Origin of the sequence: Actinomadura syzygii (assembly GCF_008085905.1) — a bacterium.
GTDB classification, from domain to species: Bacteria; Actinomycetota; Actinomycetes; order Streptosporangiales; family Streptosporangiaceae; genus Spirillospora; species Spirillospora syzygii.
Map to the genome: position 1 here is coordinate 514,663 of NZ_VSFF01000006.1, position 57,671 is coordinate 572,333.

Annotated in this window: 43 protein-coding genes, 2 tRNA genes and 2 pseudogenes (1 of these 47 running past the window's edge); 18 read left to right on the forward strand and 29 right to left on the reverse strand. The window is 67.5% G+C overall.

Annotated elements, in window-relative coordinates; all coding sequences use genetic code 11:
• Window positions 1–43: 43 nt before the first annotated feature.
• Window positions 44–1,309, reverse strand: coding sequence for a C40 family peptidase (locus tag FXF65_RS17645; protein ID WP_148351040.1), 1,266 nt, complete (start codon window positions 1,307–1,309; stop codon window positions 44–46).
• 1,301 nt (window positions 1,310–2,610) lie between these two features.
• Here FXF65_RS17645 and FXF65_RS45890 point away from each other — a divergent pair.
• Window positions 2,611–2,739 (forward strand): hypothetical protein, encoded by a 129-nt coding sequence (locus tag FXF65_RS45890; protein WP_281288915.1) that lies wholly within the window; start codon window positions 2,611–2,613, stop codon window positions 2,737–2,739.
• A 210-nt stretch (window positions 2,740–2,949) separates the two neighbouring features.
• On the opposite strand, the pseudogene FXF65_RS46245 reads toward FXF65_RS45890, so the two are convergent.
• A pseudogene (locus tag FXF65_RS46245) lies at window positions 2,950–3,183 on the reverse strand (RNA polymerase sigma factor); the annotation flags it as partial.
• 380 nt (window positions 3,184–3,563) lie between these two features.
• On the opposite strand from FXF65_RS46245, the gene FXF65_RS45320 reads away from it, so the two are divergent.
• Window positions 3,564–4,379, forward strand: a complete 816-nt coding sequence (locus tag FXF65_RS45320; RefSeq protein WP_148351042.1) for a helix-turn-helix domain-containing protein — start codon at window positions 3,564–3,566, stop codon at window positions 4,377–4,379.
• Entirely contained in the window at window positions 4,376–6,778 is a 2,403-nt protein-coding gene (locus FXF65_RS17660) for a VIT domain-containing protein (protein WP_148351043.1), read from the forward strand. The genes FXF65_RS45320 and FXF65_RS17660 overlap by 4 nt, the downstream gene beginning before the upstream one ends.
• A 119-nt stretch (window positions 6,779–6,897) precedes the next feature.
• On the opposite strand, the gene FXF65_RS17665 is transcribed toward FXF65_RS17660, so the two are convergent.
• Complete coding sequence (locus FXF65_RS17665; RefSeq protein WP_222868627.1) at window positions 6,898–8,343, reverse strand: MFS transporter; 1,446 nt, start codon at window positions 8,341–8,343, stop codon at window positions 6,898–6,900.
• 108 nt (window positions 8,344–8,451) lie between these two features.
• On the opposite strand from FXF65_RS17665, the gene FXF65_RS17670 reads away from it, so the two are divergent.
• Together FXF65_RS17670 and FXF65_RS17675 are read left to right on the forward strand one after the other, a co-directional pair.
• Window positions 8,452–8,850, forward strand: a complete 399-nt coding sequence (locus FXF65_RS17670; RefSeq protein ID WP_148351045.1) for a MarR family winged helix-turn-helix transcriptional regulator — start codon at window positions 8,452–8,454, stop codon at window positions 8,848–8,850.
• 613 nt (window positions 8,851–9,463) lie between these two features.
• Complete coding sequence (locus FXF65_RS17675) at window positions 9,464–10,000, forward strand: GNAT family N-acetyltransferase (protein WP_281288917.1); 537 nt, start codon at window positions 9,464–9,466, stop codon at window positions 9,998–10,000.
• A gap of 392 nt (window positions 10,001–10,392) precedes the next feature.
• Here FXF65_RS17675 and FXF65_RS17685 read toward each other — a convergent pair.
• The 3 genes from FXF65_RS17685 to FXF65_RS17695 all read right to left on the reverse strand — a co-directional run bounded on the left by FXF65_RS17685 (window position 10,393) and on the right by FXF65_RS17695 (window position 12,810).
• Window positions 10,393–10,468, reverse strand: a tRNA-Thr gene (locus tag FXF65_RS17685).
• A 64-nt stretch (window positions 10,469–10,532) separates the two neighbouring features.
• Window positions 10,533–11,996 carry an alpha/beta hydrolase gene (locus FXF65_RS17690; protein ID WP_246198855.1) on the reverse strand — a complete coding sequence of 488 codons (1,464 nt, stop codon included), beginning with the start codon at window positions 11,994–11,996 and terminating at the stop codon, window positions 10,533–10,535.
• A 112-nt stretch (window positions 11,997–12,108) separates the two neighbouring features.
• Entirely contained in the window at window positions 12,109–12,810 is a 702-nt protein-coding gene (locus FXF65_RS17695; RefSeq protein WP_187412354.1) for a TetR/AcrR family transcriptional regulator, read from the reverse strand.
• A gap of 100 nt (window positions 12,811–12,910) precedes the next feature.
• Here FXF65_RS17695 and FXF65_RS17700 point away from each other — a divergent pair, with 100 nt between their 5' ends.
• The 5 genes from FXF65_RS17700 (at window position 12,911) to FXF65_RS17720 (ending at window position 18,763) form a co-directional block, all read left to right on the forward strand.
• Window positions 12,911–14,398 (forward strand): MDR family MFS transporter, encoded by a 1,488-nt coding sequence (locus FXF65_RS17700; RefSeq protein WP_187412355.1) that lies wholly within the window; start codon window positions 12,911–12,913, stop codon window positions 14,396–14,398.
• Window positions 14,399–14,603: 205 nt separating this feature from the next.
• Window positions 14,604–15,356 (forward strand): DUF427 domain-containing protein, encoded by a 753-nt coding sequence (locus FXF65_RS17705; RefSeq protein ID WP_148351049.1) that lies wholly within the window; start codon window positions 14,604–14,606, stop codon window positions 15,354–15,356.
• A gap of 247 nt (window positions 15,357–15,603) precedes the next feature.
• On the forward strand, window positions 15,604–15,906 hold the full coding sequence (locus FXF65_RS17710) for a hypothetical protein (RefSeq protein WP_148351050.1): 303 nt from the start codon (window positions 15,604–15,606) through the stop codon (window positions 15,904–15,906).
• Window positions 15,907–16,549: 643 nt separating this feature from the next.
• A complete protein-coding gene (locus FXF65_RS17715; protein ID WP_246198859.1) occupies window positions 16,550–17,623 on the forward strand; it encodes a ferredoxin reductase in 1,074 nt (357 codons plus the stop codon).
• A gap of 12 nt (window positions 17,624–17,635) precedes the next feature.
• On the forward strand, window positions 17,636–18,763 hold the full coding sequence (locus FXF65_RS17720) for a fatty acid desaturase family protein (RefSeq protein ID WP_148351051.1): 1,128 nt from the start codon (window positions 17,636–17,638) through the stop codon (window positions 18,761–18,763).
• On the opposite strand, the gene FXF65_RS17725 is transcribed toward FXF65_RS17720, so the two are convergent.
• The 10 genes from FXF65_RS17725 to topA form a co-directional block, all read right to left on the reverse strand.
• Window positions 18,733–19,572: a GNAT family N-acetyltransferase gene (locus FXF65_RS17725; protein ID WP_148351052.1), complete on the reverse strand. Its 840-nt coding sequence runs from the start codon at window positions 19,570–19,572 to the stop codon at window positions 18,733–18,735. The genes FXF65_RS17720 and FXF65_RS17725 overlap by 31 nt on opposite strands.
• Window positions 19,573–19,616: 44 nt before the next feature.
• On the reverse strand, window positions 19,617–20,285 hold the full coding sequence (locus tag FXF65_RS17730; RefSeq protein ID WP_148351053.1) for a S1 family peptidase: 669 nt from the start codon (window positions 20,283–20,285) through the stop codon (window positions 19,617–19,619).
• 145 nt (window positions 20,286–20,430) lie between these two features.
• Complete coding sequence (locus FXF65_RS17735; protein ID WP_378234435.1) at window positions 20,431–21,249, reverse strand: PSP1 domain-containing protein; 819 nt, start codon at window positions 21,247–21,249, stop codon at window positions 20,431–20,433.
• Between the two features lie 131 nt (window positions 21,250–21,380).
• Window positions 21,381–22,385, reverse strand: a complete 1,005-nt coding sequence (locus tag FXF65_RS17740; protein ID WP_148351054.1) for a TolB-like translocation protein — start codon at window positions 22,383–22,385, stop codon at window positions 21,381–21,383.
• A 139-nt stretch (window positions 22,386–22,524) separates the two neighbouring features.
• Window positions 22,525–23,370: a fructosamine kinase family protein gene (locus tag FXF65_RS17745; RefSeq protein ID WP_148351055.1), complete on the reverse strand. Its 846-nt coding sequence runs from the start codon at window positions 23,368–23,370 to the stop codon at window positions 22,525–22,527.
• A complete protein-coding gene (locus FXF65_RS17750) occupies window positions 23,371–23,850 on the reverse strand; it encodes a low molecular weight protein-tyrosine-phosphatase (RefSeq protein WP_148351056.1) in 480 nt (159 codons plus the stop codon).
• A 74-nt stretch (window positions 23,851–23,924) separates the two neighbouring features.
• Window positions 23,925–25,529 (reverse strand): S8 family peptidase, encoded by a 1,605-nt coding sequence (locus FXF65_RS17755; protein ID WP_246198860.1) that lies wholly within the window; start codon window positions 25,527–25,529, stop codon window positions 23,925–23,927.
• A 305-nt stretch (window positions 25,530–25,834) separates the two neighbouring features.
• The gene (locus FXF65_RS17760) at window positions 25,835–26,974 is read right to left on the reverse strand and encodes a DNA polymerase III subunit delta' (protein ID WP_148351058.1); all 1,140 of its coding nucleotides are present in this window, start codon (window positions 26,972–26,974) and stop codon (window positions 25,835–25,837) included.
• A gap of 35 nt (window positions 26,975–27,009) precedes the next feature.
• The gene (gene tmk / locus FXF65_RS17765; RefSeq protein WP_148351059.1) at window positions 27,010–29,079 is read right to left on the reverse strand and encodes a dTMP kinase; all 2,070 of its coding nucleotides are present in this window, start codon (window positions 29,077–29,079) and stop codon (window positions 27,010–27,012) included.
• A 28-nt stretch (window positions 29,080–29,107) separates the two neighbouring features.
• The gene (topA, locus tag FXF65_RS17770; protein WP_246198867.1) at window positions 29,108–31,804 is read right to left on the reverse strand and encodes a type I DNA topoisomerase; all 2,697 of its coding nucleotides are present in this window, start codon (window positions 31,802–31,804) and stop codon (window positions 29,108–29,110) included.
• A gap of 244 nt (window positions 31,805–32,048) precedes the next feature.
• Here topA and FXF65_RS17775 point away from each other — a divergent pair, with 244 nt between their 5' ends.
• A complete protein-coding gene (locus FXF65_RS17775; protein ID WP_148351060.1) occupies window positions 32,049–32,234 on the forward strand; it encodes a DUF5703 family protein in 186 nt (61 codons plus the stop codon).
• 617 nt (window positions 32,235–32,851) lie between these two features.
• On the opposite strand, the gene FXF65_RS17780 is transcribed toward FXF65_RS17775, so the two are convergent.
• The 3 genes from FXF65_RS17780 to FXF65_RS17790 all read right to left on the reverse strand — a co-directional run bounded on the left by FXF65_RS17780 (window position 32,852) and on the right by FXF65_RS17790 (window position 36,915).
• Entirely contained in the window at window positions 32,852–34,627 is a 1,776-nt protein-coding gene (locus FXF65_RS17780; RefSeq protein WP_148351061.1) for a chaplin, read from the reverse strand.
• A 141-nt stretch (window positions 34,628–34,768) separates the two neighbouring features.
• The gene (locus FXF65_RS17785) at window positions 34,769–35,470 is read right to left on the reverse strand and encodes a hypothetical protein (RefSeq protein ID WP_148351062.1); all 702 of its coding nucleotides are present in this window, start codon (window positions 35,468–35,470) and stop codon (window positions 34,769–34,771) included.
• 134 nt (window positions 35,471–35,604) lie between these two features.
• Window positions 35,605–36,915: a M20/M25/M40 family metallo-hydrolase gene (locus FXF65_RS17790; protein WP_425458752.1), complete on the reverse strand. Its 1,311-nt coding sequence runs from the start codon at window positions 36,913–36,915 to the stop codon at window positions 35,605–35,607.
• Window positions 36,916–37,032: 117 nt separating this feature from the next.
• Here FXF65_RS17790 and FXF65_RS17795 point away from each other — a divergent pair.
• A tRNA-Leu gene (locus FXF65_RS17795) sits at window positions 37,033–37,118 on the forward strand.
• 319 nt (window positions 37,119–37,437) lie between these two features.
• Here FXF65_RS17795 and FXF65_RS46250 read toward each other — a convergent pair.
• Together FXF65_RS46250 and FXF65_RS17805 are read right to left on the reverse strand one after the other, a co-directional pair.
• Window positions 37,438–37,836 (reverse strand): annotated as a pseudogene (locus FXF65_RS46250) (hypothetical protein); the annotation flags it as partial.
• Window positions 37,837–38,094: 258 nt separating this feature from the next.
• Window positions 38,095–38,304 (reverse strand): DNA methyltransferase, encoded by a 210-nt coding sequence (locus tag FXF65_RS17805; protein WP_187412356.1) that lies wholly within the window; start codon window positions 38,302–38,304, stop codon window positions 38,095–38,097.
• 812 nt (window positions 38,305–39,116) lie between these two features.
• Between FXF65_RS17805 and FXF65_RS43785 the strand changes: the two genes are divergently transcribed.
• The 5 genes from FXF65_RS43785 to FXF65_RS17820 all read left to right on the forward strand — a co-directional run bounded on the left by FXF65_RS43785 (window position 39,117) and on the right by FXF65_RS17820 (window position 41,458).
• On the forward strand, window positions 39,117–39,275 hold the full coding sequence (locus tag FXF65_RS43785) for a hypothetical protein (RefSeq protein WP_187412357.1): 159 nt from the start codon (window positions 39,117–39,119) through the stop codon (window positions 39,273–39,275).
• 5 nt (window positions 39,276–39,280) lie between these two features.
• Window positions 39,281–39,475, forward strand: coding sequence for a hypothetical protein (locus FXF65_RS43790; protein ID WP_187412358.1), 195 nt, complete (start codon window positions 39,281–39,283; stop codon window positions 39,473–39,475).
• Window positions 39,472–40,014, forward strand: coding sequence for an HAD family hydrolase (locus FXF65_RS17810; RefSeq protein ID WP_187412359.1), 543 nt, complete (start codon window positions 39,472–39,474; stop codon window positions 40,012–40,014). The genes FXF65_RS43790 and FXF65_RS17810 overlap by 4 nt, the downstream gene beginning before the upstream one ends.
• Complete coding sequence (locus tag FXF65_RS17815) at window positions 39,998–40,936, forward strand: exonuclease/endonuclease/phosphatase family protein (RefSeq protein WP_148351066.1); 939 nt, start codon at window positions 39,998–40,000, stop codon at window positions 40,934–40,936. Before FXF65_RS17810 ends, FXF65_RS17815 begins: the two co-directional genes overlap by 17 nt.
• 129 nt (window positions 40,937–41,065) lie before the next feature.
• The gene (locus FXF65_RS17820; protein WP_148351067.1) at window positions 41,066–41,458 is read left to right on the forward strand and encodes a hypothetical protein; all 393 of its coding nucleotides are present in this window, start codon (window positions 41,066–41,068) and stop codon (window positions 41,456–41,458) included.
• Window positions 41,459–42,206: 748 nt separating this feature from the next.
• On the opposite strand, the gene FXF65_RS17825 is transcribed toward FXF65_RS17820, so the two are convergent.
• From FXF65_RS17825 to FXF65_RS17835, 3 genes are all read right to left on the reverse strand, one after another.
• Window positions 42,207–43,595 carry a competence protein CoiA family protein gene (locus tag FXF65_RS17825; RefSeq protein ID WP_148351068.1) on the reverse strand — a complete coding sequence of 463 codons (1,389 nt, stop codon included), beginning with the start codon at window positions 43,593–43,595 and terminating at the stop codon, window positions 42,207–42,209.
• A gap of 466 nt (window positions 43,596–44,061) precedes the next feature.
• Window positions 44,062–44,772, reverse strand: coding sequence for a hypothetical protein (locus FXF65_RS17830; RefSeq protein ID WP_148351069.1), 711 nt, complete (start codon window positions 44,770–44,772; stop codon window positions 44,062–44,064).
• Between the two features lie 80 nt (window positions 44,773–44,852).
• The gene (locus FXF65_RS17835) at window positions 44,853–46,322 is read right to left on the reverse strand and encodes a hypothetical protein (protein WP_187412360.1); all 1,470 of its coding nucleotides are present in this window, start codon (window positions 46,320–46,322) and stop codon (window positions 44,853–44,855) included.
• Window positions 46,323–48,063: 1,741 nt separating this feature from the next.
• On the opposite strand from FXF65_RS17835, the gene FXF65_RS17840 reads away from it, so the two are divergent.
• Window positions 48,064–48,453 (forward strand): hypothetical protein, encoded by a 390-nt coding sequence (locus tag FXF65_RS17840; RefSeq protein ID WP_148351070.1) that lies wholly within the window; start codon window positions 48,064–48,066, stop codon window positions 48,451–48,453.
• A 1,097-nt stretch (window positions 48,454–49,550) separates the two neighbouring features.
• On the opposite strand, the gene FXF65_RS17850 is transcribed toward FXF65_RS17840, so the two are convergent.
• From FXF65_RS17850 to FXF65_RS17870, 5 genes are all read right to left on the reverse strand, one after another.
• Window positions 49,551–51,128 carry a protein kinase domain-containing protein gene (locus FXF65_RS17850; RefSeq protein WP_281288916.1) on the reverse strand — a complete coding sequence of 526 codons (1,578 nt, stop codon included), beginning with the start codon at window positions 51,126–51,128 and terminating at the stop codon, window positions 49,551–49,553.
• 110 nt (window positions 51,129–51,238) lie between these two features.
• On the reverse strand, window positions 51,239–54,382 hold the full coding sequence (locus FXF65_RS17855; protein ID WP_148351072.1) for a type I restriction endonuclease subunit R: 3,144 nt from the start codon (window positions 54,380–54,382) through the stop codon (window positions 51,239–51,241).
• A complete protein-coding gene (locus tag FXF65_RS17860; RefSeq protein ID WP_222868618.1) occupies window positions 54,379–55,503 on the reverse strand; it encodes a restriction endonuclease subunit S in 1,125 nt (374 codons plus the stop codon). Before FXF65_RS17860 ends, FXF65_RS17855 begins: the two co-directional genes overlap by 4 nt.
• Before the next feature lie 140 nt (window positions 55,504–55,643).
• Window positions 55,644–57,590 (reverse strand): type I restriction-modification system subunit M, encoded by a 1,947-nt coding sequence (locus FXF65_RS17865; RefSeq protein WP_148351074.1) that lies wholly within the window; start codon window positions 57,588–57,590, stop codon window positions 55,644–55,646.
• A gap of 23 nt (window positions 57,591–57,613) precedes the next feature.
• A protein-coding gene (locus FXF65_RS17870; protein ID WP_148351075.1) for an N-6 DNA methylase crosses the window boundary here: on the reverse strand, window positions 57,614–57,671 show its final stretch. 1,709 nt of this gene lie beyond the right edge of the window; 58 of the gene's 1,767 nt are visible here — the last part of the coding sequence; the start codon falls outside the window, past its right edge; its stop codon occupies window positions 57,614–57,616.

Sequence of the window (57,671 nt, forward strand, 5' to 3'; positions counted from 1 at the left end):
AGCCAGAGCGGGGAGCTAGGGGGACGCCAGGTCGGCCTTGCCTTCAACCAGAAGGACGGGTCGCACCGATCAAGTCGCTTCGGTGGATGCTGGAGACACGCACCCGCGCGCCTGTGTAAGGCGCTTCGACCATACGGCCGTCACCGACGTAAATGCCCACATGGTGGATGGTGTTGAGGTCGGACGGGTCCCTGGCGAAAAAGACGAGATCTCCTGGACGCAACGCATCGATAGGGATGTGCGGCCCCGATGTCCATTGCGTACCGGTCCAGTGGTCCAGGTACACCCCGGCCTTGCCCCATGCATACATCGCCAGACCGGAACAGTCGAAGCCCTGTGTTTCGGCCCCCTGTGCCACACCGTAACTTGGCCCAGCCACGGTGCCTCCACCCCACGAGTACGGAGTTCCGAGCCACTTCAACGCGGCCCGCGCAGCAATGGCCCCGCGCACGGCAGATACGGCCAGCACGGGACGTACTGAATTGGTAAGAGTGGCCCGAGCCTTACGTGCCTCTGCCTTCTCCAGCGCCCGTTCCCGCGCGCGCTTGACCCGTGCCGCATGCTCCTGGGCCCTGCCAAGACGACGCTCCAGCCGGCGCTTCTCCGCTTCGATTCGGTGTACGGAAGCCTGTTGCCTGGCCACTGCGTCCTGCGCGACACGTTTGGCCTCGTCGGCGCGACTCGTCGCCACCGTCTGCTCTTGAGAAGCCGTCTGCGCCTGGTGCCGGAACAGATCAGCGACGGTCTTTGCCGCCTCGACGCGTTCGACCATAGCCGTACGCCTCTTGGTGAGCATCTCGACCATTCCCGCGCGGTCCATGAAGCCTTGGGGACCGCCATGGCCCACGAGCGCCGACGACATCTGATCGTATCCAGTGTTGTCGCGGTAGATCTGTGCGGCGAAAGATGCCAGTTCGGCTTGGGTCTCCTCTAGCCTCCTGTCCGCCTCGGCCGATCGCGCCAGCGTCTCCCCGTAGACCTGTCGGGAACGCTGCAGTTTGAGTTGTTCCCCGTGGTATCGCTCTATGGCGACCTCAGCGGCGACGGCGAGCCGGTCGAGTTCGCCGTCCGCCCGCGCAAGCTCGACCTTGGTCCGGCCGACTTCTGCGGCTTTTTCTCTGACCTCGCGTTCGCTTCGTTTAACGTCGCGCGCACTTGGGCCGGGCGTGGCGGTGGGACGCGCGGTTGCGGCCGGGCACAGGAGGCTCATGCCCATCGTCAGGCCGGTGGTGAAGGCGACCAACCGCAGCACCGCACCGCGGGAGGGGGATCGGGACGCATGACGGGTCTCGGCTGTGCCTGATGCCATGATCACGTCCTCCCCTCGCCATGCACTGCTTAGCGCAAATGATCACCTACGAAGAGTAGTTATCTCTGGCAAGGGCAGATACTTCCGCCCCTCCGTCAGGGGCTGGACGTGGGGCCCGTAGTGGGAGGAATGGTCGTGGGTGATGACCCGGTAGACGGCGACGGACCTGATTTGTCACTCGACGGTTGCGGTTCAGGCGACTGACCACCAGAAGACGACGGTGGCCTGGACGGTGCAGGCGTTTTGCTTGGGCGCTTGGTAACCGGCGGCGTGGTCGGGTTACCTGGTCCAGTTTGCGTTGGCTTCGGTGCGGGCGTGGGTTTCGAGCCTGGAGAATCGGGTCGCCAGGTGACGTTCACCCCGCTGCCGCCTGGCCGGAACGTAACGGTGCCAGTCCCGTGGGACTTCGACCTTCGCTCGACGTACACGCGCACCGTCGTGCTCTGTCCCGCCCCAAGCCTTCCTGAGGATGGATATACGCGAATGGGTCCACGGCTGGTCGCATGCCATGCCAGCGGTCCGCGATGAGCCTGGAGTTCTATCGAGCCTGACGTGCTGCCCGCCAAGTCCAGGAAGAGTCGCGACACCACAAGCTGACCCTTGGCGGGAGAGCCGGAGGGTGCGTTCACCAGGATCGGTTCATTCGAGGGTGGCTGCAATACGGTCGGGGGTGCGGCCGTTTCCTGCGCTCCCAACGGGAGCGTCGCGGTCACGGAAGCAGCATCGATTCCGACCGGGGGTTCTCCAGGCTCCCCCTGTCCTGAACTGAAGTGCTGGGAGGGATCAGAGTCTCCACTAAGACGTGGCTCGACGACGGTGTCCGAGCTCTGTCGTCCTGGGTCGAAGAACCCGTGCATGGAGGCGAGACCACCACCGAACAGGAGCGCCACCACCGCCAATACCAGAGCGACGCGCGTTGCCTGGGTTCGAAGCCCTGCCGCCTTGGGAACGTCCTCTACGGCCTTGGCCTGTGCCTGCACTGCCGGGCGGGAATTCGCCCTACGCAAACGGGGAAACCAGACCCGTCGCTCGGGATGAGGTGCTGGCAGTGGCTCAGGCGTCTCGGTGGATTGGACGGGGAACCCATCCGAGGTGAACTCGGTGACCCTCGTGGAGACGAGGAGCCTGTAGTCGACGAGTTCAGGGTCCAGAAGGCAGCCCGTCACCCGTGGCCGCAATTCTGGCGGGAGTTCGGGATCGGGCAGCAACCCATACACCTTGGTGGCTGAAACAGAGCGGGGGCGCAACGTCCCACAGACGGCACAACCTTCGGCGTGCTCCAACAACCGACCGTTCACTTCATGGATAAATTCGCCATGCCGCTCTCGGAGCATCCGGGCCCGTTCGGCGCAACCGTAGGGGCCGTGATGCGCGAGTATCTCGGCGGTCAACGCGCTTTCCAGTTCGTTGTGCGCGAGGTCGAGCGCTGATTGCGCGTCTGCGAGCGGCACACCGAAAACCGCTGCCAGATCTGGGACGGACAACTGATGCCTTACGCGCAACTCCAGAATCTCCCTGGAGAGCGGACCCAGGGCCAGCACCGCCTGCCACGCCATGATGCGCTGGTCGACGTCGTCCTGGTCGTGGCTCGCGACCGACATGTCCGGCGCCTGGTCCCTGGACGGCGGCCTGCGTACACATTCCAGTCTTGCGATCGCGTAGAGCCACGGCCCAAAGCGATCAGGGTCCCGCAACTCGCCGATATGCGCCTCGGCGAGGATGAACGCATCACGCAACGCATCCTGGGCCGCGTCCCTGGAACGCAACTGGAACCAGCAGTATGCGTAGAGCCGGTCGGCATGCGCGTCGTACACGGCGGCAGCGGCGTTGGGCTCACTCCCAAGCAGCGCCTCTACCAGGTCATGGTCGTTCATGTCACCGAAGGTAAAGGTTACGAGCGTTGTCTAGTGGCCAATCCGACACATCAATCTCAGGTGTCGGGTGCCATTCTCATACTTCGCCGATACTTATCCAGGTAATCACAGATGAGGAGTTCATTGGGGTTTGCCGCATATCTACTAGATGGATCGTTCGAGGAAGACCAATTCGATTCCCTCATCGGAGGGAGGATTCGTTCAACGGCCGCCGCTATGGCCGCGACCTCTGCGGTGGTCTGATTGACCGGCCGACAGGGCGAGGGCGCGGGATCGCCCTCTGCATGACGCGTCGCTCCCATCGATGCTCCGCGGCGAAGGCTCGACTCGATCTTGAATCAAAGTTGACACTGTCATCGTGACAGTGTCATCATTGCTGCATGGATGTCGTCTGGACGATCACCGAGCTGGCCGAGAGCGCCGCCGCGGCCCTCGCCGCGGACGGGTCAGCGCAGGTCAGCGGCCGGGTGCGCGACGTGCCCAACGAGCGGCTGATCCGCTGGTACACCACGATCGGCCTGGTCGACCCGCCGTTCGGCCGTCGCGGACGCACCGCCCTGTACGGCCCACGCCACCTCCTGCAGCTCGTCGCGGTGAAGCGCCGCCAGGCCGCCGGCCGCTCGATCGCCGAGATCCAGCTCGAACTCGCCGCCGCCACCGACGCGACCCTCGAACGCATCGCCGGTCTCGCCCCCGCCGAAGGCCGACCCGACGCACTCCCGCCCAACTCGGAGCTACCGGACGGACAACGAGAGCGCGCGACTCACACCGACACCCCGGCGCCCCCTCTTTCCGACGGCAGCGAACCGCCACCCGACGATCCCGCGAACATTCCGCCGACCGATTCACACGCCCCAGAGACGCCCGTCCCGACGCATCCCACAGCCAGCGCAGCGAGCAGAGCGGCTCGGAGCGGCTTCTGGAAGAACCGTCCCGACCTGGCGTATGAACGGGCCATCGCGGCCGACGACTTCGACAGGCCACGCCCCCCGGTCGTCCAGGGTGTCCGGCTCGCGTCCGGTCTCACCCTTCTCCTGGACGTCCCCTCACTGAGCGGCGGAGACCTCGCTGCCATCGAGCACGCCGCTCGCCCGCTGCTCGACGAACTACACCGACGGGGCCTCCTCACCGACGAGGAGAGCCTCGCCCCAAGCCCCGCGTCCATGCCCGTCGATCCCTCCCGGAGGTCCACGTGACCGTGCGCATACTGCCGCTGCCCGACACCGCGTCGCCGGAGCCCGATCGCGGTCTGGGCGCGCTCACCACCGACAGGGGCAACCTGCCGCTCGACTCCGTCGACGTACACGCCTCCATCACCGGGCTGGCCGCCGGAATCGAAGTCGTCCAAGGATTCCGCAACCCGTTCGACGTGCCGTTGGAGGCCACCTACGTCTTCCCGCTGCCCGACCGCGCCGCCGTGACCGGGCTGCGCATGGAGGCCGCCGACCGTGTCATCGAGGGGACGCTGAAGGAGCGCGGCCAGGCCCGTCAGGACTACGACGCCGCTGTCGCCGCGGGTCAGCGTGCCGCGATCGCGGAAGAGGACCGTCCGGACGTCTTCACCATGCGGGTGGGCAACATCCTGCCGGGCGAACGCGTGACGATCAGGCTGACGCTCGACCAGCCGCTGCCGCACGAGTCGGCCTCCAGCGCGACGTTCCGTTTCCCGTTGGTCGTCGCGCCGCGCTACATCCCCGGCGCACCACTGGACGGCGAGCGCGCCGGTTCCGGCATCGCCGACGACACCGACGCCGTCCCGGACGCCTCCCGGATCAGCCCGCCGGTCCTGCTGCCCGGCTTCCCCAACCCGGTGCGGCTGGCCGTCACTGTCGACATCGACCCGGCGGGGTTGCCCCTGACGCAGATCCGCTCCGCGCTGCACGTCGTGGCCGAGGAGCGCGACGACGAGAGGACAACCGTGCGGCTGCGGCCGGGGGAACGCCTCGACCGCGACTTCATCCTCCGCCTCGACTTCGCTCCGCAGGAGAGCGCGGCACTCTCCCTGGTTCCGGACGAGTCCGGCGAAGAAGGGACGTTCAGCCTGACCGTTCTGCCCTCCGGGGACGTGCGGCCGAATCCCCGTGACGTGGTGCTCATACTCGACCGGTCCGGCAGCATGCACGGCTGGAAGATGATCGCCGCCCGCCGCGCCGCCGCCCGCATCGTCGACACGCTCCGCGCCGAAGACCGGTTCGCCGTCCTGTCCTTCGACAACAGCATCGAAAGGCCGCGCGACCTCGGAACCGGGCTGGCCGAGGGCAGCGACCGCAACCGGTTCCGCGCGGTCGAGCACCTGGCGGCGGTGAGCGCGCGGGGCGGCACCGAGATGCTCGCCCCGCTCGACGAGGCATGCCGCCTGCTCGCGGACCCCGCGCGCGACCGCGTGCTCGTCCTCATCACCGATGGGCAGGTCGGCAACGAAGACCAACTCCTGGCCCGGCTGGAACCGCATCTGCACGGCGTGCGCGTCCACACCGTTGGGATCGACCGGGCGGTCAACGCGGGCTTCCTGAACCGCCTCGCCGCCATCGGCCACGGACACTGCGAACTGGTCGAATCCGAAGACCGCCTCGACGAGGCGATGGAGCACATCCACCATCGCATCGCCGCACCACTGGCGACCGGCCTATCTCTGCACCCCGACGGGTTGGAGACCATTCCCGACTCCGTGGCGCCCGCCCGCCTCGGCGCGCTCTTCCCTGGCGTGCCGCTGGTGATCACGGGACGTTTCCGGGGCACCGCGTCCGGCTCGCTGTCGGTCCGTGGCACCGCGTCCGACGGGACGGCCTGGGAACAGCACGCTGCCGGAGCCGTCGGTGACGGCTCGGCCGCCACGTCCATCTGGGCTCGCGCGCATCTGCGCGACCTAGAGGACCGCTACACCATCGGCGGTCCCGATGACCTGGAGCAGCGCATCATCGATACGTCTCTCAGGTTCGGCGTGCTGTGCCGCTTCACCGCATTCGTAGCGGTGGATAGCCGTGTGGTCGCCGAGGGCGAAACCCCGCACCAGGTCGTCCAACCGGTCGAGACACCGAGCGGTTGGACGGCGCCGACACCCGCCGCGCCGAGGATGACGTACGCCGCGTTCTCCGCCGCCCCGGAAGCGGCCATGCCGCCGAGCGCAGCCCCACCGCCCGCCATGCCTCCGGCGCCCGCCGGCCCGCCCCCGACCGGATATGGCTTCGCGCCGGACACTGCCCGGCCCCGGCGAGGATCCGCCCGTCCGCTCGCCAAACAACCCACCGGGTCGGCTCCATTGCACCGCACTCGCACCGTGCCTGCCGAAAAGGGCTTTCAGCAGGAGCTGGCTACCGTCCTCGACCGCCTCCGCCAGGTCCCGGACGCACACGACCAACGCATCCACCAGTTGATGAGCGAACTCCTCCCCACTCTGGAGTCGATCGTCCAACGGATGGAGGCGGAACAGCTCGACACCAGAACCCTCGCCGACCTCCGGGACGAGTTGCGCCATCTGACGTCAGCATCCGACCAGCCAACCGTCGACGCCCAATGGGCCCGGGCACTCCAGGTCCTGAGCGACTTCACCCAAGAACAGAAACCCCGCCGCCCCTTCTGGAAACGAGGTTCCTAACCGCGGTCGAAGTTGCGGCGGCTCCGCAACCCATCCAGTTGGAGGTCGTCGGTGGGGACAGGGCGAAAAGAAGTGCGGGGACGCACTGCGAACAGTGCGTCCCCGCTGGGTCGGATCGGTCAGGCGTGCTTCGGACGGTAGTGGCGCAGCAGCGGCACCAGGTTCAGGACGAGGCCGACAACGGCGACGGCGCTGACCAGGTTGACGCCCGGGTGGAACTCGCCGAAGCCGTCACCACCACTGGCCGTCCCGCCCGCGACCAGGGCGGTGACCAGCGCCAGCACCAGGGCGGCGCCGACCTGGCCCGACGTCTGGACGAGCCCGGACGCGAGGCCCTGCTCGGAGTCGTCGATCCCGTCGGTCGCCTGTCCCATGATCGAGCTGAAACCGAACGCGAACCCGCCGCCCAGCAGCAGCATCGTCGGCAGGATCGTGAACACATAGTGCGGAGCGTCGCCTGCCGTGGCCAGGAACCAGACGTAGCCGAGGGTCAACGACGTCATGGAACTGATGATCAGCGGGGCGGTGCCGTACCGGTCGATCAGACGGCCGACGAACGGGGAGCCGAAGGCCACGAGAAGTCCCGCCGGGAGCAGGCCCATGGCCATCTTCAGCGGCGACCAGTGGAGCACGTCCTGCAGGTAGAGCGTCATCATGAACTGGAAGCTCAGGTACGACCCGAACAGCGCGACGATGCTCAGGTTCGCGCGGACGATCGAGCCCGCCCGCAGGATGCCGAGCCGGATCAGCGGGTGCCGCACCTTGTTCTCGGTGACGAGGAACGCGGCCAGCAGCACGACCGCGAGCAGGGCCGAGCCGACCGTGACCGGGTCGAGCCAGCCCCGGTCGGGAGCCGACACGACGGTGTAGACGGCGAGCAGCATCCCGCCGGTGAGCGTGACCGCGCCGACGAGGTCATGACCACCGTCCGCGGCGGGCTTGTCCCGCGGGATCAATGCGATGCCCGCGACCAGGGCAATGACGGCAAGAGGCACGGGCGTCAGAAACGTCCAACGCCAGCCGAAGCTGGTCAGCAGCCCGCCGAGGATCAGTCCGGACGAGTAGCCGCTCGCGCCGAAGACCGAGAAGACGGACAACGCGCGGTTGCGCGCCGGTCCCTCATGGAAGGTGGTGGTCAGGATGGAGAGCGCGGTCGGCGCGGTGAACGCGGCGGCGAGCCCCTTGACGAAACGGGTGGCGATCAGCAACGTGCCGTCGTTCACGAGTCCGCCGATGAGTGACGCGACGGCGAACACGGCCAACGCGGTGAGGAAGACCCTGCGGCGCCCGAGCAGGTCGGCGGTACGCCCACCGAGCAGCAGGAGGCCCCCGTAACCGAGGACGTAGCCGTTGACAATCCACTGCAGCGACGTCGTGGAGAGACCGAGCTCGGTACCGATCGACGGAAGCGCGACGCCCACCATCGAGACGTCGAGTCCGTCGAGGAACAGCACTGCGCAAAGGACGGCGAGGACCCCCCACAGCCGGGGAGTCCAGGTCTGTTCGGCCGACGCGCCGTCGGCGGCCGGCGCACGGACGGCGGAGGCAGGTGAGGTGTCAGTCATAGTCACGTCGCAGGACAGTACATGCACATGCATCAAATGTCTACGCACTAAATTCTCTGGAATCTAATTCAGGTGCATCTAATGTGCGTGCATGGTAGGATGCGCCGCATGAAGGCGGAGGCTGCACTGGTCGGCCGGTGGCGCGAGCTGGCGACCTGCTACAACACGGTCGCGTGCGCCCTCGACCGCGCCCTCCAGGACGCCCATGGGCTCAGCATGAGCGAGTACGAGACGCTCGACCGCCTCGTCGACGGCGACTGTGAGAAGCGCCGCATGCAGGAGATCGCCGCGGCCATGTACCTCAGCCAGAGCGCCCTCTCCCGCACGGTCGCCCGCCTTGAAAAGCACGGCTACGTGCAGCGCGGCCTCTGCGAGAACGACCGCCGCGGAGTCATCGTCGAGATCACCGAGGCTGGCCGCCGCTGCCACGCCGAGGCCCGCGACACCCACCTGAAGATCCTCGCCGAGCACCTCACACCCAGCCCGTCAACGCTGGCGCACACATAATCCGGCGGAAGCCTCAGCACTGACGCTGGTCCTTTGACCTCGCCCACCCCGTAAGCGCCGTGCCCAAGCGTCCAGACATGCTGGCTCTTGAACTCCGTGGGTGGCGCGCGAGTCCGGAATGAGCATCCCGGTGGCTCGTGCAAGGGGTCGTTAGGACCGTGCCCGTGAGCGCCAGCGCGCCAGGTTTCGTCGCCTCCGGCGGTGCGGGGGCCACGATCACCACGCGACGGCTAGCAAGCACCTTGGATGTGCGCGTTATGCGTCACACCTCGCCCCGGCACCTGATGGAAGCGTGTTCCGGCGTACCGCACCATGGACGCGTTCCGAGTCAGAAGCCCCGGGTTGTCGTGTGGCTGCGACGCGACGTTTCGGGCACACAGCAGCGCGTGATCTGATTTCGTGAGTTGCGTCATCGGGTCTTTGCGTGGTTCATGGACGAATGCCGTTGCGGCGAAGGCAGACGCTCCGGACCAGCCGCCAGGCGCGACCCTGCGGCGCGTCCGTCGCGCAAGGAACATGGTGCAACCTGCCCCGAAGCCGTGTCGCCAACGGTCGGTCCAAGACAAGATCCCCGGCCAAGGGAGCCAGAGCGGAGGCGTTTGTGGGTTCTCGCGTGTTGCTCCGCCGTTTGCGGGCGGCAGACGAGGAGGAGTTCGTCCATCTCGCCCAGCAGAGCGCGAAACTACACGGGAGATGGGTCAGGACGCCCACCGATGCGGAGGGCTTCCGCGACTATCTGGGACGGTTCGCGGATCCCATGGTCGGCGAAGCACTGTTGATCAAGCGGCGCGACACCGGAGCGATCGCCGGTCACGCCACACTCACCGGCATCGTCCGGGGGCCGTACGAACGAGCGGTTCTCGGTTTCGCGGCATTCGCCCCGAGTGCGGGACAGGGCTTCATGACAGAGGGAGTCGGACTGACTGTTGTATACGCCTTCGACCAGTTGGGCCTGCACCGCGTCGAGGCGGACATTCAGCCAGGCAACGAGCCGTCCCGGCGACTCGTCCAACGCCTCGGATTCCGGCGCGAGGGCTTCTCCCCCGACTTCATCAACATCGGCGGAATCTGGCGCGACCACGAACGCTGGGCGATAACCGCGGACATGACCGCGGACCTCCCCCACTGCACCTCAAGAATCCTCCCCTGACCCACCACCCGATACCGGCATCCGCACGGCTGGTCTTCGCGTCCACCGCGGGCACCGAACGGAACGCAACAACGTCCTGCGCTCCTTTCGGGCCGTCCTGGCCAAGACGACCTGGGCCCGGACCAGTGGACACCGCGGGAGCTACGGCACAGCTTCGTGTCAGTGCTGTCCGACGCCGGAGTCCATCGAGGGACATCTCACGGCTGGCCGCTCACAAGAGCACGGAGTCACCGAGACGGTGTACCGGCACCAGATCCGCCTGCGCACTCCTGGCTGGCGCCGAGGCGATGGACGACCTGTTCCCCTCCACAATCGAGGACCGATAGTCAGCCCAGGTGGTCAGTCAGTCATGCGAAAGGCCCATCGCGGATGATCGCGGTGGGCCTTTGAGGTGGAGCCGCCTATCGGAATCGAACCGATGACCTATTCATTACGAGTGAATCGCTCTGCCGACTGAGCTAAGGCGGCGCGCCGTGCGGACACGGCTGAGGGAAGTCTACCGGGTCCGCGGGGGTGAGTGCGCACCAGTTGTTCAGCGGCAGGTGGTGCCGTCCTTGGGCGGGTCCGCGTCCAGGAGGTACTTGTTGGTGGCTTCGGTGATGCACCGGTTGCCCTGCAGGTAGGCGGTGTGGCCGTCGCCGTCGAAGGTGAGGAGGACGCCGCTGGAGAGCTGGCCGGCGAGGTTCTGAGCCCACTTGTACGGGGTTGCTGGGTCGCGGATGGTTCCGATGACGACGATGGGAGCGGCGCCCTTAGCGGCGATGGGCTTCGGCTCCTGTTTGGTCTGGACGGGCCAGTAGACGCACGGTAGGCCGCCCCAGACGACGAAGGAGCCGAAGCGGGGCGCGACCTCCTGGGCTTCGGTGGCGGACTTGCCGTAGGTGGTGATGTCCGGTGGGTTGGGCTTGTCGACGCAGTTGATGGCCATGTTGGCGTCGGTCTGGTTGCTGTAGCTGCCATCGGACTTGCGTTCGACCATCTCGTCCGCGAGGGTCAGGAGCATGGTGCCGTCGGATTCTTGGGTGGCCTTGGTGAGGGCCTGGCGTAGGACGGGCCAGTACTCCTTGACATAGAGGGCCCTCGCTATGCCCATGACGGCGAGGGATTCGGTGACCTTACGTGGGTCTCGGGTGTTCTTGAGGGGTGTCTTGTCTGTCTTGGCGAGGAGGGACGAGACCGTGGCCAGGACGGCGTCGACAGTGTCGCCGAACCGGCAGAAGCCCGCCTTGACGCAGTCCTGGGCGAAGGCACGGAGGGCGGTCTCGAAGCCCTTGGCTTGTTCGACCAGCATCTCGGTTGAGGACAGTGTGGGGTCGACCGCTCCGTCCAGGACGAGGGCGCGGACGTTCTTAGGGAACTGTTCGGCGTAGTACGCCCCGAGGTAAGTGCCGTAGGAGGCGCCGTAGTAGGTGAGCTTTGTGTCGCCCAAGGCGGCGCGTATGACGTCCATGTCGCGGGCGGCGTTGACCGTGCCCACGTGAGGGAGTTCGGCAGCGGCCCGTGCCATGCAGTTGTCGGCGAACTCCTTGCCTTCGTCTGCGAGCACTTTCGTCTCGTTGCGGTTGTCCGGGGACACGTCGGTGGCGAAGAACCTGTCGAGCTGGGGTCCGGTGTTGCAGCGGACGGGGGCGCTTGCGGCGACACCACGCGGGTCGAAGCCGACGATGTCGAAACGGCGGCGGAGGTCGTTTCCGAATGCTCGCGCCGCCTGACGGACGAAGCCGACGCCGGTACCACCGGGGCCGCCAGGATTGGTGAGCAGCGAGCCGATCCGGTTGGACTTGTCCTCAGCCGGGAGCCTGATGACGGAGAGACCGACCTTCTCGCCGGTCGGTTTGGCGTAGTCCAGGGGGACTTGGACGGTGGCGCACTCGAAACCGCTACCGCAGCTCTTCCAGGACGGCTTCTGTGCGTAGAACGAACCGAGCCCCGCGGGGGCACTCGCTGGGGTCGCGGTCTCGTCCGCTTCGCCGTCGTTGCATCCGGTGGCGGTCACCAGAGCGAGCATGGTCGTCACACCAATGAACTTGGCTGCTCGCACCTGGACCCCGTCTCGTCGTAGCGGAACGTGTGCTGCCGCCTACGCTAAGTCGGCATGGCGGCAGAGACTACTTCCTTCCGTACTTGTGTTCAATGCCGTCGAGCAGCCAGTTGAGGCCCTGCTCGAAGTCGTCCTGGATGACGATGCCCGCGTCGAAGAGCGGCTTGAGGTGAGGGAACTCGCCGGTTTCCATGAGGATGCGGACGTACTCCTGCTCTACCAGGCTGGTCTGCGCGCGTTGCAGACCGTCCATCCCGGCTTCGCGGACGTGCTGTTCCCGGAGGGTGTACCCCAACATGTAGTAGTCGACCGTTGTGATGATGGCGAGCATGCTCTCCGGATCGTCGGCGAGCCGGGAGGCGGCCGCGAGGGACTGCTCCGCGTGGCGCAGACCGTTCGGTCCTACGCGGGGCGAAAGACGGCTCAACTCGAACATCCATGGATGCTTGAGACCGACCTCGCGTTCCCTGCGCGTTATGCGAAGCATCGCTTCGCGCCAGTCGTCCGGCAGTTCGCCTTCGAGGAGGACCTCTTCGGCGACCTGGTCGTACATGAGGTCGAGAATGTCCTGCTTGGCCGCGATGTGGGTGTAAAGGCTCATCGCGCGGACGCCCAACTCGTTCGCGATGCGGCGGATCGACACGGCCTCCAGACCCTCGGCATCGGCGATGTTGACCGCGGTTTCGATGATCGCCTCGCGCGTCAGCTTCGGGCGACGACCGCCGCGCGGACGTGTCCACACGTCGCCTGACCTCGAAACATCTGCCATATCAGAGATCGTAACCGATACGCCGTATGGATACGGTGTACGGACCGCTCGATACGGTGTACGGTTGAACCGATACGGCGTACGGACGAGAGGCGACCGGATGACCACCACCGAGGACGAGGCGCCGGCGACCAAGGAGAACATCGACCCTCACCTGCGCAATCTCGCGATCGTCGTACTGCTCGGCGCGATCATGACCGTCCTCGACAGCACGATCGTGAACGTCGCGGTGACGACGCTGGGCAAGGATTTCGACACTTCGCTGTCGACCATCCAGTGGGTGGTGACCGGCTACACGCTCGCGCTGTCGATGGCGATTCCGATGACCGGCTGGTCGGTTCAGCGGTTCGGCACTCGGACGATGTGGGTGTTCTCGCTCCTGCTGTTCATCACCGGGTCCCTGCTGTGCGGGCTCGCGTGGTCACTGCCCTCGCTGGTCGCGTTTCGCGTGTTGCAGGGCCTCGGCGGCGGGATGCTGATGCCCGTCGGGCAGATGATGCTCGTCCGGGAGGCCGGCCCGAGCCGCATGGGACGGGTGATGAGCATCGTCTCGGTGCCCGCGATGCTCGGGCCGGTGCTGGGGCCGCTGCTCGGCGGCGTGATCGTCGACAACCTGAGCTGGCGGTGGATGTTCTTCGTCAACATCCCGTTCTGTGCCGTCGCGCTGCTCGCCGCACTGCGGATGCTGCCGCGCGACACCGAACGCAGCAAGGACGCCCGGCTGGACGTCCTCGGGATGCTCCTGCTGTCCCCCGGCCTGGCGGCCCTGGTGTACGGGCTGTCCGAGGCGGGGAACGGGGCGAGCCTGTCCGGGCCGCGCTTCCTCTGCGGCGTCGTCGGCGGGGGCCTTCTGGTGGTCGCGTTCTTCGTGCACGCGCTGCGCAGCGGCGACCGCGCGCTCATCGATCTGCGCCGCGTGAGCACCCGCGCCTTCGCCGGCGCCACGGGCGGGTTCTTCCTCTACAGCGGGGCGATCTTCGGCGTGATGATCCTCATCCCGCTGTTCGCTGGAATCGTCCGCGGGGAGTCGGCCCTGGACGCGGGCTGGCTGCTGGCCCCGCTCGGCCTCGGCGCGATGATCACGATGGCGGTGTCGGGACGGCTGGCCGACAAGTTCGGCGGACGCTCGTTCGCGATCGGCGGCGTTCTGCTCGTCCTCATCGGCATCATGGGGCTCACCACGCTCGACCCCGACACCGGCAGCAAGCTGATCATGGCGTGCATGCTCCTCGTCGGACTCGGCCACGGCTTGATCACTCCCTGCCTGATGGCCCTGTGCTATCAGGGGCTGCCGCGGGAGGCCGTGCCCGCCGCGACGACGGGGGCGAACATCCTGGTTCGGGTGGGCAGCTCGCTGGGCACCGCGGTGGCGGCGATCATCCTGCAGATCGCGATCCGCGGCGAGATCCCGGGCGCGTCCGGGAACCTGGCCGAGGCCGCCGCCCAGCACACCGCCGAGACGCCGACGCTGCTGACCAACGCCTTCACCGAGACGTTCTGGTGGGTGGCGGGCGTCATGCTCCTCTCCCTCCTCCCGATCTTCGCCATTCCCCGCAGGCCGAAGGAGGTTCCGGTTACGTCCACCTGATCTGACAGCGGGCACGCCACCTACGAATGGAGCGGACATGCCGCAGAACCCAGCACACCAGCGCCTTGCCGAAGCGCGTGCACCCTGATGGCGACGAATTGGTCGGTGAGGCTTTGACGGACTGGGGTTCGCTGATTGCCGACGGTCCAGGCTGCACGAGGGCGCGGAGTCGAAATAGGGCGAGCGCCGGAACGGTTGCGGTGGCATGAGCACATCGCGGAAGACCAGTGTTCGGATCGAGGAGAGCGGTAAGCGTGTCCGCGCTTATCTAGGCGGTCACCTGGTGGCCGACACCGTTAGGCCGGTTCTCGTCTGGGAGATCCCCTACTACCCGGCGTACTACGTTCCAGTCGATGATGTGCGGGCCGAGCTCGTCGAGGACGGGCCGGGCAAGCATTCGCCGAGCCGCGGTGACGCTACCGCCTACACGGTGAAAGTGGACGGCACGGAGAGGCCGGGCGCCGCGCTTCGGTACAACGACTCGCCCATCGAGGAGCTCCGCGGGCTCGTCCGCCTGGAGTGGGACGCGATGGACGCCTGGTTCGAGGAGGACGAGGAGGTCTTCGTCCACCCACGTGATCCCTATACGCGAGTGAACGTATTGGCTGCGTCACGGAACGTCCGGGTCGAGGTGGACGGGGTGACGGCCGCGGAGTCGTCCAGCCCGCGGCTGCTGTTCGAGACGGGGCTGCCTGTGCGCTACTACCTGCCGAAGACGCACGTCCGGATGGACCTGCTCGAACACACCGACACGGTGACGCGCTGCCCGTACAAGGGCACGGCTGAGTACTGGTCCGTGCGCGCGGGCGGCAAGGTCCACGAGGATCTGGCGTGGTCGTATCCGACTCCTCTGGAGGAGAGTCGAAAGGTTGCCGGGCTGGTCTGCTTCTACAGCGAGAAGGTCGACATTTTCGTCGACGGAGTCCTGCAACCGCGTCCGACCAGTCCATTCGCCTAAGCCGCGCTCCCCGCGCACGCCCTAACTGCGTCGCGGTTCCATTTGCGCTCTGACCTTGGACGAGTCGAACGTGGAAGTGACAGGCCGCTTCGTCCAACCGAGCCGACATGCACTAACCGTCGAAATCCTCTCTGGGGGTGTCTCCATCGACGACAGTGACAGCCTTAAGCCCTGGCGTAGCGGGCTCTATCCGCTTGGCCCCGAGGCATGGACTCTACTCAGGCCCCAGCTTCACCTCGGACAACTCTTGACCGGCACCGTCGTCTGGGTTCCCCGGCGCGCGTACGCGGGCATCGGCGTCGAACTCGGCCTCCCCGTCGGCGGCTTCGTCGACGTCCTGCACCTTCCCGATGACTTCACGCGCTGGCCCGTTGAAGGCACCACCTGCGACTTCACGATCTGGTCGATCGACGAACGGCCCCAGATACGGCTGATGCCCGCCGACCCCGGCCATCGCCGCGAGGACTTCGACGACTGGCTCCAGCGACAAGACTCTCCGGCGGCCGCGGCATTCCGAACCAGAAGTGGAGCCAAAACTCGCCCGGGGTGACAGCGGCCGACCGCCTGGGCAGTCTGATCGTCGGTCAGCGGGCGTCCGCGACCCGCTAGGGGTGGCTGTCTGTAGCCGTCTAATGGTGCTCCGCTAGCGGAGGGCCATCCAGCCTCGCGTTCTGCTGACCGCTGGTCGGTAGAACGCTCGCGACCGGCGGGACCAGCGCGGCCGGGGCTCTCCAGATGCGCACCCCCGCCGACGATCGTCCAGCTATGGATGGTGTTGCCAGCCGCTGATCGAGAGGCACGCGTGAGCGGCGGATTGAGCGCTGACGGTAGCCCTTCGGAACGCCGCCTCGTCCAGCCAGGTGCTCCGATCAAGGTGATCGGTGAGCGTCCGCGACTGGCGGGCGGGTGTGACCGGTGGCTCTTCATGACGTGCGTCGGTGGCGGTGGTCGTTCGGCCGAATGTTCTGCTCACTGCTGGCGGGTAGGCACCTTCGGCTGGCGGGGCGAGCATGAGCGGTAGTCCTTCGGAACGCGCGCGCCGTTGGCGGTGATCGTCTGGCCGGGAAGCTCTGAACACTGTGTTCTTTGCGGTGTTGTGATGCCGGTCGCTTTTTGGTGGTCGGGGGTTGAGCGGGTTCCTACGGTTCCGTAAGTTACGCAAACGTAGGTTGGGCTCCATCCCGGGAGGCATCGTGGGTGCGGCATCGCGGCGTGCGGGGCGGTTCGGCGGCGGGTCGCGGCGGGTCGCGGGGGTCGCGCGGCGGCTCACCACGCCGCTCCTGCCGGAGGACTATCTCGGGCTGGTCAACCCGCTGTGGTCGGCGGACGAGTTGCGCGGACGGGTCGAAGCCGTCCGGCATGAGGCGCCCGGTGCGGCCACGCTGATGATCAGGCCGGGACGGGCCTGGCGGGGGCATCGTCCGGGGCAGTGGGTCAAGGTCGGCGTGGACGTCGGCGGCGTGCGGCACTGGCGGACGTTCTCGCTGTCGTCCCCGCCGCGCCGGGACGGGCGCATCACGATCACGGTCAAGGCGGCGCCGGACGGGGTGGTCTCCGCGCATCTCGTCCGGAATGTCCGGCCGGGGACGATCCTGCGACTCGCGGCGGCGGACGGGGACTTCGTGCTGCCCGCGTCCGTCCCGCGAAAGCTGCTGTTCGTGACGGCGGGCAGCGGGATCACGCCGGTCATGGCCATTCTGCGGCACCTTCGCGGGACGAAGGACGCGGTGCTTGTTCATTCGGACCACACCTCGGGCGATGTCATCTTCGGGGCCGAGCTTCGTGGGATGGACGGGCTGCGCCTGCACGAGCGGCACACGGAGGCGGACGGGCGGATCAAGCCGTCCGACCTGGGGCTGATCTGCCCGGACTGGGCCGAGCGGGAGGCGTGGGCGTGCGGTCCCGGCGACATGCTGGACGATCTCACCGCCCACTGGCGGGCCGCGGGAGTCGAGGAGAAGCTGCGCGTCGAGCGGTTCCGGACCGTCCTGGACGGCGGGGACGGCGGCGAGGGCGGGCTCGTCCGTTTCGCCCGGAGCGGCGTCGAGGTCGAGGCCGACGGAAAGACCCCGCTGCTGGTCGCCGGGGAGGAGGCCGGGGCGCTGCTGCCGAGCGGCTGCCGGATGGGCATCTGCCACTCCTGCGTCGGGCGGCTGTGCTCGGGCAAGGTCCGCGACCTGCGCACCGGCGAGGTGCACGGCGAGGAGGGCGAGATCGTGCAGACGTGCGTCTCGGCCGCCGCCGGTCCTGTGGAAATCGAACTCTGAAGGAGGACGGACATGACGACCACCACGGCCCATCTCACGGCCGCCGACTACGACGCCATCGCCCGCGAACTGGACGCCCTCCGCGACGAGATCGCCGCCGACCTCGGCGAGCGCGACTCCGCCTACATCCACCGGGTGATCCGCTGGCAGCGCGGGCTGGAGGCGGGCGGCCGGGCGCTGCTGATGGCGTCGTCGGTGCCGCCCGCCTGGGTCGCCGGGACGACCGCGCTGACCCTCGCGAAGGTCCTGGAGAACATGGAGATAGGACACAACGTCATGCACGGCCAGTGGGACTGGATGCGTGACCCGAAAATCCATTCCACGACCTGGGAGTGGGACAACGTGTCCCCCTCCGCGCAGTGGAAGCACACGCACAATTTCGTCCACCACACGTTCACCAACATCCTCGGCAAGGACCGGGACATCGGCTACGGGCTGCTGCGCATCGCGCCTGAGCAGGAATGGCGGCGCATCCACCTCGCCCAGCCGGTCCTGAACGTGCTGCTGGCGATGTTCTTCGAGTACGGCGTCGCGATGCACGACATGGAGGTCGAGGAGGTCCAGGACGGCACGCACGACCCCAAGGTGACGAAGGAGAAGGTCCGCGCGATCGGACGCAAGATACGCCGCCAATGGGGCAAGGACTATCTGGCGTTCCCGCTGCTGAGCGGTCCGCAGTTCTTCTCGACGCTGGCGGCGAACTTCACCGCGAACGTCGCCCGGAACGTCTGGGCCCACACGGTCATCTTCTGCGGGCATTTCCCCGGCGACATCGAGTTGTTCGAGGAAGAGCGGCTGGAGGGCGAGACGAAGGGCGAATGGTACGTCCGGCAACTCCTCGGCTCGGGGAACATCTCGGGCGGGAGCCTGTTCCATCTGATGACCGGCAATCTCAGCCACCAGATCGAGCACCATCTGTTCCCGGACATCCCGAGCAACCGCTACGCCGAGATCGCGCCGCGCGTCCGGGCGCTGTGCGCGAAGTACGACCTGCCGTACCACACGGGGTCGCTGTCGAAGCAGGTCGCGAGCACGTGGAAGAAGATCTTCCAGTACTCGGTGCCTCCCCGGGCCGCGCGGGCGCGCGGGCGTAAAGGAAAGGCGCTGCCTCAGCCGAGGGCCTGGGCGACCGGCAGGTAAAGGCGGGACGGATCTCCGGAGATGGGCTCCCCGTATTCCATCACCGTGGTCGTGAATGCGGGACGCAGGCCGTGTGCTTCGGCCCAGTCGACCAGTTCCGGATGGCGGTGGTCGATGTCGAGCCGGGTCAGGCCGTCCGGCGGGACGACCTCCTCGATGAGGGCGATCGCGGTTTCGGCGTCCAAAGCGATGACCGGGCCGATGACGGCCTGGTCGCCGTTCCGCCATACGCCTCCGAAACCCTTGATCCCGGAGCCGTCCCGGACGACGCGGAATGATTCGCAGAACGCCGGAAGGCCGTTGAGCATCAGCGAACGGTCGGCGCCGAAGACTTCCGCGTCCAGGGCATGGATGGCGGGCATGTCGGCGTCCTCCACAGGGACGGACACTCCGCGTCCGGCCAGGCTCCCGGCCTCTCCCGTATAAGTGGTGCAAAGGCCGACCGTGCGGAATCCGAGGCGTTCGTAGAGAGGACGTCCGTAGTCGGTGGCGGTCAGGCAGAGGCTCGCCGTCCCGGCATTGTCCATGGCGTGGCGCATCATCCGACCGCCCAAGCCCTGCCGTTCATGGCGTTCGGCGACCAGCACCATGCTTATGGCGGCGACGTCCTTGCCGTACGGCGTGGACACGACCGTCCCCGCGAGCTCACCGCCAGAGCCATCCACGCCGTAGACGTCGCCCACGGAGAACAGGAACCGCCATTTGCGGTCCTCGGGCCCCCAGTTCCGGCCGATGGCGAGCCGCTGGCAGGCGGCCAGATCGTCGATTCCCAGCAGCCGCACGGGCCGGTTCGACACCGGTGAGATCATGCCCGGGACGCTAGGTCACCCGCGTCCCGGCGCACAACTGAAATTCAGTAGACCTCGGCGCCGAAGGCATTCAGCACATCGGTGACCGGCTTGTAGAAGGACGATCCGCCCGAAGCGCAGCCGCCCTGGCCGCCGATTCCGACGCCGAGGGCCATGTCGCCGCTGAAGTAGGGCGCACCCGGATTGTCGCCGGGTTCGGCGCAGATGGACGTCATCGCCAATCCCGTGATCGTCCCCTCGGGCGTGTTCACGGCGATGTTGAGCGCCTTCACGGTGCCGCAGCGCCTGCCGGTGGTGGAACCGCTGGTGCAGACCGTCTGCCCGACGGTGGCGCGGCCCGACCTGGTGATGTCCTGCGACCCGGGGAAAAGGTGGACGCTGCCCGGCCTTTCCACGTGCGGGTCGGTGTAGCGGGCGAGTCCGACGAGGCCGTTCACGGCGACGACCGTGCCGAGCTCGATGGTCAGGCCCGGGTCGCCGTAGAGGTTCAGCCCCTGCTTCGCGCAGCCGCCCGCGGTCAGGAAGGAGTAGGCGCCGCCCCTGCGCACGTTGAAGGCCAGCGTGCAGCGGACGCCGCCGGGCGCGAAGATCGCGTCACCGCCCTCGGGCCCGGACGGAGCGGGAGCGGTCCCGGACGCGGCGGACGCGGCCGGGGCGAGGGTGACGATAACGGCGGTGACGCCGGTGGTAAGCGCGGCGATACGGAATCTCACGGGGCCTCCTGCGGGGGATTAGGCGCCCAGGACACGGGTTATCCGGAATGCTGCGGAATTCCGGCCGTCCCGGCAAGGGGACGAAAGTGCCAAGATCAGCCGCGGCCGTATATCAAGTTCACGACCACGATCGCGAAAAGCCCGGTCAGCCCTCGTCCGAGTTGTACTGCGCGTCGTGCTGCTTGCGCGGCGAGCAGACCGACGCGGACGGGCAGGAGCAGCGTCCGCCGCCGTTCAGCCGGACGGTCACCGTGTCCGCCGGGACGTTCCGTCCGATCACCTGGCCCGAGCCGTTCGGCGTGTCCACGCGGGAGCCGAGCGACGGCATCTTCTCGTGCGCCTTCACGTATAGCGGGTGCTCATATTTCAGGCAGCACATCAGCCGCCCGCAGGCCCCGGCGATCCGCAGTGGATTGACGGGCAGATCCTGGTCTTTCGCCATTCGGACGGAGACGGGCTCGAAATCCTTGAGGAAGGTGGCGCAGCAGAGGTCGCGTCCGCACGGGCCGATACCGCCCTGGAGGCGGGCCTCGTCGCGCGGGCCGACCTGGCGCAGTTCGACCCGCGCCTTGATCCCCCGGGCGAGGTCGCGGACGAGGGCGCGGAAGTCCACCCGGTGCGGCGCCGTGAAGTAGATCTTGAAGACGTTGTCGGCGTCCAGGAAGTCGACGCCGATGACCTTCATCGGCAGGTCGTGCTTGCGGATCAGGCGCTTGGCGATGGAGCGCCCCTCGGCGCGGCGGCGGCGGTTGGCCTCGTCGCGGGCGAGGTGCTCGTCGGCGGCGGGTCCGGCGCATTCCGGCAGGTCGCCGATGTCGTCGGACACCCACTGCGGCGCCCACACGCATTCGGCGACCTCCGGCCCGGAGTCGGTGGGGACGAGGACCTTGTCGCCGACGCTCGGGCTGTGCGGACCGGGGTCGAGGTAGTAGAGCCGGCCGTAACGGGTGAAGCTCACTGCCATCACCATGCCCACGGTTTCGCTCCGTTCGCCCGGTTCCGTGCGTCCCACTTTAGGACGTCCGCACCCGTCCCTAAACGGGGCATCCGGACTGAAAAAAGACGATCACCAGGCGAGCATGCGCCAGCCGGCCGTCACCAGGCGGCGTCGGCCAGGTCCCTGCCGGGGACGGGTCGCGCGTCCTGGACGTAGAGGTCGCCCGCCGAGGCCAGCACGCCCTTCCCGGTGTGGGCGGGATGCAGGCCGGTCAGGGCGCCGTCCACCTTCTGCCGCCACAGCACCTTGCCGGGCCGGCCGGTCAGGCTGTACGTCTGCACGGAGAGCTGCGAGTTCTGGACGAAGCCCGCGACGAAGCCCCGTCCGTCCCGGCTGAGAACCGCCGTGGACGCGCCCTTCGGGAGGGTCAGGACGACCTTGCTGACCTTGAGGTCGCCCCCGGCGCCGCGCAGGTCGAGCGCCCGCACCTGATGTCCGGCCTCACCCGGACCGCCGACGGGGCTCCACACGAACGAGAGCGTCGTCCCGGCCCAGGACAGGGCGCTGAGCCGTCCCGGCGCGCGGGTCGTCCACGCCTTGCGGGCGCCGGACTCGGCGGACACGACGGTCACGCTGCCGCGCGCCCCTCGGTAGGTGACGTAGGCGACGCGGTCGCCGTCCGGGCTGACGGCGAGGTCCGACCAGGAGGTGGACGCGCCCGCGACGGCGGCCTTGGAAAGGTCCTGGAGGTCTTTCGGACGTCCGTCCGCGTCGAGGTGGAGGCGGTGGAACGCGACCCTGCCCGCGGCGTAGGACGCCACGACGTACGAGCCGTCCTTCGCGGCGGCGACGCGGTGGAAGCGGCGGCCCTGCGGCGCGGCGACGGGGAGCCCGACGTCGGCGCCGGTGCGGACGTCCCGGACGATCAGCGCCGTCCCGGTCGCGGCGACCCCGACCACGAACCGCGGCTCGGTCTTGCGCGCCTCGGCGGCGGGCTTCGCCTCGTGCTCCTCCTCGGCGGAGCGCTGGTGGCGGTGCACCACGTCGAGGCCGCCCGCGACGAAGAGCGCCAGCGCCGCCGCGGCACTGAGCGGGACGGCGCCCCGCAGCGAGCCGACACCGAGACGCGTCCCGGGGGATGGGTCATCGTGCTTGCCTTCCATGGGGTCGCCCCGCACCTGCCTCTCTCGAAAGTTCGCCCGTCGTTTCTATCTCATCTACCTCGCGACAAACAGCCATCAATGCGGAGTTATCGCGTCGCAACGAAGCCGCGCCGCCCGCGTGCCGCCCGCGCGCCGCCCGTCAGCCGAGCGCCGCGCGGGCGGCCTCGGCCAGAGTGGCACCATACGTCGTACCGAACAGCACCACATGCACAAGCAGCGGATGCAGCTGGTGCAACGGGATACGTGCGCGCCACCCGTCGGCGAGCGGGGCGGCCTCGTCGTAGGCGGCGAGGACTCGGTCGAGCTGCGGCGTGCCGAACAGCGCCATCATCGCAAGGTCGGTCTCGCGGTGGCCGCCGTGCGCCGCCGGGTCGATGAGGAGCGCGCGGTCGCCGGTCCACTGGACGTTCCCCGACCACAGGTCGCCGTGGATGCGGCTCGGCGGCTCGGGCGGACCGGCGAGCGTCCCGATGTCCTCGATGACCCGCTCGACGAGCCGGATCTCGCCGGACGACAGGTGCCGGGCGCCGTCCCGCAGGTACGGTTCGAGCCGCCGCTCCGCGTACCAGGCGGGCCAGTCACGGCCTTCGGAGAGGGTGTTGTCGAGGGGCAGGTCGGCGATGAAGCCGTCCCACGGCGCGCCGTACTCGGCGGGACGGCGGCCGGTGTGCAGGGCGGCCAGCTCGCGTCCGAACCGCTCCGCGGCGGACGGCGTCGGCGACGCGGGCTCCAACCACGGCAGCACGAGCATGTGCTCGCCGGCGGCGACCACGTCCGGGACGGGCGCGTCCGGCCCCGCCTCCCCCAGCCAGCGCAGCCCGGCGGCCTCCGCCGCGAACACTCCCGCCTGGTCGGACGCGGCCTTCACGAACACCTCGCGCCCGTCGGCGAGGGACGCGCGGTGCAGCGTCCACGCGTGGCTGGAGCCGAGGCCGCGCACGTCCTCGACGCCGAGGCCGAGGAGCCGCGCGAGCCGGGCGCGCACTCAGCCCTCCTTGAGCGCCGCGCGGATCTCCTCAAGGAGGCCCGGCATCGCCGCCTCCACCTGCTCCAGGACGAGGTCGAAGCCCGCGTCGTCGCCGTAGTACGGGTCGGGGACGTCGAGGTCGGCGCCCGCGTCCGGGTCGAACTCGCGCAGCAGCCGGATCCTGCCGCGCGCCTCCTCGCCCGGGGCCATGGCGCGCAGGGCGTTGAGGTGCCCCTCGTCCAGGGCGACGATCAGGTCGTACCGGTCGAACCAGCCGGGCTCGAACTGCCGGGCGAGGTGCGCCGACCGGTAGCCCGCCCGGCGCAGCGTCTCGACCGTCCGCTCGTCGGCGCCGTCGCCGACGTGCCAGGAGCCGGTGCCCGAGCTGTCGACCTCGGCGTCCAGACCCTCCTCCGCCACGTGGTGGCGCAGGACCCACTCGGCCATCGGGGAGCGGCAGATGTTGCCCGTGCAGACGAACGTGACTCGGTACGGCATGCCTCCATCATGCCCGAGGCCCCGAAACGAACGGCCCCCGGCGGGGAAGCCGGGGGCCGTTGCGAAAAGGACGGTCAGCGTCGGACGGCGTTCAGCGCGTCCACGATGCCGCTGCCGAAGAACCCGTTCTGGCCCTTCGAGCCTTCACAGGTCTGGGTCGACGTGTGCTTGACCCACTTGCCGTCCTGCTGGGTGTACCAGACGTACTCGAACGACCGCGGGTCCGGGCAGTCCTTGACGGTCGCGGTGCCGCGCAGGATGCCCTCGACGACGCGCGGGTCGAGGGTGAGGCCGCCGTCGCGGTCCCGGTGCCCGTACCGGCTGACGATGAGGGCCGCGACGCCGACCGCGTGCGGCGACGCCATCGACGTCCCCTGGATCGACTGGTAGTAGGCGCACTTGTCGCCCTTGCAGCTGCGGATGATGTTCGGCGTCTTCGGCGTCCCGTCGGCGTTCAGCTCGCCGCGGGCCTTCGCCAGCCGCTCGGGGTAGGCGGCCCAGATCCCGGCGCGGTCGTCCGGACGCTGGTCGGTCGTGTCGACCTTGTCGCCGCCGGGCGCGGCCACCGCCACGTACCCGTTGCCGTAGCTGCTGTAGTACGACTTGCGGGTGCTCGGGCCGGTCGCCGAGATCGGGATGACGTGCTCGCCCTCGGTCGGCATCGACACGCAGCTCGCCGGGACGGTCCGCTCGTACGGCGTCTCCCCCGGCTCGGACGCGAAGTCGGGGCTCGTGGTGTCCACGTTGGTCTTCGTGTAGTCGACCTGCTCGTTGCCCGCGGCGGAGATCAGCGTGACGTTCCGCTCGTGCGCGAAGTCCAGCGCCCGCTGCACGGCCGTGATGATGGTGCGCTGTTCGAGCTGGTCCTCGGGCTTGTCCGCGGGGTTGTTCGCGCAGTTGTAGAGCCAGGGGTCCACGTAGTACGACATGTTGACGACGTCGATGCCGTTCTTCGCCGCATACGTCAGGCCGTCAACGGTCGGCTGGAGGAAGAAGTAGCCGGAGTCCTGCCCGACGCGGATGTTGACGATCGAGACGTTCGGCGCGACGCCCGCCATGCCGAGCCCGTTGCGCGGCGAGGCGATCGTGGACGCGACGTGCGTGCCGTGGTCGTTGTCGTCCCAGTCGTTGGGGTCGACGCACGACTTGAACTCGCACGGCCCGTCGACCTCCGCGCCGTTCGCGTCGGTCGGGATGTCGGTCGTGAAATTGCGGCTGAGTTTGCGGTTGAAGTTCGGCGCGATGTCGGGGTGGTCGCCGTCCACGCCGGTGTCGAGGACGCCGACGAGCACGCGCTTGTCGCCGGGCTCCTTCTTGTACGAGCCGTCAGCCGTCGCGTGGATCTGCTTCATGTCCCACTGCAGATCGGCGAGCGGCTCCTTGTTCTTGGACGGCTTTCCGGCGAGGGCCGCCCTGGACTTGGTGCCGACCGTCCGCTCGACGTTCGCGGCCTTCTTCTTCGGCGTCTTCGGGGCCTCGCCGATGACGCGGTTGCGCGCGGCGCCGTCCAACGCCCGCTCGCGCATCGCGGCGTGGAGGAACCCGGGGTTGTCGGAACGGACGGTGGCGACGCCCACGTCGGTGTTCTCGCGGACGATCGAACCCCCGGCCGACCGCACCGCGCGGTGCGCCGAGTCCGGGGAGACGCCCTCCTTGTAGAGGACGACGTACTCCGACACCTCACCCTTCGCCTGCGTTGGGTTCGGAGCCGCTGACGCTGGGAACGCGAGCGCCGTCACCGTCGTGACGGCGCACGCCGCGGAAATCAAGGCTCGCCGCAAAGCAGACCTCCTGGCCGTTGGGGAGCAGACCCGAGAAATGGGGACCAAGCCAGGCGAAGGTACGCGAGTTCCCGTTGAGAGATGCGAACGGTTATGTAACGAAAAGGGAGATCTCATGTAAGCCGGGGTTCCGGACGTCCGTCCGACACCCGAAGGGCCGCCCGGCAGCGCTCCAACCCCGGGCGCGCGGTGCGGGCCGCGGTTCAGCCGGTGCGGAGGGCGAGCGTGAGCGCCTCGACCGCCAGCAGCGGGTTGACGTTCGCCTCCAGCCGCTCCCGGCACGCCATGATCGCGTCGAGGCGGCGCAGCGTGTCCTCCGGACGCCCGTTCCGCGCCGCCGTCCGCAGCTCGGGACCGAGGTCGACGTTCACCAGCTCGCTGCCCGCGCCGAGCTGCAACGTCAGGACGTCCCGGTAATAGGACGCGAGGTCGAGCAGCGTCCGGTCGAGCGAGTCGCGCTTCAGCCGCGTCGCCCGCGATTTCTGCCGGTCGGCGAGCTCCTTCAGGGCGCCCGCCGTCCCGCGCGGCATGCGGCCCTTCTCGCTCTCGCCGAGCGCCTTGCGCAGCGCCGTCGTCTCCCCGTCGTCCAGCTCCGCGGTCTGCGCCGCCGCCTCCGCCTCGGCCGCCTTCACGATCGCCTCCGCCGCCGCGACCGCCGGGCCCACCGACGTCAGCCGGCGCGGCACCGCCATGACGGCCTCGTACCGGCCGCGCGCCTCCGGGTCCGTCGCGAGGCGGCGCGCCTGCCCGACGTCGCCCTGCGCCATCCGCGCCGCCGACTCCGCCGCGCCCGGGGCGACGCCCACCCGCTGGACCAGCATGTCCGCGACCGCCCGGACCGGCGGCGTCCGCAGCGTCACCACCCGGCAGCGCGACTTGATCGTCACGAGCAGGTCGTCCGGGGACGGGGTGCAGAGCAGCCAGAGCGTCCGCGGCGGGGGCTCCTCGATCGCCTTCAGCAGGACGTTCGCGGCCGGTTCCGTCGCGCGGTGGGCGTCCTCGAACAGGGCGATCTGCCAGCGTCCGCCGCTCGGCGCCGTCGACGCGCGCAGCACCAGCTTCCGCGCCTGCGCCGCGCCGTACGACAGCCCGGCCGGACGGATCAGCTCGACGTCCGCGTGCGTCCCCTGGAGGACCTGGTGGCAGGACGGGCAGTGCCCGCAGCCGCGCGGCGTCTCCTCGCACTGGAGGGCCGCCGCGAACGCGCGGGCGGCGGTGGAGCGTCCCACCCCGGGCGGGCCGGTGAACAGCCAGGCATGCGCGAGACCGCCCCCGCCTCCCGCGGCCGCCGACAACTGCGCGATGACCGGCTCCTGGCCCACGAGGTCGTCCCACACGCTCATGGTTCAAAGGCTAGCCGGGCACGAGGCGCGGCCGTTCAGTAGTCGGTGATGACCGGGAAGCTGCCGGTGGCGTCCTCGGCGCCCGCGGGCACCGGGTCGGGGAGGATCTCCCGGATGCGGTACTGGATCTCGCGGCTCAGCTCGTTCTGCGGGCGGCTCGCGTCCAGGATCAGGTAGCGGTCCGGGTCGGCCTCGGCGAGCGCGTGAAACCCGGCGCGGACGCGCTCGTGGAAGTCCTGCGACTCGGACTCGATCCGGTCGGCGGGCGCGGACAGCCGTCCGAGGCCCGCCTGCGGCGGGATCTCCAGCAGGACGGTCAGGTCCGGGACGAGCCCGCCCGTCGCCCAGGCGTTCACGCGGGCGATGTCCTCGACGCGCTGCTGGCGCCCGAAGCCCTGGTAGGCGAGGGACGAGTCGACGTACCGGTCGCTCACCACGATCGCGCCGCGGTCCATCGCGGGCCGGATCACGTTCGCGACGTGGTCGGCGCGGTCGGCCGCGTAGAGCAGGCTCTCGGCGCGGTCGGACAGCCCGGTCGTGTCGCGGTCGAGCAGCATCGCGCGCAGCCGCATCCCGATCTTGGTGGCGCCGGGCTCGTGCGTCGTGACGACGTCGTAGCCGTGGTCGCGCAGCCAGATCGCGGCGAGCCGCGCCTGCGTGGTCTTGCCCGCGCCCTCGCCGCCCTCGAACGCGATGAACACGCCGCGCTCCCGCCGGACCGGCCGCTCCGCCGCCGGGGCCTGCTCCGGCGGCGTGTAGATCTCGCCGCGCAGCGCGGCGCGCAGGTCGGGGACGAGCGGGATGCCGCGCCGGTCGTCCAGCCGCCGGAACCCGACGAGCCCGGCCAGCAGGGCGAGCACGGCCGCGATCAGCATCGCGGCGCCCGTCCCGTCGAAGTCGTACACCGAGTCGCCGACGTCGAGCCGGTGCGACCCGACCGCGCCCGCGACCAGCGAGACGGCCGCGAACGCGACCGTCGCGGTCACGACGGCGACGGACCGCAGGTAGCCGGCCGGACGGGTGTCCTCGGGCGCGTCGGGGTCGGTGAGCGCGATGCTCCCGGTCGCCCACGCGGCCCCCGCGAACACGCCGAGGAACCCGGTCGTGAACACGGCGACGACGAGGTTCTGCACGAGCGCGATCACGACCAGCGCGAGCGCGGCGGCGATCACCGCGAGGCCGAGCAGACGCCGGCGGCTGAACGGGACGAGCACGCGCGGCCCGAGGAACAGCCCGAACCCGAGCCCGATCGCCAGCCCGGCGAGGATGCTGCCGTACCCGGCGTCGCCGCCGCCCAGCTCGCCGGTGTGCACGCGGGCGACCCCGACGACCGCGCCCGCCGTGAGGGACGCGGCGGTCACCGCGAGCCCGACGCCGCGCGCGGCGGCCGTCCCCGGGCCCTGGAAGATCGCCTTCACCGGCGCGGCCACGCGGACCTGCTCGGACGCCGGGATCTCGCGGACCAGCGCGACGGCGGCGGCCGACGCGACGAACACGGCGGCGGTGACGTAGAGGGCGAGGTCGGCGCGCGAGCCGCGGCCGAGCGTCCCGTTCGCGATCAGCGCGAGGACGGCGAACAGCAGCGCCGCGACCGGGGCCGGGGCGACGAGGACGCGGTTCGCCGTGCGGTGCGCGCCGGGGCGCAGCTCGTCGTTCGGGACCAGGGCGGGCAGGGACGCGCGGGCGGCGGGCGTCCACAGCAGGCCCGCGCAGGAGACCAGGAAGGCGGCGGCGAACGTCCACGGCAGCGTCCCCACCAGCGGGACGGTCAGCACGACCACGAACCGCACCACGTCCGCGACGATCAGCATCAGCCGCCGGTCGACGCGGGCGGCGAGCGCGCCGCCGACCGGGGCGAGCAGCACCGCGGGCAGCACCAGCAGCACGAGCACGCCGCCGACCGCCCGGACCTGCACGGCGGCCGCGTCGTCGCGGGTCAGCAGCGCGGCCATCGCGGTCAGCGCCGGAACGGCGAGCCACAGCCCGAGCCCGGACAGCGCCAGCGCCGACCGCAGCCGCCGGAACGGCCCGATCGAGGAAAGCGGCGAGACACCCGGCGGCGGCGACGCTGCGGGGTGCGGCCGGGATGCGCCCGTTCTGGTCATGTCGGTCAGGGTATCGGCGTGGATGTCCCTAGGAGCCGGACTTTGCGGAGGTTCGACGGCGGGTTGTCGTCTTCTTCTTGGTGCCGCCCGCGGCCACCTTCTCGCGCCGTTCCGCGAGCAGTTCCGCGGCGCGCTGGATGGTGATCGACTCGACCTCGTCGCCCTTGCGCAGGGAGGCGTTGGTCTCCCCGTCCGTCACGTAGGGGCCGAACCGTCCCTCCTTCACCACCACCGGCTTCTCGCTCGCCGGGTCGTTGCCGAGCTCGCGCAGCGGCGCCGCGGCGGCGGCCCGGCGGCCGCGCTGCTTCGGCTGCGCCAGCAGCTCCTTCGCCTGCTCCAGCGTGACCGTGAACAGGTCGTCCTCGGACGCGAGCGAACGGCTGTCGGTGCCCCGCTTGATGTACGGGCCGAAGCGCCCGTTCTGGGCGGTGACCGGCTCGCCGTCCAGCTCGCCGAGCGTGCGCGGCAGCGACAGCAGCTTGAGCGCGTCGTCCAGCGTGATCGTGTCGAGCGACATCGACTTGAACAGCGAACCGGTGCGCGGCTTCGGCGCGTCGGCCTTCTTCGTGCGCCGCTTCTTCTCGCCCTCCGCCGGAGGCGCCTGCTCGGGCAGGATCTCGGTGACGTACGGGCCGAACCGCCCCGACTTCGCGACGATCGTGTGCCCGGTCTCCGGGTCGGCGCCGAGCTCCCGGTCGCCGGACGGCTGCGCCAGCAGCTCCTCGGCCTTCTCGGCCGTCAGCTCGTCGGGCGCGATGTCGTCCGGGATGTTGACGCGCTCGCCGTCGCGGTCGAGGTAGGACCCGTACCGGCCGACCCGGACCACGATGTCGGAGCCCTTGATCGGGAACGAGCTGACGCCCTTGGCGTCGATGTCGCCGATGTCGCCGACCAGCTCCTTGAGGCCCTCTTCGCCGTTGTCGCCGAAGTAGAACCGGGTCAGCCAGCGGACGCGCTCGGCCTCGCCGCGGGCGATCTCGTCGAGACCGTCCTCCATGTGGGCGGTGAAGTCGTAGTCGACCAGGTTGCCGAAGTGCTGCTCCAGCAGGTTCACCACGGCGAACGCCAGGAACGACGGGACGAGCGCCGTGCCCTTCTTGAACACGTACTCGCGGGCGATGATCGTCCCGATGATCGAGGCGTAGGTGGACGGCCGCCCGATCTCCCGCTCCTCCAGCTCCTTGACCAGGCTGGCCTCGGTGTAGCGGGCGGGCGGACGGGTCGAGTGGCCCTCGGCGTCCACGGCGTTCGCGGTCAGCGGGTCGCCCTCGGCCAGGTTCGGGAGGCGGCGCTCCTGGTCGTCCCGGTCGGTGGACGGGTCGTCCGCGCTCTCGACGTACGCCTTCAGGAAGCCGTAGAAGGTGATCGTCTTTCCGGTCGCGCCGAACTCCGCGCGCTCGTTCTGGGTGGAGTTCCCGACGACGCGGATCGACACCGACTGGCCCAGCGCGTCCTTCATCTGGGACGCGATCGTCCGCTTCCAGATCAGCTCGTACAGCCGGAACTGGTCGCCGGACAGGCCCGTCTCCCCCGGCGTGCGGAACGTGTCGCCCGCCGGCCGGATCGCCTCGTGCGCCTCCTGCGCGTTCTTCACCTTCGACGCGTACACGCGCGGCTTGTCCGGGACGTACTCGCCGCCGAACAGCGCCGCCGCCTGCCGCCGCGCCGCCGTGATCGCCGTCTCCGACAGCGTGATCGAGTCGGTTCGCATGTAGGTGATGAAGCCGTTCTCGTACAGCTTCTGCGCCACCGACATCGTGTACTTCGCGGAGTAGTTCAGCTTGCGGGACGCCTCCTGCTGGAGGGTCGTCGTCCGGAACGGGGGGTACGGGCGCCGCGTGTACGGCTTCTGCTCGACGGACGTGACCTCGTACGGACGGTCGCGCAGCCGCTCGGCCAGGGCACGCGCGGCGGGCTCGTCCAGGTGGAGGATGTCGCGGGTCTTGAGCGTCCCGTCGGAGGCGAAGTCGCGGCCCTGCGCGACGCGCTTGCCGTCGACCGAGACCAGCCCGGCCTTGAAGACCTTGGGCTCGTCGTCCCTGCCGGTGTCGAACTGGGCCGCGATGTCCCAGTAGTGGGCCGGGACGAACGCGATCCGCTCCCGCTCCCGCTCGACCACCAGCCGCGTCGCCACCGACTGCACCCGGCCCGCCGACAGCTTCGGCATGACCTTCTTCCACAGGACGGGGCTGACCTCGTACCCGTAGAGGCGGTCCAGGACGCGGCGCGTCTCCTGCGCGTCGACGAGCGGCATGTTCAGCTCGCGCGGGTTCGCGGCGGCGCGCTGGATCGCGTCCTTGGTGATCTCGTTGAAGACCATCCGGTGCACCGGGACCTTCGGCTTCAGCACCTCCTGGAGGTGCCAGGCGATCGCCTCGCCCTCCCGGTCCTCGTCCGTCGCGAGGTAGAGTTCGTCGGCCTCGGCGAGCAGCTTCTTGAGCTTCTGGACCTGCTGACGCTTGTCGGAGTTGACGACGTAGAGCGGCTCGAACTCACGCTCCACGTTGACGCCCAGCTTCGCCCACGACTCGCCCTTGTACTTGGCCGGCACCTCCGAGGCGCTCCCCGGGAGATCCCGGATATGGCCGATACTGGACTCCACGATGTAGCCACGGCCCAGGTACCCCGCGATCGTCTTCGCCTTCGCGGGCGACTCGACGATCACCAGACGGGTACCGGCGCCGTTGCCCCGGCCACGATCCGCGGTGCCGTTCTTGGCTGGCACAGTCGCTCCAACCTCGCTGTCTCGGTCCTCTTTGAACAGGCTCTTTCTTACCGGCTTCGTACAACGTCCCGGGACGGCGCGTTCATGCCCGCCGGGCGTCTCCGTCCACCTCACCGCCCCAGGAGGCGGACGGGATTCTCACCGCCGCGCGCCTCAGACAGGATGACATGCCGCCGGAGGCCGCGCGGACCGGGTCGCCACCGTACGGTGCCGGACACGCGGTAGACCAGTAATAATGGTCGCAATGGCGGAGTACACCTACCTCGTCCTGTCCCTGCCCCGCGGCACCTCGCGTGACACCGCCCGGCAGATCCTGACCGAGCACGCAGAGCGCGGCGGCTGGGAAATCGACCGTTTGCGCCTCTACCCGGACGGCCGCCGCCGTATTCAACTCCGCCGCAAGGTCATCCGCGTCGTCCGCACGTTCTGACCGTTCCCGGCAGTCCGCCGGGAGTGTAGCACTACGTACGGTCACTTCGACGCAGCCGTGCGGGTGGACGTCCCGACCCTCGTAAACGTCAACGCCGGAGGGGCGAGCCGCATTCCGGACGGTCTTGACCCGGGCGTCGCGCGGCTCCCCTCCGTAACCACCAGTGATCGTGACGGTGGGTGAGCGCCGGGGTGTCGGGCCGGGGCACCGGCTCCGAGGGCGCGCCGCCGCGGTAGCACGAATCTCCTAACGAGGTCACGCCGCTACCTACCGTGACGTGTGATGGAGCGGGAAGAAGCGAGCCACCGGAAGGTAACCGGGCTCGCTCCACCGAGAGGTACGCACCCGGGGAGCGCAAGGTGTACGCCAACGGAGCGTGGTTGTGACCTTGCGGCGGGGTGCTTATTGCGGAGCGGCTACGCCGGGCCGCTTGTCACAGAGCGCTTGTGGTGGGGGGTTAGGGGGCTGGGGGTGAGGTGGCCGCCGGGAGGGTGGGTGGGCCGCTCGGAAGGGAGGCGCCGCCGGGAGGGGGTGGCGATGGGCCTCGACCTTCCGGCGGCCGCCCGCCTCCCGGCGGCCCCGGTACCGCGGCGCGTGGACCGCGCCGCGGTTCCGTCCTACCGGTGGGCGGACGCCGAGCGGTGCGCCGGAGCCCGCCGGACCAGCATCAGCGCACCGGCCACGAACGACACCATCCCGGCCGCGGCCACCGTCCAGCTCGACCCGTGCCGCTCCTTGGCCGGCCGCACCGTCGCGACCTTCTTGATCGGCCCGATCTCGGTCGTGCCCGGGACGACGGACGTCGCGGGCAGCGTCTCAGCGCTCGGCGCGCCGGGGACGTGGCGCGTCGCGGACAGCAGGGCCCCGGGGTTCGTCCCCTTGGGCTGCGCGCCGTCCTGGACGTGCCCCTTGGGCAGACCCGCCTGGTTCAGCCCGCCGTTCTTGGCCAGCGTGTCCAGCTTCGGCAGGCCGCTGGTCGTGGACACGCCGCCCGTCGCCTGCCGAGCGCCGGTGCCGCCCACGTTGGACAGCCCCCTCGGCAGGATGCCGTTGACGATCACCGCGCCCGGCTTCGGCAGGCCGCTCGCCCCGGGCGTGCCGCCGGCCAGCCGCGCCTGCTTGCCCTCGCCCGCCTTCGAGAGACCGCCCACCGCCTGCGCCAGCGCGTCCTTCTTCGGCAGGACGCCGTTCGCGGGCAGGGCGCCGTTCTTCGGCAGCAGGCCCGTGGCGCCCTCCGGCGACTGGGTGCCGACCAGGGAGACGGCGTTGATCAGGGCGGCGTTCTGCAGCGAACCGTCCAGGGCGCCGGACGTCCGGCGGTACGGGTTGTCGTACGGGTCCTGGTACGGGTCGTCCGCGCACAGCGGGGCCGCCACGCCGACGACCGCCGCCGCGTTCCCGCACACGTCGGCGGGGGCCGTGGTCGGCGCGCCGCCCTGGTTTCCAGACCCGACGCCGCCCACCCCGGAGGTGTGCTGGTCGCCGCCGTGCCCGCCGTGGACGTGGGTGCCGCCCTTGCAGAGCGCGACGGCCTGCCCGACGATCGCGGCGGCGTTGCCGCACACCTCGGCCGGGGCGTTGACCGGCGTGTTTCCCTGGTTTCCGGAGAGGACGCCGAAGGTGCCGTCGGTGGTCTGCCCGCCGGATCCGCCGGACCCTCCGGTCCCGCCGCTGGTGGACGACCCGCCCTGGCAGGCCGCGACCGCGTTGCCGACCGCGTTGCCGCACACGTCCGCGGGCACGCTGATCGGCGCGTCGACCTGGTTGCCGGACCCGACGCCGAACACCCCGGACGTCGACTGCCCCGACCCGGCGCCGCCGCCCTTGACGGTCGACCCGCCCTGGCAGCCCGCACCCGCCACGCCGACGACCGCCGCCGCGTTGCCGCACACGTCGACGGGGACGGACACCGGCGCGTTCACCTGGTTGCCCGAGGCGACACCGCCCGTCCCGTCGGTCTTCTGGCCGCCGCCAGCACCGCCGCCGCCCTTGACGGTGGACCCGCCCTGGCAGCCCGCGACCGCGATGCCGATCACGGCGACGCCGTTGCCGCAGACGTTCACCGGCGCGGCGACGGGCGCGTTGACCTGGTTTCCGGAGCCGACGCCGAAGGTGCCGGCCGTCTGCTGCCCGGCGCCTCCGCCGCCGCCGTTCTGGCGGACCTTCGCGCCGCCACCGGACCCTGCGATCGACTTTCCAAGGACGGCGACGCCGTTGCCGCTGACGTCGACCGGCGCGGAGATCGGAGCGTTCACCTGGTTGCCGCCGAGGACGCTCCCGGTGCCGTCGGTGGTGTCGGCGAAGGCGTTCGCCGGGAGGGCGCTGACGCCGAGGACGACGACGCCCGCGGCGACCACGGCGGCCCGGGACGTGCTTTTGGCCCACGTTCGCATGATGCTCCGTTCATTGGTTGGGTGTTTGAGACGAGGTCTCGTGATTCGTGAGGGGGTGACGTGCCGCGAAGAGCGCACGGCACGTCCCGGACCTGGCCCCTCAAGGCACGCGGGGGCGGGTCCGGAGACTGTGACCGGTGATCAGTCGGGCGCGAAGGTCGGCTCGTCCGCGGCGGTGCGGACGGCCGGGGGAAGCGCGCTGAGCGCACGCGGGACCGAGACCCGCGGCGGGGCCGGCGTCCATGCGAGGACGTCCGGGAAGCCCGCGATCGCACCGGACGCGGCGGAGTTGCCGATCGCGGAGTGGTCGTCGGGCGGGGTGGGCGCGACGGGCGCCCGCATCGGCGCCGGGCGATGCCGGACGACCTGGTTCGCCGCGTGTCCCCCAACGGCCGGAGCCGCCTGGACGACCTTCGCGACGCGACGCTGAGTCAGCGGCGGTGCCGGGGCGAGATGGCCCGCGGGCACGGCCTTGCTCTCATGCGCGTTCGCTGCGAAACGCGGAGTTTCCGGGGCCCCCGAAATTGCTGGAATTTCCAAGGGGGACGGAGGCGGCGCGAGCGTCACCGGTTCCCGTTGCTCGACCGGCGCCTTCTCCGACACCTCCCGCACGACGTGCCCCACCGGGCGCGGCGCGGTCTCCATCGCGGAGCCCAGGACGGGCGTACCCGCGACGACCCGCGTCGGGACCGCGGGCAGCTCGTCGGCGTGGGCGGCCGCCGACTGCGCGGCGCAGCCGAGCAGCCAGCCGGCGACCGCCAACCCGGCCAGGACGAGGACCCGGCGGACGGCGCGGCGCGCGAGGACGGAGACCGCCCCCGACAACACCGCGCCGCCTGCCACCGAAGAACCCCCGTCGCGACCAGATCGTCCGCAAGAAATGAACACTTTTCGCCTGGGCCGTGCGTGTGGGACCACCCAGGACGAAAAGCGTTCAGTGTGACGATAGCACTACGGAGCGCAATGCCGCGCCAGATTCAAGACCGATCAAGAAATGCGTCAAGGACCCGGACGCCGAAGTGCAGCCCGTCCACCGGAACGCGCTCGTCGATTCCGTGGAACATTCCGGAAAAGTCCAGTTCTGGGGGAAGCCTCAGCGGCGCGAAGCCGTAGCAGCGCATTCCGAGCCGCGCGAACGCCTTGGCGTCCGTCCCGCCGCTCAGGCAGTACGGCACCGGCAGCGCGCCCGCGTCCTCCGAGATCAGAGCGGCCTCCATGGCGGCGACGAGCGCGCCCTCGTACTCCGCCTCCAGCGCGTGGTCGTGATGGACGAAATCGCGCTCGACGTCCGGGCCGAGAAGTTCGTCCACGGTCGCGAAGAATTCCGTCTCATGACCGGGAAGAAAGCGTCCGTCCACCTGCGCCGTCGCCGACTGCGGAATGACGTTCGTCTTGTACCCGGCGTCCAGCCGCGTCGGATTGAGCGTGTTCCGGAGCGTCGCGCCGATCATCCGCGCCAGCGGACCGATCTCCGAAAGGCACTTTTCCGGATTATCCGGGTCGAATTCCACTCCGTACGCCAGGCACGCCCGCTCCAGGAACGCCCGCACCGTCTTCGTCAACCGCAGCGGGAACTCGTGCGACCCGAGCCGCGCGACCGCCGCCGCCACGGCCGTCACCGCGTTGTCCGGATGCACCATCGACCCGTGCCCGGCCGTCCCCTTGGCGGTCAGGTTCATCCACGCGATGCCCTTCTCCGCCGTCTCGATCAGGTACATCCGCCGGTCGCCGGGCACCGTCAGGCTGAACCCGCCGACCTCGCCCACCGCCTCCGTGCACCCCTCGAACAGCTCCGGATGCTCCTTGACCAGCCACCCCGAGCCCCACTTGCCCCCGGCCTCCTCGTCCGCCAGGAAGGCGAGCACCACGTCCCGCGGCGGCTTGCGCCCCTCCCGCAGCCGCTGCCGGACGACCGCGAGGATCATCGCGTCCATGTCCTTCATGTCCACGGCCCCGCGTCCCCAGACGCAGCCGTCGGCGATCTCGCCCCCGAACGGGTCGCGCGACCAGTCCTCCCTGCGCGCCGGCACGACGTCGAGATGCCCGTGCAGAAGCAGCGCGTCCCGCCCCGGATCCTCCCCCTCGATCCGCGCGACGAGACTGGCCCGCCCCGGATGCGACTCGAAGATCCGCGACTCCAGCCCGACCTCGTCCAACCTCTCCGCGACGTACTCCGCCGCCGCCCGTTCCCCCGGTCCCGAATGATCCCCGGGATTGCTCGTGTCGATCCGGATCAGCTCCTGGCAGAGCCGGACGACCTCGTCCTCAGCGGTCGGCCCCTGGGCCACAGTCATCACCTCGTGTAGTCGCGTACCGTTCCATGGTGCCCCGGCGATCGACTTCGCCGCGACTCGCCACCTTTGGTATGGTGAACCCCGCCGCAGCCACACTGCGGCCTGCAACCGGTCCGGGTGGCGGAATAGGCAGACGCGCTAGCTTGAGGTGCTAGTGCCCTTTACGGGGCATGGGGGTTCAAGTCCCCCCTCGGACACTGACCTTCTGCCTATACGGTGCGAGTCGAGGCGAGCCTCTGCCCGCACCGTTTGCTTTGTCGGGTGGTAGGTCAGCCGCAAGCCGAGGTGCTGGTACACGCTAGCTTTGTGATCGCGGTCAGCGCCTTGGAGTGCTTGCGCGTGGTCACCGAGATCGTCGATCAGGGCGTCGGCGGCTTTGCTGGGGTTGGGGTGCGGGCCGGCGTCGACCAGCCGGTACCCGTACGGGGGGCGTCCGCCGATGTGCCGGTTGGTGGTCTGGGCCATCGCGGCCATGGTGGAGCGGACCCGGGTCTTGATCCGGGACCGCTCGCCCTTGCTGATGGACCCGAACGTCGACATGATCATGTCGTGGGCCTCGTTGGCCGGGTCGATCGGCCCGCCGATCTCCGGCACCCACAACGGCACGCCGTAATGCTCGAACAGCGGGAAGGTGTTGCCGAACTGGTTACCGTAGAACGCCCGCTGTGGCTCACCGACGACCACCGCGTCAAACCCTCGGTTTGGGTTGGCCAGTTCCTCCAGCAGGCGGCCGGATTCGGGGCGCCGGGCCGGTGGGATGGACCGGGACTTGTCGACGTCGAAGAACTCGGCGACGATCACGCCACCGCGAGGGGTGACGAGTTGCTCGGCACGGGAGTACTGCCAGGCGCGGGAGGCTTCGGGGTCTTGGCGGTCTTCGGTGGAACAGCGTCCCCAGAACGCTAGTTTGATCATTGCTCTTCCCCTTGGGATGAACTGGGTGAGTTCAGTTCGTGCGCCGCTGCTGGATGCTGATCAGGAGCCGGAGCAGGGCGCGTGCCGCGTCGGGCGTCAAGGGGGGCGGCTCAGCGGGCAATTGGACGGACACAGCGCCATCAACTGCATCGCGAGTCACGTCGCCGCGTGGCTCATCTGGCTCTGCTTCGGCAGCGTATTGGCTGCTCAGCGCCGCGCGCCTTACCTGGTGGTGAGTGTTATGTGTCCCGTGGCCCATCACGCATCCCCGTCCCCGTGGCGGTTGTCCTCCCGGAGTCGCTGCTCGGCGATGCGGCATAGATCCGGGTTCTGCTCCACGCCGATGAAGGATCGGTCGAGGCGCCGGGCGGCGAGACCAGTGGTGGCGTCCGCGGCAAACATGTCCAGCACGGTGCCGCCGGGCTGGCATCCGGTGGCAATACAGGCGAGCGGCACCTCGATCGGCAAGGTGTGCCGCTGTGGGCGTGGCGGCAACGACCAGACGTCGCCGGCAGGTGGGAGCGGCAACGGTTCACGATCGTGCCGACCCGAACGGTATCGGGAGGGCTACCGGCGGCGGCCTGTCGCAGGTGTTCACCCGCCCGCGCTACCAGAACCCCTACCGGAACCTGGTCGGCAACAACCGTGGCGTCGCCGACATCGCCGCCAACGGCAGCGGCAGGTCCAGGGTGGTGTTCTACTCAACCTATAACGCGCTAGGCGGCCAGCTCAGCCGGGACGGCGGATGGTGGCGCGCGGCCGGAACCTCGGTAGTCACGCCCCTGATCGCAGGGATCACCGCGCTGGCACGCCAAGCAGCCCACCGGCCCCTCGGCGCGCTCAACCCCGCCCTGTACCAGCTCGCCGCCCCCCCCGCCGCGCCCAGATGTCCGGGATTCTCGACGTCACCACCGGCTGCAACAGCGTGCCGGGCAACCGGGGATGGTGCGCCAACCCCTCCTGGGACCGGGTCTCCGGCATCGGCACCGTGGCTGACGCCAGATTGCTGGTTCCCGCGCTAGCGATCGCTAGCCGACGCGCCAGCGCCTCCCGCTGAGAAAAGAACCTAGCCGCCAGCAGGCCCTGGTGGCCTGTAGCCCAGCCCGACCTATCCCCATTTGAACCCTCGCCCGGCCGCGGGCCCCGGACCGTGTCGAGTCCGCTGGCCCTCCTCACGCGCTCCGATTCCCTACTGGTCCGCGGCCGGGCGAGCACGACCGACCACCATCCGGTCGCCAGCGAGCCCAGGCGGCCGGTTCCCCAGTTGGAAGGCATTGCGCATGCCCAAGCTCCGGCTCAGCTATGTCAACGCCGAGCACGACGGCCGGGACACCACTGCCGTGTGCTCTGCCTACCCCAGCCGACGGCGCTACGACTACCGGGAACCAGACGAGCCCGAGTCCGACCACAAGCGCGTCAGCCTGACGATCGACCTCTGATCGCCATGCGTACCAACCTGCATCCCGGCCCCCACGACCGCCCGCCCTCGGGCAAGGAGCAATGGCGCGTGTACCTCGTCTACTACCCGTCCTGGCTTATGCCGACCTGGTTCATCCCGCTGTGGCCCACCGTCACCACCGGACGGACTCGCCGCTGGCGCCGGCGCCACCGAGCGAGGGACGGCGGGTACGGCGGATGACCACCAACCAAGCCCTGTGGCGGTCCCACCAGCACGGCGGCCCCATCACCCACTGCTTCCCCGACTACAGCGGCACGCTCACCAGCAATCACGACGACGTAGACCCCCAGCTGGGCATGCGCCCGATCCACGCTGCCACGCTGGCCACCATCTGGGAGCTGCACGCCGCCGGCGTAGTCCTGGGGTTAGTGTCCAACACCACGGAAGGCCAGGACCGGCGCCGCGCCCTTCAAGCCGCTGGCGTGGCGAGCCTCTTCGAAAACCGGGTTTATCTCTCCCACGAGCTGGGCCTCAACAAGCGCAACTCACTCTTCTACCGGCACATCCTGAACGATCTTGGGCTCAATCCCGGCGAACTGATGGTCTGCGGCAACCGCATCGACGCCGACGTCCGCGTACCGGCGGCGATGGGTATCCGCGCCGTACTACTCGGGCCCACCGAGACCCGCGCCCAACTGCCCACACGAGCAACCTTGATCACCACCATTGGTGACCTGCCAGACATCCTGAAGGGAGCAAGCCGTGCGCACCCTCGTTGAGTCGGCCGATACCGAGGCGACGGCGAGCGCCGACGATGTGACGATCGTCGTCTTGACCACCGAAGACGGCCGCTGCTTGGACCTCCTGCCGGAAATGATCAGCCAGGCAGGCCAGGTCGACGTCCTGCTGCTCTTGGAAGGTAAACACTTTGGGCTCAATGGGCAGCGGATCCGATATCGCGCCGAAAACCTGTTGAGCGATTTCGGTCTCCGGTCGTTCATGACGCCGAGCACGATCGGCGAACTTCACGATCTCGTGTTCGTCCGCTGGCCGCGGTTCCGGCCATACGAGCACTTCAAACCCGACCTGGCCGACGTCTTCCACGACGAGGTCGGCTGGCTGCGGTTCACGGTGGAGGGACTGGAACGGCCGATCGCGGTGCGCCCGTTCCAGTGGCCGCACTGGGACGGCGGCGCCCGGCTGGAAGCGGCACAGAAACTCACGAAATTCGCCGGGCCAAACGAACTAGCGCTGCTGGGCGGGGACGCCAACTGCATCTGGCCTGATTGCCGCCGCCCCCGCCGCTGGTGGCGCCCGTGGCCAGGACGCGTGCACCGTGAGTTCGAGCCCGACTGGGGCAAGCGTCCACCGCACAAACGCCAGCACAAGTCACTGCCGCCGGGGGCACGCCCCCGCCGATGGGGCCATGAGCGCTTGGTCTCAGACCGGCGCGCGACGCAGCTGCTCGCCGAGGCCGGGTTCGTCAACGCCGGATGCGTCGCTGACGACATGACGCCCACCGTCAACGCTCACATCGATCAAGGGCAAGGCGCCCGAATTGATTTCATCCTGTTCAGCCCCGCCCTAGCGACCGCGATCGTGCCCGGTTCCTACCGGGTGTGGACAAACGACATCGGCGACCAATTCAGCAACCATCGGATGGTGTCGGTCCGGCTGGACCTGCGCCAGATAGGCGGGTAAGCCGGGTGCCCCGAACACAACAATTCCTTCCTCACAGCGAGAGGGCATGCGGTGACGTCCACATCTGAACAGACATCGACCTCGGACAGCACGGCAACTGGACGAGCCGGCACCGGGCTGGTGCACGCCATGCTAGAAGCGCGGTTCCTGGGTCCCGACGTCGCGGTCCTGGACGACGAAGGCGTCCGGCGACTGCTGGCCCCAATGATGCGGAACAACGCGAAGGTGTGGGCGTACGCCAGCGCTGCTTCCGAGCCCGGAGTCGTGCCTTCGGACGAGGTCCTTCTCACCGAGACGAGCGGCCGCGACTTGAGCGTGGCGTGGGTGCGGCACCCAGGGTCCTTCAGCGGCGCCGCCGGGCACCTGCTCTGTGGTACCGATGGCCGTAGGGTGAGCCTGCTGCGGTGCTGGGCGGACTTAGTGTTCGAGTTGGCTGACCTGGTCGAGGCTCGCGCCGACCGTATGCCTCCCGAGGGGTGGCCCGTCCAGTGCGCCTATCTGCTGGCGCAGCATCTGCGGTAGACGGCTTCCTACGGCCTGATCCACATTTTGAGCGGCCTCGCCCGTGACGAAATCCGTGACGCCATCCGCAACCACCCAGACGGCGGGTTCGCGCAAGACTTGGGCGACCTGCCCGGGGACGGCGCCGCCCAGATCGCCGCAGGCGCTGGTCGTGGGCCAGCAATTTTGATCCCGCCCTGGGATCTGGATGGATGGGACCCAGCAGGATCGTGAGATTGCGCGGTGTTCGGGACGTGGCCGCCAAGCCGACGGTCGAACCGGCGCCGGAGCGGCTGCTGCCGTCGCCAGCGGGGGTGATGGTGTCGAGTCCACATATCTAAAACGAGGGATTCGCGATGCCTGATGTCCTCCCACTCACGCCTCCAAAAAGGGACATGAGCAACATGCCGCTCGACTCCGTCTGCCTCCCGACAAACTCGATGAGCCTGCTCCTATCATTGAAATGGCGCTGCACATCATACATGACAAAGACCTTGAGCATTTGCCGAGCGGGAGACATTCTCAACGTCCCAACCAGCAGCGTCCTACTTGTCGGCGCTGACCTGGGCCAGGCCGATGAGCGCCACAGCGAACCGCCTTCCGTTCATCAAACACGGTGCGTGAAGTAAATGAACCCTAGCGAAAGATGAACGGCCGAACCGGACGCGGTGGCATCGCTGGTGTCGGTTTCCGAAGTCGTGTGCACAGATTCCCGAAGTCCTCTGCACATCAGGCAATTTTTGGAGCTGCCGCGTACTAGTCGCTCTGATCAGAGCAAGGAGGTTTGCTCGTGGTCAGGCAGGTCGAAGTGGGTGACCAGGTCGGCGTTGACGAGGCCTGTTGCCGTGATGCATGCCTTTTCGCGGGCGTTGCGTACGAAGATCCGTGTTGAGTTGGGGAGCCGATCCAGCGAGTGCGGGCACGGCATGACCACCCCGAACAAGCGTCGGCCGGTGTAGAGGGCAAGGCCGTATGCGTACTCGCGCTCTCTTTCGTCGGATCGTGGAAGGGCTCGTGATGCGTGCTCGCTTATGGACAGTGCCGTGACGTGACCCATGAGTTCGGCGAGCTGGGCGGCGGAGACCCCTTCCCACCACTGCTGTGCGGCGGTCTGCTCCCGGTGGTCACGTTCGCGGCGCGCCAGCTCCTCCTGCCGTTCCTGTTCCTGCCGCTTACGCTCCTGTTCGCGGCGTTGCGCCTCCCAGGCTGCCTGCCGGCGCTTCGATTCGATCATGAACTCGCGGTGCCGTTTCTCGGACTCGACGCGACGGCGTTCGTCTTCCTGGCGCTGACGCTCGCGCTCTACTTGCTTGCGGTGTTCCTCGGCCTCGCGTGCACGCTTCTCCCGCGCGGCCTTTGCGGCTTCCTGGCGTTGGCGCATCGCCTCGTGCTTGGCTTCGGCATCGATGGAGCGCTGGGTGCTCCACGACACCGAACGGCGGATGATGGCGTTGCTACCCGGCAGGCGGATTCGCCGGTAACGGCGGCCGATAGGGTGGATGGTCAGGCTGCGGTCGAGCACCCATCGCACGAAGGTGGGCAGGGTGACGTCGTCGACCTGGATCCAACTGCCGCATTTGTAGTCGAACCTGGTCAGCCCGTCGTGCACCATCCATCGTTCGGCGGCCGTTGGCGGGTCTGCCGGGGCCACGGCGATCGCGGGAACTGTGCACAGCCACGGCACGCGATCACGGGAGCTGACCCAGCAGACGTCGATGTCGTCGTCGTAGTAGCGGTTGGTGCGCATCTGGATATCGCCGTCGGTGATCGGAGAGAGTTGCGCCTCCCACGCCATCTGTTCGCCGTCTGCGGAGATGGCCATCACATCAGCCCGCCAGGATCCGTCGGGTGCCGGCAATTCTAGTTCGGCCGACCAGCCCGCGCGGCGGATCGCCTCGGCCAGCACGCGCTTGAGCAGGTGGTGATCGGCTGATTCGACTGACAGGTGGCAGTGCGGCGAGCGGCCGGGGTCGTGCGCGAAGTACCGTGTTCGCCGCCGGGGTGACAGCTTGGCGTGGACGCCATGGCCGCACTCGGGGCAGGTAAGCCTGATCCGGGGGCGCGTCCGGTAGATGCCCTCCCACTCCAAGCCCTGCCCTAGGTCGATGAGCGTGGCGTCGATCCGGCCCAGCTCGGGATGAAGCGCAGTGAAAGACATCCGGCCCCCGTCGTCGTTGGTATCCAGGGGGTGAGCCGACGCTACGCACGGGCACTGACATTCTGCGGGTGCCGACGGGGCCTTGTGCGCCGCAGGAGCGTGTTTCAGGACCAGCGGGTAGTGAGAAGTGACCGGGCGGCTCGCTCGCCGAGGCGGGGACCAGGGCCGAAGATGTCGTCGAAGCGTCGGTCCAGTGCAGAGCTGACGAGGTAGTAGGCAGCGCCTGATCCGTTGCGACTGTGCCGGTGAGGGTCAGTGTGCCCGATCGTTTCGACGGTCGATTTCGGCGCTTGAGCACGATCGACCGTCCGGCGGAGTCCATGGGCGTGCAGGGGGATCCGGTGGCATCCATGGCTGTCCGGCCGATAAGGTGGCCACACAGTCGCATCTGTGACGAAAACGTGACCTCGGCTACTGTTAAAGGGCTGCATCCCATGATGCCTGGTGCCCAACAGAGCGTGAGGGGTCAGAGCAGTTCTTCTGGATCAGGCGGGGGATCGCTGATGTTGGAGCTGAAGATGGTGCCGACCTGTGTGGGGTCAGTGGAGAGCTGACCTGCCCGCTTCATCGTCGCCAACGCCTTGTCGCGAGCCACTTCACGGTCGCGTAGGGCGAATGACCACACCACCAGCGTTTTCCTCCAAGCCTCGCGCATCTGGCCGAGGTCGTCGGCGGAAGCCGTCGTGCGATTGCCGCGGTAGGTGCGGTAGGCGGCGTCGGCCAGCTGCCGGGCTTGCTTGAGGGCTTCGGTTGCGGTGGTGAAGTTGTCATTGGTTCGCTTCAGGCGTTTTTGCAGCGCGGGCTCAGGCTCGGGGGCGTCGGACGCAGGCGCACGCAGCTGGTCTTTGGGATCAAAGCCAGGCAGGGCATCGACAGCGGCCAGGTTGACCTGCTCTGCGGATGTCGGGCCAGGCGGAAGCATTCCGGTATCGCCTTCGCGGTCCAAGAGCATGACGGCCTCCAGTGCCTCCTCCAGGGCTAATGCCTTGTAGATCCAATCGGAGACGCCCAGGAACCAGGCTCGATGGGCTTTGCCCGCCCAGTCGCTGCCTGGGGATAGGTCGCGGCAGCGCTCATAGCTCGCGGCGGCTGCCTTGACCGAGGTCCGGGCGACCGCGAAGTCGCGTTCGGCTTCTCGGAGGAGTGACTCTGCTCGAAAACGCTTGGCTGACGGCACCCGTTCATTAGAGAACGTCCGGGGTACCAGATATCACTCAGAGTCCACAACCGGTCACTGAAGCGCGAACAGTGGGTTGACTAGAAGTCTGGGGGCACCGGGGTGTCGTCGACATCAGAGGTGACCGTTGGCTCGCCGCTTGTGGAGGCGGGCAAGTGGACGCATCGAGTCAGGGTCTCGGCATCGGCATCGCGCCATCCCTGATGGTCGCAGTCGGGGCAGGCATCGATCACCGAGCGGTCAAACACGCGTTTCACATCAGCGTTGAGTTTGCGGAGGGTCAAGAGCGCAACCGGCTGCTGATGCCAGCGCGGTGAGTCGTACTCGGGGATGGCGTGACGTACCTCGACTGCTTTTTCGATCTTGCCGCGGAGGATGGTGACGGCAGCCGAGGACGCCTCGGGTGGCCCCATGAGGGCATTGCGTTCTTTCCAGCCCGCTGCGGTGTCGGCAGCGCGCCAGGCGAAACAGATCATCTGTCCAGGGGTGTAGCCCGATATGAAGCCCAGTGCGATATTCTCGGCGAGTTCTTGTCGACGCGTCTCCGGGACGGCCGGGTAGCCGTACCTGTCCTCCAGGAGCTCGTCGAGATAGGCCATCACATCGATGATCTCCATGTGTTCGATGCGGTCGGCAAGGATGCGGCGGGCTTCGTGTGCGGCCTGACCGCCCCCGGTCATGAGGTACTGAGTGATTTCTCGCACTGTTGACGCCCTGGTTGCGGCCTCCCCGGTCAAACGCCACCTGGCGGGAGAGACGAAGAAACTGACGCTGTCGTCCTCGTCGGAGATCTCCAGGCAGTCTTCGGGAGACTTGCGGGAGAGGGCGATCAGGCCGCCGTGGTATAGGTCACGCAGAGCCGTAACATCGCTGTCCGCATCACCGGTCCAACCGAGGGGCCGCAGGTCGTCCATGCTGGGAAGCGGTTTGTTCGGTCGATACGCGGCATGGTTGGCCAGGGCGATGTAGAGGGCGAATCCGGGAGAGGAGGGAGGAGGGAGCGCACGGTCGGTTCCGTCCTTGACCTCTTCATCGTCGAAGGCCTTGGAGATCTTGCGGGCGCGTTCCTCGGCTTGTTCGCGTTGGCGTTCTTGCTCGGCGCGGGCGGCCTCCGCCCGGCGCTTACGCTCCTGCTGTTGTTCCTGCTCGCGGACGGCGGAGCAGTCGGGGCAGGTGTAGGTGCTGTTGGGGCGGTCGAGTCGGGAGCCGGCGACCCTGGCAGCCCATGATCGGTTGGGGACGCGGATCGGTTCCTCGCACTGCGTGCATAGGGAATTCAGCAACGTGGCATGGGACGCCGATGTCACTGTCGCAACGACCCACTGGGGATCGCCGATACTTTCGACCGTGCGCGCCCACTTGCCGGCTTCTGTGAATTCCCAGTACAGCAGAGCCAGGTCCTGGACTTCTTGGGGCTGCCCGGCTGTCAGCACCACGCGGATACGAGGTGCATGAACCGGAAACTCGGCGATCTTGGGTGCCGATGCGGCCCGGCGCTCTTTGGCCGCCCGTGCTCGCTCCCGCTTTCGCCGACGCTCGCGTTTGCCCAACCCATCCTCCCCACCTCGAAAGCAAGGATTTCGCATCTTCGCCTATGGCATCAGCAGATTGGGGAACTTGACCCGCCTGCCGGTGGCCAGCCTGGTCGTGCGAACTTCTATTAGAAGATCCATTGCGGGACAGCGCTGGTCAGTAGGTGCGGCGGGGCGGGGCGAGGATGCTGGTGATCTCGGCGACGGCCTCGCTGCCGGGGCGAGGTGTAGCGCATGGCGGTGCGCGGGTTGCGGTGGCGGGTCTTGGTCATGATGAGCTGGAGCGGGACCTTCTGTTCGTCCAGGGGGGTGGCGGCGGAGTGGCGGGGATGGTGGGTCCAGGCCGAGGTGGGTGTACATGAGGACGCGGACGCGGTCGTATCCCGGGCGGGGCCGGCCGGTGTGAGGGCAGATGTGCTCGGGTCCGGGGCGCCGGGCAGGGACCGGGCGCCGCTCGGCGAGGAAGAGCGGCGCGCTGGTACGGACGGGCCCGCCGGGGTGGCCGTCGGGGAGGCGGAGGAGTCGGGGTAGGAGCGATCCAATGCTGAACAACACGGCCCAAGACCTACAACGCCAACTCCGCCAGTTCCTATCACCTGCGCAGTCCCGATCAGATCGCGCGCTTCTTCGAAGCGGGCAAGTGCTGCATTGGCCAAGACCGCGCCGACGTCGCTCAAGCCCCACTCGCCCCGGGCCTGGCCGAGGCTGGTGCTCACCTTCGCTGTCAGCACTCGATGTCGGTGGGATCGGGCAGACTGCACGGAAGCTGGTCCTATGCCGGGCGCGAAGGAGGGCTTCATGGCCGAGGGGGCAGAGCTGCCTACGTGTTCCACGGGCGCGGCCAGCGCGGATACGCCAACCTCACCGGACGCGACGCACTTGAATACCTGGCGCGCACCAACCCGCGCGCGGCGCCAGCCCGCTGCTTCAAGAGCATGGTGCCCCACACCGGCGATCACCTCAGAGAACTCGTCCCCCCAGACGGTTATCGATGGCGCCAGCCCTATCCACCAGACCTGTGCACGAGACCAGCCTGAGCCCGACCACACAGCAGACCGAACGCCCCAGCAGGTCCGACAAATGTTCGAAGGCGCAGGGTCTCAGGAACGCGATCCCGCAAGAGCCGGGTGCATTAACTTCATCGAACCCACTCGGCTTCATCGTGATCCTGCCACCATGACCCGATGGGCGTGACCGGCTGCTGGCCTAGCCGCACCAACTGGTGCAGGAAAGCGTTAACGCCGGCGCCGACGAAGGTGGCCGAGGCGGGCCCGGTCCAGTCGCCGTGGCTGACCAGATGGAGCCGGAGTTCGGCTGCGGTCTGAGTGCCCGTGAGTGGGATGCGTCCGTCCGGTCGCGCAGACGGAGCGGAGCCAGGTGGCGCAGGGCGGGACGGAACCCGATGCGCCAGATGACAGTGTCGCAGTCCATCCGGCCAGCTAGCTCCGGTTTCGGTGAGGTGGCTGAACACAAGCCGCGCTTGGAGAGCGCCCCCGTCGCGTGCGTCCCATACAGGTGGAATGGTGACGATGTCGCCCAGCCCGCGGTCCCGCCGTCATGGTCTCCGGTCTGCCCGTCGCGGATCACCGCGACAATCATCGCCCGTGAGATCGTCAAAACCAGTCCGCACCCCTGACCAAGTTCACCACCATCACCGAAGCCCTTGAACAGGAGAAGGCTTCGACTGGAGAGCAGTAGTAGCTGTGGGCTACTGATAAGTAGTGGCATGCGATCAGATATTGATGAATAATCAGGCGCCATGGACACGCGGATCATTCCAGAGGATCTTATTTTTGGGGAGAGGTCGGTCTCCTGGGAGAGGGTGTGGGAGAGGCTCTTCCCCGAAGAGTCGATCGACGAGCCGATCGGCGATGACTACGGCTTCGCAACAAAGATGAACAGGATGCGTGGGCTCATCATGACCCAGTGCGCTGAACTGGAGGCTGTACTAGGCCTAATCGTCCGAAACCTCGAATCGAAGATATGCGCCAACAAACAGACCGCAGGCCAGTTGCTAAATATCGTGAAGACAAAGCTGTCACCGGCTGAAGTAACTAAATGGACGAGCAGTCTCGAACTCATACGGGAGGCAATCCGACTACGTAATCGCGCGGTTATGCACGGATCACGGTCGGTCACTCCTATATGAAATATGCAACAGGTGGCGGCGAATGGGTTCCTGTGATTTCCCTGTTGGGGGATGACGACTTGGACGAGTCAGATCTCATGCGCGATCTGTATATCCAGCAGCAAGCCCTCATGGATGCCGTACGATTGCTTCGCTCCCTAAGGCATAAGACCACTCCCTCATAGCTGGCCTCGACGACGCCACCCGCGAGGCGTTCGCGTTGGTCCGAACGTCATTCGCCAACCGCAGCCCGGAACAACGTGCCAATCACCATGTTGAACCAAGCCTCTCCGAGATGATGGACACCGTACGCGTCGCTCCCCTTGCAGATCTCAGGCTTCCGTGGCTGGAAGCAGCTGGATCTCCGTCCCAACGGTCACGTGGTCCTCTCCGGGGTCCCGCACGCGGGGCGGTCCGACATCATCGATGCCCTCGCACGCTTGCTCGACCTCGATGCGGCCCGCAGTGCCTCACTGACCGATCTACACCAAGAGGCCACCGAATCAGCCCGCACCGAGCAGCAACCGCGATACCAGCTACTACCGCTGGTGCCCCCAACTACGGCGACGAGTGACAAGGGTCATGCAGCGCGCAGCCGCTACGATGCGACGACATCGAGCCGCCCAGCGCGTCCAGCCCGCTTGACAAGCCTCCCCCATCGCTCGTTGCGCCCGAACTGGCTACCGATCGCTTTCCCCGGCGACAGGTCCCCGCAGGTGGGCGGTGGGCCACCACTCATTGCCACGCCCGTCGCTGGATATCCGCATCTCCCGGCTCATCCCCATCTGAGATGAAGCCCGCTGTGCCCGCGGACTACCGATTGCGTCACCCTTGCTGCGGAAGCGTTGAAGAGGCGTGAGGCCGAAGATTCGATCGGCATGTGCCGTCCCTGATGTCGTGGGCCTGGAAACAAGCATCTTTCAGGAGTTTCTCTGAGGACGTCGAAGCCGAACGCAAAGGACTACGAGAGTCCTCAGAACTCCTATGGATCGACACAGGTAGCCCATGTGCGACCTCTCAGATCGCTATGGCGCCGACGTTATTATCTTCGGTTCCCCTGGGAACGGCGTCGTGCTACTGCAGCGAGGAGACCAGCCAATGTAGATGTGACTCTGGGTTCACGGAAGAGACGGGGAAGAGTCGCTTTCCCAGGCGGACCTCAACCGGTCGATCTGTTTGTCGAGATTTCGTACCTGCATTGAGCTAGTGCCGAAAGTATCGACCAGAAGGGGGCGGATAGACTTGAGCTCTCTCAGTGCTTCGTCGGGCTGTCCGGAGCTCGCGAGCATCTGGGCAATGACGAAGCGTGACTCGCGGATCTGTTCTGCCGTGTCGTCGTTCGCGGAGGTGGCGGCGTTGTGCACGTAGAACCGCAGCTGTGGTAGTGCCTTGTCTGGCTTGCCGATCTCGGCATAGGCGTGGCCTGCGTGGTAGGCACAGTCGAGTACGTACGAGTCGGTTGGGGGTAAATGCCTGCCGTAGTCACGGCCAACGACTTCGAACAGCGACGCGGCACGAGTGTATTCGCCAGCGTAGAACAACGCTGCTGCTAGGAAATGACGCAGGCGCAGTTCGAGGAAGGGGTCATGGCCAGAACGTGCGACGCCGTCCCCCAGGAGTCTGATCGCCTCCGATGGCCGGTCGTTGTCGAGGAGTACCTGGACGTTGGCCTTCAACTCTTCGGCTTCGGCCTCGGTAAGTTCGCCACGGCTGATGCTCTGTCCGCGCCGTTTGGCCGGGGCCAGTAGCGGTCGGCGGAAGGGGCGTGTCGGGTCGCGGTTCTCATCGCCTCCCGATGACTCACCTGGCGCCATCACGAACGGCAGGAGTGCGTCGTAGACGGCCTCTGCCGACGGTCGCGCAGGCGGGTGCTTCACCAGCATCGACGAGACGAGTGCGTCGAGTGCCGTTGGTACGTGCTGGCGTCGTGCCCTCACCGATGGCGCGGGCGTCTGAAGGTGGTGGGCGCGCAATGGCATGTCGGTCGTTCCGTGGAACGGCACATCACCGGTCAGAAGTTCACACAGCAGGCAGCCGAGCGAGTAGATGTCCGATGCGGGGGTCACCGCCTGCCCAAGGCACTGCTCTGGTGACATGTAGGGCGGTGTGCCGACGGTCCGGTCGACTTGTGTAAGCCGCGGTAGTGCCCCCGCGCCGCGGAGGATCGCGATGCCGAAGTCCAGCACCTTCGCTAGGCCGCCGTCGACGATCATCACGTTGGCGGGCTTGATGTCGCGGTGGACGATGTCGACCCGGTGTACGTCGGTGAGGACCGCCGCGATCTGCGCAGCGATTGACGCTGCCCACGCCACGCTCGGCGGTGTAGTGGTGAAATCCATGCGGTCGAGCATCGATTCCAGCGTCGAGCCGCGTAGCAGCTGCATGACGAGCCAGAGTTGCGTGCTGCCGTCGGAGGCCGTGTCGACGCCCGTGTCGTAAACCGCTGGCGTGCCAGGATGCTCTAGCTGAGCGGTAGTACGGATTTCACGCAGGAACCGCTTGCGATCGCGCTCCAGAGCGTCGAGGATCTCCGCCGCCTCGGGACTGTCCGGCGCGGCCGGGACCGCCCTCGCCGACGACGGCCGCAGAAGCTTGATCGCAATGCGCCGGTCCAGCCGCTCGTCGTAGCCGTAGAAGACCTCACTCATGCCGCCGCGGCCGAGCGACCCGTCAATGCGATAGCGCCCCGCCAACACCGGTCTCTCGTCCGGCTCCGGCTGCCCTGCCCTATCCTCCAAGGCCCACCACCTCTATCCGCAGATGAAATAGTTAACAGGCCCCTACCGCGAACCACCAGACCACGCGACTACAGTCCGGCCCGGCCGCCTGATTCCCGACGCATCTCCGCACGCAACCGCGCTAGCGCCTCGTCCCTGGCAGGCTCTGTGATGATCTTGTATGCGCGCTTGCGCGCCGCCTCCTTGATCGCCCTCTGGAACTCACCGTTATCGAAGTACAGCTTCATGAAATCAGTGTTGCGCTCGGCGTTCTCGGCGACGATGTCGTCGAGCCTGTCGTCGGCGACCTGCCCGAAGCGGGCCTCGTCGTTCATCAACGCGATTTGCTGCATGGTCGTGTCCTCAACCAGATTGGCGACCTGCTGGTAAACCAGGATCTGGTCGGACGAGCCCAGGTCCAGCCCAAACCGTTCGTTGAGTTCCTCGATTACTTCCGATAGCGGTTTCACCTCCGGCTCTCGGGGGCCGGCACCATCCGCGGCGTGGCCCCGCACAGCGCGGTCACCGCCGGGCGACAGGGACACGTTGTGCCGCCCGGTGAACTCCAGTCGAAAGTGGCTCAGATCCGCGTCCCCGATGTCAATGGACGCCGAAGGCTGGCCCGGCAGACGGATCAGCAGAATCCTCCCGTACTGGTAGAGGCGTTCGAGATCCCGGTCTCCCCAGTCGACGATCTGAGCGATGAGGCTGTAGGCGCGCACGTAACCCTGCAGCGCGCTCCGAAAACCCTCACGCTCGTCATCGGTTTCGAGTGCGGCGAAGCGGTCAAGCGCTGGCTTGAGGTATTCGTGCAGGTGGGCGTGGAGCCTGCGTTCGGCGGCATCGGGCATCCGCTCTGGCCCTGCCTCGGCCAGGATCCGGATAAACGCCTCCATCTCTGAGGCGACCAGGAGCCCGTAGTCCATCACCTCGCGCTGCTTGGTGTAGAGGAGGTTCGGGTCTCCCGGCTCGGTGATCGTTGTCTCGAACCAGTCCGCGAACGCGGCCTGGATGTCGGCGGCCTGGTTGGCGAAGTCGAGGATGCGGACGTCGTCCTGCGTCTTCAGCGGATGAATGCGGTTGAGCCGCGACAGGGTTTGCACCGCCGCAACGCCGGTCAGCGGTTTGTCGACGTACATGCCGCACAGCAGCGGCTCGTCGAAACCGGTCTGGTACTTCTCTGCGACGACCAGCAGCCGGTACTGGTCCTGGTCGCGCGCCTCCGCCTGTGGATCGTCGGCCTTGGTGTAGCTGAACCGGTCCGGCAGCTGCCTCTCCGGAAAACCGTTGAGCTGGGCTTCGGTGAACTCCAGGTCAGCGTCGTCCTTCAGCGTGCCGGAGAACGCGATGAGCGTCCCGCAGTCGGTGTAACCGCGGTCGTCGACATAACGGCGGATCGCCTGGTACAGGTCGAGCGCGTGCAGCCGGCTGCCGGTGACGACCATGGCCTTGGCGCGGCCGCCGAGCCGTTCGGCGATGTTTTCCCGGAAGTCGTCGACGATCAGTCTCGCCCGCTGTTCCAGCGATGTGGGGTGCAGCTTGGCGAGGCGGACCAGTTCCTTCTTGGCCTTGCCAGCGTCGACCTCCGGGTTAGCGATGCGCGATTCGGCCTGCTCGACGGCGGCGTTACGCAGCCGCCACTTGGTGTCATAGGTGATGTAGTTGGCCAGCACATCGAGGATGTAACCTTCATCGATCGCCTGCCGCATCGAGTAGATGTGGAATGGCTCATACATGCCGCGCTCGCCGGTGCGCGGGTTCAGCTTGTCTGGGTTGAAGCGGCCGAACAGCTTTAGCGTCGACGACTTTGGCGTGGCGGTGAACGCGAAGTACGACAGGTTCGGCTGACGACCACGCACCCGCGTCATGTATTCCGCGTCGTCCTCACCCTCTTCGCGCGGTATCGCATTCACGCCGAGTATCTGTTTGAGCCGTGTCGCCGACTCACCGCCCTGCGAGGAGTGCGCCTCGTCGATGATGACCGCATACCGCTTGCCGGCCAGCCCCATGTCGGCGACCTTCTCAAGCACGTAGGGATACAGCTGGAGCGTGCTGATGATGATCTTCGAGGTGGCGTCGTCGAGTGCCTCGGCAAGCTGCCTGGAGTCCTCGTCGATCTTCTTGACGACGCCGGGCGTGTGGTCGAACTGGAAGATGGTTCTCTGCAGCTGGCGGTCGAGTACGCGCCGGTCGCTGATCACGATGATCTTGTGGAAGATCTGCTGGTTGTCGGCATCGAAAAGGTTCGAGAGGCGATGCGACAGCCAGGCGATGGTGTTCGACTTGCCCGATCCTGCCGAGTGCTGGACTAGGTAGTTGCGCCCGGCTCCGTGCGTCTGCGCGTGGGCGATCATCTTCTGTACCGCGTCCCACTGATGATAGCGCGGAAAGATGCGCGGCGACGTGTGCGGATTCTCCTTCATGCCCTTCTTGTCGGGCGCCTTGACGTGGACAAACCGGTGCAGGATCTCCAGCCAGTTGTCGGGTTGCCAGATCTCCTCCCACAGGTAGGCGACGCTGTAGGAGCCTTGGGCGGCGGGCGGGTTACCGGCCTCGCCAGACCTCCCGGGCCCGTTGGAGCCGACGTTGAACGGCAGGAACTCGGTATCAGCACCGCAGAGCCGTGTGGCAACGAAGGCACGGTCGGGGTCGACGGCGAAGTGCACCAGCGTCCGCTTTGCGAAAAACACGTCATTCGGGTCGCGGTCGAACCGGTACTGCGCAATGGCATGATCGGCGTTTTGCCCAGTGTTCGGGTTCTTCAGCTCGACTGTGGCGACGGGCAGTCCGTTGACGAAAAGCGTCATGTCTAGAGACCGGTGCGGGTGGCGCGTGCTGTAGTGCAGCTGGCGCGCGACCGTCAGCACATTCTCGCGGTATTCGGCGAGGGCATCGACGGCCAGAGTGTGGCCAGGACGGAAGTAGGCCAGGTCAATATGCACGCCTCGGTCGCGCACGCCTCGGCGCAGCACGTCCAGCACACCACGCGCGTCGATTTCAGCGGCGACACGCTGCGCGAACTGCCGCTGCGCGGTCGCTTGAAAACTGCCGTACAGCTCGATGAGTTTTTCCCAGCGCTCCATCTGTGTTGCGCCGATGAACCGGTACATCTCACCGGTGTCGATGCCCAGCTCGACATTGAACGTGTTGGCCGCACACGACCAGCCACGCTCAACCAGATCGGACTCAACGCGGGCCTCGAAGGCTAGTTCGCTGAGGAATTGGGGGGTCATGAGGTCGCACCTCCTGACGAGGATAGGCGACGTGCGCTCGTGACATCGATCTGCCCAGTGACAGCGGCAGTGATCAAAGACCCCCGTCTTTCGGAAGCGAGGCGTGAAAACCTTTCTGCAGCTACACGAAATGCCCTAAATTCAGCTAGGCGACAGTCAAGCTCTTTCCGCAATACCAGCTGCTGAGCGACAGCCGGAATTGAGATCGTGAAGGATTTCAATACATCATTGTTTAGAATCCTAACTCGGGAATACTGTGCCCAGTTTCGAAGTTCTTCATGTGCCGCGAAAAGCTGCCATAGAAGAAACCTGCGATCTACTGCATTAGATGTGGTGATGGCTGTCAGCTGCTGGTTTCCGGTGGCCTCATGGTCGAGAGCGGCAACCTTTCCAAGAGACTCACCGATTCCCACAATCAAGATGCTTCCAGCTGGAAATCGTGGGACGTGACGCACGTCAGCCACGTGTACACCCTTGTCGGCTTTGCCGAGGTTGAGGGCATTATCGAGGGCTGCGGGCGTATACCAGGGAATGTGATCATAATTGGCGTTCACCTGGAGAAACTCTGATGGAGTCATTCCGGTCCGAACCGCGTCTACGACACGGCGGAGTTGCACTCTCCGCCACTCCATTTGTTGCTCTTCTAGGGACAGCCGGTGGCGCCCGGTACACCGTGTAGCCTCGCTCAGCAGAGCCTCAGAGAGCGCATTTACCTGCTTATTCCTAAGTGAGACTAGTTCATCGATCTGAGCTGTCTCGACATCGAGGAAGTCGGCGATGCGGCGCTGCTCGTCGAGGGGCGGTATAGTGATCGGTAGCCGCTTAATGTCCCATTGAAAAAGGTGGGGAACTCCCATCCCATCTTTAATTGCATTGATTAGGTCTTGCGTCGAGCTGCTCGCAAGACAGTAGCGCAGAAATCGCGGCTCAATATCAAACGCTCGAAGGACTGCGATCGATCCATTCACCGTGGCCGGCTTTGGGAGTTGGCGAATTATGTTGGTGATCCCAAGCGTGTTGCCGTCCTTCGCTAGGAGCACATCGTTGACTTGCAGCTTCAGCTCTGGCGACTCATCGTATCTATATCTACTAATATAGTTAACATTCTCGAAGTCGATCACTTCCAACTTGATGTTGGGCGTCGCGAGGAACGCGTAGCCTTCAGGCTGATATTCGCTAGCTGTTAGCGCTTTCCAGCCGATCCGCGCGTTAACGGTCGCTACCCGATCGACCCGAGTTCGCCTCCACATGGAAGGTGCACTCATGTCGTCACCTCGCCAAGGAGCTTCCGGATCTGGGTCTCCAGATCGCGGAGTTCCGCGTCGATCTCCGCCAGTGGACGCGGCGGCGTATATGCGTAGAAATGGCGTGTGAACGGAATCTCGTAGCCAACCTTTGTCTTATCATAGTCGATCCACGCGTCTGGGAAGTGCGGGGTGACCTCGCGGGCGAAGTAGGCGTCGATGTCCTCGACTAGGGGGACGTTTTCGAAGTCGCGCAAGCCTGGGTCTGGCAACACCGTCCCGTCCTTGGCTTTCTGCAACTCGCCTTGGGCGTCGGACACTGACACCGCGTTCCAGAATGCCTTGAGCGGAGCCGCCGTGCCCGGCCATAGTCCGCCGCCTGCCACAACGGCCGCGTGCAGGGCGTCGGCTGCTTCCTTCTTGGTCCACCACACCGAGCCGAGCAGCGGTCGCAGCGCCGTGATCAGTGCCTCTTGTTCACCCCACTTAGCAAGTGCCTTCGAATTCTCCAGTGCGGCCAGTGCATCCTCGGTGATTTCGAAGCGAAGCTTGAGTGGGCGTTCGACGGTGATGCGGTGGTAGCCGAAGTCGCGGGTGCCGAAGATCTTTACTTTGCTGTGGTCCGGGCGCCCGGGGTCGGCCGCGATCTTCAGCGCGTCCACGTACAGCTTAGTGATGTGCTCGATCTGGTCGCTGCTGATCTGCTTGCGCTTGTCGCCGAGGGACTTGCGCATCTTCTCCCATTGGTCGCGGGCGTCGAGCAGGATCACTTTTTGGCGTAGTTCGGCGGCCTTGCGGTTGGAGAGGATCCAGAAGTAAGTGGAGATGCCGGTGTTGTAGAACAGCTGGTCAGGCAGAGCGACAATGCCCTCCAACCAGTCATTCTCAAGAATCCAGTGACGGATCTTGGACTCGCCGGACTCGGCCGCGCCAGTGAACAGCGGGGAACCGTTGAAGACGATCGCCAGCCGGGCGCCCTTGCCCTCGACCGACTCCATCTTGTCGAGGATGTGCTGCAGGAACAGTAGCGACCCGTCGTTGATACGCGGCGTACCAGCTCCGAAACGGCCGGCGTGACCGAGCTCAGCCTCGCCCTCCACCGCGTCCCTGACCTTCTTCCACTCTACGCCGAAGGGCGGGTTAACCAGCATGTAGTCGAAGGTCTTATCCGGGTAGCCGTCGTCGCTGAAGCAGTTGCCGAAGTAGATGTGGCCGCGCTGGTTGCGCATCAGCATGTCCGACTGGCAGATCGCCCACGACTCGGCGTTAATCTCCTGGCCGAAGACATAGACCTCAGCCTTCGGGTTGATCGACTTGATGTGGTCTTCGGCCGCGGTCAGCATGCCACCGGTGCCGCAGGCCGGGTCGAGGATGTTGATGACCTGGCCCTCGCCAGCCACTGTATCGGCGTCCGGGGCGATCAGCAGGTTGACCATCAGCTTGATGACTTCGCGCGGGGTGAAGTGCTCACCGGCGGTCTCGTTGGAGTCTTCGGCGAACTTGCGGATCAGATGCTCGAAGACGTAGCCCATATCGTGGTTTGTGAGCTTGTCGAGATCGCGCATGGCGGCGAATCGGCCGACGACTTGGTAGAGGATTTTCGCGCCCGCTAGCCGAGTGATTTGATTGTCCAGGTCGAAGCGGGCAAGGATCTGCCGGACGTTCGGGGAGAATCCGTTGATGTAGTCACGGAGATTCTTGGCGACGTTCGGAGCGTCGCCGGCGATCGTGGTGAAGTCTTGCTCGGAGACGTTGTAGAAGGGCAGCTTCGCCGCGATCTCCAGCAGCCGGTCCTTGTTCTGGATGTCGAGTGAGGCGTTGCGGTCGCGCACCGTCGCCCGCGTCGGCGCCATCACTGCGTCGAGTCGGCGCAGCAGCGTGAGCGGCAAGATCACCTGACCGTATTCGTGGCGTTTGTAGTCGCCACGCAGCAGGTCGGCGACCGACCAGATGTCGCTGGCCATCCTGGCGTGGGTGGGTCCTGAGCTCACTCTGTCGTCTCCTCGTCGGCCGCATCAGCGACATCAGTCTTGTTCATCACGGTG

Coding starts and splice junctions, on each gene's coding strand:
- FXF65_RS17705 (WP_148351049.1), top strand. CDS start 14,604: ATGAGCACATCGCGGAAGACCAGTGTTCGGATCGAGGAGAGCGGTAAG.
- FXF65_RS17700 (WP_187412355.1), top strand. CDS start 12,911: ATGACCACCACCGAGGACGAGGCGCCGGCGACCAAGGAGAACATCGAC.
- FXF65_RS17760 (WP_148351058.1), bottom strand. CDS start 26,974: ATGAGCGTGTGGGACGACCTCGTGGGCCAGGAGCCGGTCATCGCGCAG.
- FXF65_RS43785 (WP_187412357.1), top strand. CDS start 39,117: ATGCCCAAGCTCCGGCTCAGCTATGTCAACGCCGAGCACGACGGCCGG.
- FXF65_RS17725 (WP_148351052.1), bottom strand. CDS start 19,572: ATGATCTCACCGGTGTCGAACCGGCCCGTGCGGCTGCTGGGAATCGAC.
- FXF65_RS17855 (WP_148351072.1), bottom strand. CDS start 54,382: ATGACCCCCCAATTCCTCAGCGAACTAGCCTTCGAGGCCCGCGTTGAG.
- FXF65_RS17670 (WP_148351045.1), top strand. CDS start 8,452: ATGAAGGCGGAGGCTGCACTGGTCGGCCGGTGGCGCGAGCTGGCGACC.
- FXF65_RS17645 (WP_148351040.1), bottom strand. CDS start 1,309: ATGGCATCAGGCACAGCCGAGACCCGTCATGCGTCCCGATCCCCCTCC.
- FXF65_RS45320 (WP_148351042.1), top strand. CDS start 3,564: ATGGATGTCGTCTGGACGATCACCGAGCTGGCCGAGAGCGCCGCCGCG.
- FXF65_RS17735 (WP_378234435.1), bottom strand. CDS start 21,249: ATGGCAGTGAGCTTCACCCGTTACGGCCGGCTCTACTACCTCGACCCC.
- FXF65_RS17825 (WP_148351068.1), bottom strand. CDS start 43,595: ATGTCTTTCACTGCGCTTCATCCCGAGCTGGGCCGGATCGACGCCACG.
- FXF65_RS17840 (WP_148351070.1), top strand. CDS start 48,064: ATGGACACGCGGATCATTCCAGAGGATCTTATTTTTGGGGAGAGGTCG.
- FXF65_RS17820 (WP_148351067.1), top strand. CDS start 41,066: ATGCTAGAAGCGCGGTTCCTGGGTCCCGACGTCGCGGTCCTGGACGAC.
- FXF65_RS45890 (WP_281288915.1), top strand. CDS start 2,611: ATGGATAAATTCGCCATGCCGCTCTCGGAGCATCCGGGCCCGTTCGGC.
- FXF65_RS17775 (WP_148351060.1), top strand. CDS start 32,049: ATGGCGGAGTACACCTACCTCGTCCTGTCCCTGCCCCGCGGCACCTCG.
- tmk (WP_148351059.1), bottom strand. CDS start 29,079: ATGACCAGAACGGGCGCATCCCGGCCGCACCCCGCAGCGTCGCCGCCG.
- FXF65_RS17750 (WP_148351056.1), bottom strand. CDS start 23,850: ATGCCGTACCGAGTCACGTTCGTCTGCACGGGCAACATCTGCCGCTCC.
- FXF65_RS17740 (WP_148351054.1), bottom strand. CDS start 22,385: ATGGAAGGCAAGCACGATGACCCATCCCCCGGGACGCGTCTCGGTGTC.
- FXF65_RS17665 (WP_222868627.1), bottom strand. CDS start 8,343: ATGACTGACACCTCACCTGCCTCCGCCGTCCGTGCGCCGGCCGCCGAC.
- FXF65_RS17810 (WP_187412359.1), top strand. CDS start 39,472: ATGACCACCAACCAAGCCCTGTGGCGGTCCCACCAGCACGGCGGCCCC.
- FXF65_RS43790 (WP_187412358.1), top strand. CDS start 39,281: ATGCGTACCAACCTGCATCCCGGCCCCCACGACCGCCCGCCCTCGGGC.
- FXF65_RS17695 (WP_187412354.1), bottom strand. CDS start 12,810: ATGGCAGATGTTTCGAGGTCAGGCGACGTGTGGACACGTCCGCGCGGC.
- FXF65_RS17865 (WP_148351074.1), bottom strand. CDS start 57,590: ATGGCCAGCGACATCTGGTCGGTCGCCGACCTGCTGCGTGGCGACTAC.
- FXF65_RS17780 (WP_148351061.1), bottom strand. CDS start 34,627: ATGCGAACGTGGGCCAAAAGCACGTCCCGGGCCGCCGTGGTCGCCGCG.
- FXF65_RS17720 (WP_148351051.1), top strand. CDS start 17,636: ATGACGACCACCACGGCCCATCTCACGGCCGCCGACTACGACGCCATC.